The sequence below is a fragment of the Streptomyces sp. ActVer genome (genome assembly GCF_027270795.1).
Lineage (GTDB): Bacteria > Actinomycetota > Actinomycetes > Streptomycetales > Streptomycetaceae > Streptomyces > Streptomyces umbrinus_A.
Genome location: NZ_JAPWHT010000015.1, coordinates 1 through 50009 on the forward strand (window position 1 = coordinate 1; position 50009 = coordinate 50009).

The window sequence follows — 50009 nt, forward strand, 5'->3', positions numbered from 1 at the left end:
GCTGCGGCACGTACCGGACGGCTCCAAAGCGGAAGCGACGGACCGTGATCGGCTACACCACGACCGGGGACACGACCCCGCCGAGGGGCGCCGTGCGCGCTTCGACCGCGCGCACCCCGCACTGAGCCGCTGTATCGGTTTCCTCTCGGCGATCGTGCTCGTCATCGGCCTGGTTCTCCTGATCCTTCAGCTCGCCGAACAGGTCACCCGGGATCCGGAGGGCGTCGCCCAGTACGTCGGGACCTTCACCTCGCCCATTGATCTGACGGTGTGGGGCAACGTCGTGCTCGGGGTGGCTACCGTGGCGGCCAGCACGGAGCGGGCGCTGCGGCTGCGCTACAGCCGGCTGCTCGACGGGGCGGCGGGCTGAGCTCGACTGGGCGGACCTGAGCTTGACGGAGTGGACTTGAGCTTGACTGGTGGGCGCCCGAGAAGAGGCTCGCCGTCGAAAGGCCGGCCCACCAGGGGGACCAGGGGTCTGCCCGGCGGAACTTGCCGGACAGACCCCTGGTCCCGAGCAGGGCTCAGCGCTTGAGCGTGAAGGTGAAGTCACCGGAGAGCTTGCCGCTCAGCCGGACCGCCGAAACGACGCTCCCCTCCATGATCAGTCTCTCGACCTCGGCCCGCGAGAGACCGAAGCCTTCGGCGATCAGCCGCACCGGCCGGACCGGGATCCGTGCCGCGAAGCGGACCGAGACGTCGATGGCATCGCTGACATCGCTGACGTGGTTCACCGCGCGGTCCAGGCGATCCCATCCTCCGGTGTCGAGACGCCAGGCGTTGACCCAGTCGAGGGCGATGCGGTTACGGCGTCGCACGGCTGGATCCTGGAGCAACTGGGCTGCCAGGCCAGGGTCGTTGTCGTGCAGCCGGTCCAGCAGCTCAGGTCGTACGGAGCGCACGTTCATCCGCTCCAGGACCGTGAGCTTTGTCGTTTCCCCGCAGACGGTACAGAGCGCGAGGAGCCAGGCGTCGATGAGCTTGTGGTTGGCGTTGACGCGAAATTTTCCGTTAGCCCGGAAACGCTCGGACGCGCACGCGTGGCAACGGCGGAGAACCAGCGGTAGGCAGGTGGGCATGACCACCCAGTCTTCGAGCACAGAAGTACACCGGTTTCAGTGAGAAGTCCGCAGCAAAAAGGAGCGCGGCGCAGATGCGCGACGCGCGACGATTCAGCACTCGGGGGGTCTCACACGGTGTACAACGGCACGTCCTTGCCCAGACGACTTGGTTCGGCAGCACGGTAGTGGCGCACAGCGGCGCTGCTCCACTGGTTTTTCGAGCGCCGCACCGCCGGGTTCCCTCCGGCGGATCATGGACCGGGCCAGAGCCGAAACGCGGCTAGGCGAAGGCGGCGGAACGTGGTTCTGCGATGCCGACGAAGAACTCCTCCCGTGTCCGGATGTCTGCGGACCACCCCAACTCGGCTAGTTCGCCGGTGAGTTCCTCCGGATCGTGGAAGACCTTCACGATGCGGTACTCGCTGCCGTCGTCGAGTCGACGCACTTCCCCGGCCACGTCCTCACGGGCGGTCGCGGAAGGGCCTTCATCGATGAAGATCGCTTTGCCGTGCGGCGTCAGTGCGGCGGCCACGGTGTTCCAGAAGTCACCGAGCCGGGACGGCGGGACATGGGAGAGCCAGAAGGCGAAGAACACGGTGTCGTACCGGCGCGGCGGCCGCCAGTCGAACACGTCGACGCGCTCGAACCGGACGTCGGCGGAAGCTGTCCGTGCTTGTGCGATACCCAGCACCTCCGGTGACGCGTCGACAGCGGTGACCGAACACGCCCGCTCGGCCAACGCTCCAGTCCACTGCCCCGTTCCGCAGGCCAGCTCCAGCACGTCCCCGGCAATCGGGAGGTCGCCGACCACTGTCAGCAGCTCGCGCAGACCCTCACGCTCGGCGTAGACCCGGTCGTACTCGGGCGCACGAGCTCGGTAGTAAGCCATCTGTTCCGTCAGCAGGGCATCCTCATTGACTGCCATGACGTCGACCCCGGTGTGGTCGGTGGGCCTGTGGCCTGCTGATAGAAGGCCGCCAGAGTCAGTGGATCAGGGCAGTCGAGTGTGATCGCGCTGAGTTTCATCTGCAGAGCATCCCAGGGGACGTGAGCCCATCAATAGCCGACGCGGAACGTCGCGTCCTGCTGTTCGGTGGACGTGGAGATCGGGTCGATGCGCAGCACGTAGTTGGCGTGGCGGATGTAGCGAGTTGGGTTGTTGTACGAGCGGAACGACGACCAGGAGCTGTCCGCGAGGCCCGCCGTGCGGTAGAAGGTCGCGTCGCCCGCATACGTCGACGTGCCGTCGTTTACGTCGAGTTGGAGCTGGTAGTTGTAGTGCCGGAGATAGCGGGTGGGGTAGTTGACCGACTGGAAGGACACCCCGGAACTGTCGGCCAGGCCCGGAACGAGCTTCCACTGCGAGTCGGTGTACAGGTCGAAGGGGTACGTGTCGATGCGGGCCGCGTAGTTGGCGTGGCGCACGTAACGGTCCGGGAAGTTGTACGACTTGAGCCGGTTCCAGGTCGGGGCACCCCACTTGGTGAGCAGGTTGTTGTACTCGGCCGTGGTGATCGTCGCGATGCCGCAGTGCTTGGAGTTGACCGGCTGGGTGTAGGTCTTCTGGTCGAGCGCGGTCCAGGTGCCCGAGGCAAGGTTGGTGGACTGCCAGGCATAGAAGACGCCGTTGGGGGTGTACGTGTCACCCCACAGGTACCAGGTGTTCGAGGTCAGTGACTTGAACACGGTCGGGGCCTCCGTGCCGCCGTGTGCGACGCCCGCGCTGAACTCCGTGAAACTGCCCGGGTTCAGAGAGCTGGACCTCGCCGCCACCAGTGTCTGGTTCTTCTTGAAGAAGAGGTAGTTGACGCCGTTGACGCCGACGGCCATGTTGCCGTCGATGACGTCGTAGCCGGGGTCGAAGAAGACCTGCGGGGCCGAGGCGGTGACGAAGTCACTCGTGTAGTTCACCATGATCACGTTGTGGCCGCTGGAGTTGACCGAGGAGTAGATGACCCCGTACTGACCCCGCCCGGCGTCCCAGAACGCCTCGGGGGCCCAGCTGTGGGTGGTCATGTCGTGGAGCTTGAGGCGGCGGTAGCCGGTGAAGGTGCGCAGGTCGGCGGAGTCCCAGACATGGATGTACTGGCTGTTGTAGCTCCAGTCCGTGCCCTTGAGGTCGGTGGCGATGGCGACGAAACTGCCGTCCTGCTTGCGCATGAGGAACGGGTCGCGCAGACCGAGGGCGCCCGCGGTGGGGGTGACCACGGGGTTGTTCTGGTTCAGCGGCGTCCAGTTGAGCGAGTCCGTGCTGACGGCGAGGTGAAGGCCGTAGTCGGTGCCCGCGCCCAGGCTGGTCGACTCCGTGAAGTAGCACATGACGTACGCCGAGTCGGCCGCGTGGGCGGTGCCGGCGCCGAGGGTCAGTACGCCGGACATGGCCAGGGGAGTGGCGGCGGCCATACCGAGGAAGAGGCGACGGGACGGCTGGGGTCTTGCGCTCATCTTGGTCTCCAGGCGGCGTGCGGGGGCGGGTGAGCGGCTGCGCGGCGCGGGGGAACGGGGACGTGAAGTTCACAGCCATGCAAGGAAGTTGGTCGAAATTTCGAACCAGGTTCGGAAAGTCGATCAGAAGGTAGAGCGCTGTTCAGCGCGCGTCAATCACTCTGTCGAGGCTGTGGTGAATCTGTGCCGCCGAGGGTCGCGGGCCTCCGGTTGCGAGGAGGTGCCTGGTTCGACGGATCGACCGAAGCGGATGGACTGCGGTGCGAGCGGCGTGGTGCCGTGACCCGGTGACGGGCTCGTCGGTACTCGCTGTGGCTGTCATCGACCTCCCCGCCCTGATCCGTAGCTTCCACGCGGATCACCCCGGCGTGGTGATACGGCTGCGGGTGTCCTCGACAGGGTCCGCACTCGATTGCTCCGCGTCAGCGAGGGATACCGCGACGGGGAGGTCTACGCCGAACCCGACACCCTCGACTGGCACCGCCCCACCCGCCATCACGTGGCGTTCGGCTTCGGTATCCACCAGTGTCTCGGCCAGAACCTCGCCCGTGCCGAAATGGAGATTGCCATGCGTTCCCTGTTCGAGCGGGTGCCCGGACTACGGCTCGACGTGGCGCCGGACGAGGTCCGCTTCAAACCGGGCGACACGATCCAGGGAATGCTGGATCTCCCCGTGGCCTGGTAGGGGGTCTCCTCATGCACATCGACATCGACACGGACGCATGCATCGGCGCCGGCCAGTGCGCGATGTCCGCCCCGGCCGTCTTCACCCAGGACGACGACGGCTTCAGCACCCTCCTGCCCGGACAGGAGGACACCACCGACCCGATGCTCCGGGAGGCGGCCCGGTCCTGCCCGGTCGGCGCCATCAAGGTGTCAGAGACCGCGCGACCGTGACTGCCGTGGTGGCCCCTTGGGCAGGGGCCATCGCAATTTGCTTGGACCGCATCTGCTTGAGGTCTTTCGAGGCCGCAACGAGGTCCCGGTCGTTGCGGGACAGTCGGACCTCTCCTCCTCACGGCAAGGGCGAGCCATCTGGATCAGCCGGCCCCTACTCCGTAGGGGGCTGGGGGGAGCTGCATGATCCGGGGCCGGGTGTCCAGTCAACGCTGGCGGCTGCCCCTTGGTCATTCGGTCGGCACGCTCTTCAGCTCGGCCCAGACGGTCTTGCCCCAGCGATGCAGGTCCGTGCCCCAGAGGTCCGAAAGGGCCTCGACCAGGACGAGCCCACGGCCCCGGATCTGGTCCTCGTTGGAGTCCAGCCGCATCTCCGGGATGTCCCTGGGGCGGTCGACCACCCCGAGCCGGATCCAGCCGTCGGAGGGGCGCGCGACGACGACCCGGATCGAGGGGCGCCGGGCGTGGTCGACGGCGTTGGAGACCGGCTCGGTGATGACGTTCAGCGCGTCCTCCACCAAGTGCTCTTGGTGCCAGGCAACGAGGGCCGTACGAACGAGGCTGCGAGCCACGCTCGCGCTCTCCGGAACACGATCTAGCGTTTGTGAGTATCCAGGGTGCCCTGTGGGGCTCGGCGTTGCAGTCACAGTCGTCAGGACCTCAGGGGTGCGGGTGCGAGCGGCCTTACGTGAGTGAACGGCTCCTCGCTGCCGGCTGGCAGGAAATACCGCCTCGGTGTGTGTTGGTCCCGACCGGAAATTTCGCGCCACTCGTGCTCACGGAGGGGCTGCCGATAGCTACGGTGGATACGTGGAGGGGAACGCGAGCCTCATCAGTGCCATGGAAGAGAGCGGCCTGACCCAGGTCGAGTTGACCGATGCCGTGAACACCCGACTGGTCTGCGACGGGCACGAGCCCACAGTGAGTGACCGGACTGTGCGGTACTGGCTGACCGGAAGAACCAGGTGGCCCCATCCGCGTCAGCGGAAGGCGTTAGAGGCAGTATTCGGAAGCACCGCCGAGGAGCTGGGATTCGTCAAACCGGCCCGAACACGCCCCGCCACCGAACCGGAGTCACCCGTGAGGCGCAGGAACTTTATCTCCGCCACTACCGGCACGACGGCTGCCGTCATCGCCCCGATCATCGCCCAGCACTCCGTGGGTACCTCCGACGTGATCCGCCTCCGTAGCGGCCTGGACGCTCTGATGGCCCTCGACGACACCGGGGGAGGCCACGAGGGTCTGGCGCGAGCCGCGTTGGCCGGGGCGGCCGAGGCGCTCGACAAGCAGAAGCAGGGCGCCTCCCAGCGCGTCCGGCTCCGCCTCTTCAGCATCGCCGCCGACTACACGGCCACGGCGGCCTGGAGCGCACTGGACGCCAAGCAGACCGACCGGGCCCAGGCCCTCCTGGGCAGGGCGTTGTACCTCGCCGGGATGGGCCAGGACCCCATCGCGGAGATGCGGGTGTGGAATTCGTACGCCATGCTCGCTCACCAGCGCAGAGAGCATATCGAGGCCGTGGACTCCGGCCAGGCCGCCCAGTACACCGCGATCACGCGGCGTGATCCGCTGTTCGCCTCCCTTGCCCACGCGCGGACGGCCATCGGTCACTCCAACCTCAACGAACGGCAGGCCGCCCTGCGGTCCCTGGGCCACGCTCAGGAGGCACTGGAGAAAGCCGAGTTCGACCAGCCCCGGCCGAGCTGGGTGGCCTTCTACGGGCGTGCCGAGCTGACGGCGATAACGGCCATCGTCCGAGACCGGATCGGCGACTCTGAGCAGGCCGAGGCGGCCAGCCACAAGGCATTGAAGGCGATCCCGAAGCAGTTCCGCAGGAACCGGGCCCTGGCCACGACACGGCTTGCTCTGGCCCAGCTCCACCAGCGGGACATTGATCAGGCGTGCTCGACGGCTTCGCACGCGTTCGAGCTGATGAACGGAGACCCTATCCCGGGCCGGATGCGCTCACTACTCGGCGACTACTACCGCGACTTGATCACCCTTGCGCCAGACGCCAATGTCGCCCGAGAGTGGGGAGACCGCTACCGATCCGAATGGAGCCGGGCCTGATGGCCGACTGGGACGTCCGCCGCTTCGCGCACCCCGATCTTCCGCAGATCCGCCAGGCTCTGATCGATGTGCACGACGACGCCTATGCGGACGCCATGGACGACGAGTTCAACCAGCGCTTCCCCTGGTTCGTCGACCACTGGGGCAAGAACCCGGACTTCGATTGTGTGATCGCGTACGACGGCGAGACGGCAGTGGCCTTCGCTTACGGCGCCCCGTCCACCCCGTATCGCGAGTGGTCGCGCGAACATCTGAGCCCCGCCCCTGACCCTGGGCAGGACCGTACGTTCTCCTTCTCGGAGCTTGCCGTCCGGACGAAGTGGCGCAAGGCTGGGGTCGCGGAGTTGGTCACTCGGGCGCTCCTGGAGGACCGGGACGAGGACCTTGTGGTCCTGCTCGTCGACACCGAACACCCCCGCGTCCAGGTGATGTACGAGGGGTGGGGCTTCCGGAAGGTCGGCGAGCGCCGGCCCTTCCCGGACTCCCCGGTGTACGCCGTGATGCTTGCCGAGCTTCCTCTGGGCTGAACGCCCAATAGGGGTTGGCAGTACGCTGAGCGCTCCTGCCGAGCCAGTATGACTGGAGGTCTGTATGGCTGATCAGCAGTCTCTCAAGGCGCACTTCGTTGCCGAACCCATCGAGCTTCCCGACGGTCGGAAGGTTCGCGTCAGCGCCTATCCCGACGGCAGTATTCGGTTCCGGGTGGATGGATTGCCGTACGTCCTGACCGAGGCGTATCTCAGCGGCAACCCTGAGAAGGACAAGGCGATCGTGAAGCTCTCGCCTGGTAAGCAGGGCAGCAATGCCTCCCACAACTACACAGAGTGGCTGGAGAGCAAGAACAAGAGCTAGACACAGAAAAGCGCCCGCGGCCCCCACGAGGGAGATCGGGGGCGCTGACGCTGTCTGGGTGCCCCGCAAGAGAGGCAAGTAAGTCATTCCTGATTCTGCGCCTTCGGGACGTGGACGTTGTCTCAACTCGCCTTGCGCGGAAGCCCGGTGGAGTACGAACTCCGTTCCCCGCCGGTAGCGTGAAACCAAGTAACTCGACTCCACCCAACTCGGGACAGTCCGGGGACTCCACAAATCTCAGTACAGCTCACCGGCCCGCCTCAGGGGAGCCCAGGTAGGTCCATCAGGTCCTCCAGCCCCCGGGGCTGGCGGTACACGCGGTTCGAGTGCCAGACGATCCCGTGTCAAATGTGGCCGCTCTGGACATCGGTCAGAATCGGGTGGTTGCCCTTGCGTTGCCTCCGGCGGTTGGTCGCGCTGTCGTTGTCTTCGCAGATCTCTACGACGTTTCAGTCGAGTTGAGAGGCGAGGGGTTTGTGGTCCCTCGCCTGGTGATCGACGCCGAGGTGCGCCCCATCAAGGGGATCGCTCGTGCGCAGGCACAGACCGACCCTGCTGGCTCCGGCGGAGTAGATGTCCTCCAGGGAAGTTGTGACAACTCAGCTACCTCGCCATGTGCTCGCCGCCCAGGCGTCCTCTCGTCCGTCGGGTCAGAAGCCGACATCGGCGTCCCGGTACGTCGGCGGTCGGCGGACGCGGGAAGCCTGCTCGTAGGCATGGGCGAGACGGAGCAGAACCGGCTCGCTCCACGCCGTACCCATGAAGGTCAGGCCGACCGGCAGGCCGAACGCGAAGCCGGCCGGAACGCTGATCGCGGGGTATCCGGCGAGCGCGGCGGGCGTCGACGAACCACCGCCGTAGCTGTCCCCGCGGATCAGGTCGATCTTGGCCGGTGGTCCGGTGGTCGGCATGACGAGGGCGTCCAGGTCGAAGCGGCGCAGCACCGCGTCGATGCCCTCGGCGCGTGAGAGCCGGTGGTTGGTGGCCAGCGCCGCACGGTATTCGCGTTCGGTGAAGTCCAGCTCGTGCACCGCCTCCAGGCCGTCCTGCCGCACGTAGCGGAGTTCGCGGTCGGCGTGGGCACGGTTGAACGCGATCAGTTCCGCCAGGCTACGCGGATGGTCACCGGGGGCGGCGGCCAGGTAGGCGTTGAGTCCACGCTTGATCTCGTACGCCTGGACGACCATCGAGCTGGGCAGGTCCTCGAGCTGCTCGGCTGTCGGGATGTCGGCAGGGTCGACCACCGTCGCCCCGGCCTTCCGCAGTGTGGCGATCGCCCGTTCCGCGATCTCGTCGGCGTGGTGGCTGTAGCCGAAGTACACCGCTCGCGGTACGCCGATGCGGGCGCCACGCAGCCCGTCGGCGTCGAGGAAACGGGTGTAGTCACGATGGAAGCGGCCCTGGCTCGCCCCGGTCGCCGGATCGCGGTCGTCGATCCCGACGAGCGTGCCGAGCAGGACCGCGGCGTCCCGGACCGTGCGCGCGATCGGACCGACACTGTCCTGGCTCGGCACACCGGGGATCACGCCGCCGCGCCCGACCAGTCCGACGGTCGGCTTCACCCCGACCACGCAGTTCGCCGAGGCCGGGTCGATGATCGAGCCATTGGTCTCCGTACCGATTCCGGCGACGCACAGGTTGGCCGCGACGGCGACCGCGGTGCCTGAACTGGACTCGTTCGGTGACCGGTCCAGTTTGTAGGGGTTCCTGGTCTGCCCGCCGCGAGCACTCCAGCCGGCGTGGTGGGTGAGCGACATCCCGCCGGCCCACTCGCTGAGATTGGTCTTGCCGAGGATGACGGCACCGGCCGCGCGCAGCCTGGCGGCGACCCCGGCGTCTGTCGCCGGCCGCAGGCCCTGCAGGGCAAGCGATCCGGCCGTCGTGTGCATCCGGTCGGCGGTCTCCACCAGATCCTTGAGCAGGATGGGCATGCCGTGCAGGGGTCCACGGCGGTCCCGCTGGGTGTCCAGGCGCCGGGCTTCGCGCAGGGCGTCGGGATTGACCTCGATCACCGCGTGCAGGAGCGGGTCGACGCGTTCGATGCGTTCCAGATAGTGGCGGGTGAGCTGTTCGGCGGTGAGCCGTCCGTCGTCCATCCGACGGCGAAGCTCGACGATGCCGAGCTCGTCCAGTTCCGTGGCCGCCGCGCGTGCCGTGTCCGCGGCTCGTCCCGTGGTCGAGGCGTCGGCACGGGCGGGGACTGCGCCGAGCCAGGGTGCGGCGGCTGCGGCGGTGCCGAGCGCGAGCACAGTGCGGCGTGGGGCGTTGTTCCGGTCCATTCGGTGCGGCTCCTGCGACGAAGTGATCGATATGCACCTTCACGCTAGAAGCGTGGCCGAGGATTTTCGCTGCGGCTGCCCCCCGGCTGTGTGGGGAGAGCAGCCCCCGGTCACCTCGGGGGCCGGCCGGAACGACTCTGGACGGCAGACCCCTGCGGGCCGTTCCTCCACTTGTGTGGATTCAAGTTGTTTGTCTGGTGCGGGTGTTGAGTCGCGGTTAGCGTGCCTTGACCGATGTGCCTCAAGGGGGAGCAGTAGATGCGTAAGACAGGCATCCGCAGGATTCTGGCGCGACTGACCGTCGCGCTGCTGGCGGCCACAGGACTCGTCCTGACCGGACCGAACGCCGCACAGGCCAGCACCGTCGTCGACATCCCGGCACCCACGCCGGGCGGCGTCTCCATGACGATGAAGTTCTACGGGGCTGTCGTGCCCCAGCCCTACACCCCGGACCCGGACGCCGCGTACAACGAACCGAACACCTGCCAGCTGTACTTCCGGCAGTTCGACCCGACTTCCGGCTGTGGTGGCTTCAAGCTCGGGACGGTGCTGCACAACGTCCGCGAGCAGCCCGGCTACAAGGCGGGACTGGCCGGAACCGGCTACTTCGACGCGTATGCGGACACCGACCGCACCTTCGGCTGTCTGCGCCCTGACGGCAGCTTCGACCAGTCCACCGCCTTCGTTGTCCACGAGGACCAGCGCCGCCTGTCCCCGGTCTACGTGGAGGGCGGCGCCGCCAACCTCGTCCAGCGCCTCCGGGACTACCCCGACGCCGAATACGGGCCCAACTGGTTCGTCAACTTCACCCCGATCGTGGACGTCGACTGCCCGGCCGGCATGACCCCGACCCAGTACGGGCTCAAGGTCAGCAACGTGCGGGTCTCGATCGACGACCCCGAGATCTTCGGTACGACGACGTGGGCCTACCCGGGGCCGTTCTACGCGTAGAACGTCGAAGAACCGGCGCGTACGAGGGCCTGCCCGGCCCTGAGAGGCTCCCAGGCCCTCGTACGTCACCTTGGGCAGTCGGTCCGGGACGACCCGAACTGTCCATCTCGCCAGTTGAGTTGACACCTGTGTCCGGGCACCGGTGCGGACATGACGCGGAAAACTCGTGCGCAATCCGTGGTTGATTGCGCAACAAGGCTTATGGCAAGGTCACTTCACAACTGTCGGGCGTGCCGCTTCATACCGCAGGCCTGATTTCCCTCTTGCCCCCACTCGAGTGGAGTCCGCGTGCCCAAGAGCTCGCACCCTGGCGTGGACGGACAGCGTCCCCGTCACAGCCATACCCGCCGCCGAGTGGAGCGGTACGCGTGGGGCGACAGACATCCCTTCGGTGCAGCACGGCCGCGGGAAACCCAGAGGCATGTCCGACGAGGCCGCGCACCTGTTCAAGGGCCCGCGCCGACGGTGCGCGGACGGCGGTGCGACGGCCGCGTATCGCGTACGAACTACGCCTGATGCCCTGCTGATCGAATGCGGAGCCGCCCGGCACGGCCTACGACGGAAGCTCCCCGAGTGCCGGACGCCGCCTTGTAGGAACGGCTTCGGCACATACTTTCCGGCTTCAGGCCAAGAATCATCGACCGGGTCCTTCATGCGACGGGCCGCCCGGGTCGGCCCTTCCCCTTTGTCATGCCACCGCTGACTGAAAGCACCCCACTCCGTGACCATCTCGATTTACGAGGGCCAGCCGGCCGGTCGGCACGCAGCCATTCCCCGAGGCAGCCTGCTCCGCCGGGTATACGCACCCAGAGCCTTCGACGCGCTTGCTTTCTCCATGAGCACCTATGCCATGCCGCTCCTGGTGCTGGCCACAACCAAGTCGGCCTCTCTGACGGGTCTCGCCTTCGCGCTGGAATGGCTTCCGCGGGTGGCGGCCTTCGGTCTGGCGGGCGACCTGGTCGACCGGCGTGGGGCCGCGATCGTGTTCTTCCTCGCCTCCCTGGCACGGGCGCTGCTCGTGGCGGCGGGCGGCGTCGCCCTGTTCATGCTTCCGAGCGGGACGGCCGAGACGGTCACCGTGATGGCGCTGGCCGCCGGAACGGGCGCCCTGACACAGTTCAGTTTCATCGCCAACGAAGCCGTCGGTGCGATCGTCAGCCGGCGTACGGCGGGCCAGGCGCACAGGGTGCAGGCCGTGCTGATCGGGATCGACCAGACCGCCACCCTCACCGGGCCCGCGCTGGGAGGTGTGCTCCTGCTCGCCGGACCCAGCCATATGCTCGCCGTCCTCGGGGTGTTGTCCGTCCTCGCGGCCTGTCTCGCCCTGCAAACCCCGCCGACGCCACTGCGCGGCTCGGCGAGGAACGGTGTGCGACGGGAAGCAGGGCTCAAGACCGGCTGGCACACGCTGAGTTCGCTGCCCGTGCTGAGCTGGCTCGTGGCCGGACTGGTCGTCTCCAACCTCGCGCTCGGGCTGTTGCAGGCGGCCAGCCCGATCATCGTGATCGAGCGCTTCGGGCTGACCTCGGCAGCCGTGGGCACCCTCTGGTCGGCGGCAGCGGCCTCCACCCTCCTCGCCGTCACGGCCTGCCGGTTCGCGCTCAACCGGCTGGGCCTGTGGGGAGTCGGCGTGGTCTGCTCCACCGTCGCGTCCGCGGCCTGCCTCGCCCTGGCACAGGCGCCCACCTACATCTCGTACGTCCTGGTCATGGCGCTCTTCATGGCCGCGGACGGCGGCCTGACCGTCGTGCTGCGCACACTGCGCTCACTCCTCATACCGCCGGCCGCCTTCGGAAGCACCCTCTCTCTGACCATCCTGCTCCTGCTGCTGCCCTTCCCGGTCGCGGGAATCGTGGTTGCCCTGACACCGTTGTCGGCGCTCCAGCACGCCATCCTGGTGTGCGGAGTACTCCAGGCCGCCGCCCTGGGCCTGGCGTTCCTGCGGCTGCGGGGCGATCCGGTCCTGCGCGGCTCCGGCAACATGGCCCAGGCGACGGCCTGACGGCGAGGTGGCCTCAGGGCCAGGAAAAGGGTTGGGCGGGACAACGCCCGGACTGCTAGCTTGCATTCGATCGTGACATTGAGCGAGGAGGCGAGACCCATGAACGCTGTATCCATGTGGGTGCTCCCCCTCCCTTCACGGTCGGGCGACTGACACAGGTGTCGCCGGGAGCGCCTCGACAAGGCACTCCCGAAAGGCAACACCCCATGAATTCCCTGCATTTCACCGCGGAGACATCGTCGAACGGTCTCCGCGAACGCGACTTCACCGTAGGTGAGATCCCCGGCGTGCTCTGGTCGCCCGCCTCCGGCTCCGACCGCGCGCCCCTGGTGCTGCTGGGCCACGGCGGCGGCACGCACAAGAAGGCGCCGGCGATGACGGGCCGCGCACAGCTCCTCGTCGCCGGCTGCGGTTTCCACGTCGTCGCCATCGATGCGCCCGGGCACGGCAGCCGGCCCCGCACGGCTCATGACGAGCAGGAGATCGCCGTGATGCAGCAAGCCATGGCGGCGGGCGAACCGGTCGGCCCGATCGTCGTCCGGTACAACTCCCACCTGGCGGAGCGTGCCGTACCGGAGTGGCGGGCGACCCTGGACGCCCTCCAGGAACTGCCGGAGATCGGCGCCGAAGGGCCCGTCGGCTACTTCGGTCTGAACATGGGCACCGCGATCGGGGTGCCGCTGACGGCGGTCGAACCCAGGATCACCGCCGCGGCCTTCGGCCTCCACTGGCCCGACGCCCTGACCGAGTACGCGCGGCGGATCACCGTACCGATCGAGTACGCGCTCCAGTGGGACGACGAACACATCCCGCGCGAGTCCGGTCTCGCGCTGTTCGACGCCTTCGCCTCGAAGGAGAAGACGTTGCACGCCAACGCGGGCGCGCACAAGGAACTGCCCCGGTTCGAGGCCGACAGCGCGGTCCGGTTCTTCGCCCGGCATCTCGGCCGGGCCGTGACGTCACCGGCGTGACCCGACGGGTATCGGCGCCCGGCCACCGGCCGGGCGCCGATATCGCCGTCACATCTCGGCCTTCGGCTGGGTGAAGCGGATGCTGTTGCCGAAGGGGTCGCGGAGCCCGCAGTCGATTCCGTACGGACGCTCGGTGGGTTCCTCGGTGAACTCGACGCCCCGGGCCAGCAGCTTCTCGTACGCCTTGCGGCAGTCGTCGGTGGTGAAGATCAGGTGGCCGCCCATCGCCCCCTTGGTCAACAGCTCCCGTACCTGCTGCGCCGTCTCCTCGGACAGCGCCGGAGGGCCCGGCTTCTCCAGCAGGATCTGGCGGTCGGGGTGACCGGGGACGTTGACGGTCAGCCAGCGCATGAAGCCCAGGGGCACGTCGGTGTTGACCTCCAGGTCGAGCTTGCCCACGTAGAAGTCGAGGGCCTCGTCCTGGTCGAGGACGTAGATCTGCGAGTGCGTGATAGCGGTGAACATGTGCATCACGCTATCGAGCCGGCCGGACGAAAACTTATCCAGAACTGCTCAGCCGACGGGATGGTACGGACCGTGCGGACGGTCAGTCGCTCGGACGCATCCACGCCATGGTGAAACACGTCGGTACGGCCGCGGACACCGCTTCGCGGCGGTACGCCCTCGGTGACCGGCCGACGATGTCGCGGAACGTGCGGCTGAAGGTTCCCGGGCTGCCGAAGCCCACCTGGAAGCAGATGTCCGTCACGCTGCGGTCGGTCTCCCGCAACAGGAACATCGCCCGCTCGACCCGGCGGCGCTGCAGATAGCGGTGCGGCGTCTCGCCGAACGTGGCCCGGAAGGTGCGTGTGAAGTGCGCCTGGGACACATGGGCGATCCGGGCCAGGGCCGGGACGTCCAGCGGCTGCGCATAGCCGCGGTCCATCGCATCCCGTGCCCGAAGCATGCGACGGTTGCTCTCCTCTGCGGCACGACTCACGAAGTCATCACATCACGGTCCCGCGCGGCCTGAACAGGATTGTTTTACGTTGCCTTTGCCATTCGGGAACCCTGGTGGTGGTGAGGAGCGTTGATCTGTCGCGGGGCGTGAACCAGCGCGACCGATGATCAGTACAGGACAGGCAACAGCAGAAGCCGAGGTGGCAGTAGTGGCGATGTGGGACCGGCTCAAGGACCAGGCCAAGAACCTCCAGCAGTCCCAGAGTGGCAGGGGATCGGGGGGACAGGGACAGGCTCCCTATGGGCAGGGCCAGGCTCCGTACGGACAGGGTCAGAGCGGTGGCCATGCGCCCGGTTCGTCCTCCGGTGGCTCCAAGGCCAAGCTGGTCGGGCTGCTCAAGTCCCAGCTCGCGTCGGTCAAGACCGAGCTCAAGAGCGGCGCCTACCGGGACGCGAGCATGGCCATGTGCGCGCTCGTGGCCGCGGCCGACGGACATGTGGAGCTCGCGGAGAGGCAGCGGGTCGAGGAGCTGATCGTCTCCAACGAGGTTCTGCAGAACTTCCCGGCGGACCAGCTTCGCCAGCGTTTCAGCAAGCACCTGGACCAGCTCATCGCCAACTTCGAGGTGGGCAAGGCCGAAGCGCTGCGGGAGATCGCCAAGGCCGCCAAGAAGCCGGTGGAGGCCCGCGCGGTCATCCAGACGGGCATCGTGGTCGCGGGTGCCGACGGGCACTTCGACCAGTCCGAGCAGTACGCCATTCGCGAAGCCTGCGCAGCCCTCGGTCTGTCACCCACGGAGTTCGGCGTCTGACAGCTGCCGCCGACTCAGCTGCTGCCGACTCCACCCCCGGAGTCGGCGGCCCCGTGACGTCGGCGGCCTCGTGGTCACGCCGAAGGGGATCCACGGCGCGAACCCGTTCCTCCTCCGCCCTACGCGCCTCTGTCCTGGGGGCGAACTGGCCGGTATACAAGTTCAGTCACCGTGCAAGGGCGCGCCGTCGGCGGCCAGGCTCGCGGTGTCGGACCCAGGGGGGAACCTTGAAGAACCGTCGCACCCAGTCCGGCAGCACGGCAACGAACCGCCGACGGGCGACCGCCGTGGGAGCGGCGGTCAGCGGCTGCGCCCTCGTCGTCGCGTCCGCGGCACCCGTCGCGGCGCACGGCGGCGGCCACGGCCGGGGCACGGACTACGTCTCGCTCGGTGACTCCTACACCTCGGGACCGGGGATCCCGACGCAGGTGGACGCGAACTGTGCCCGCTCCGACCACAACTACCCCTCACTCGTCGCCGCGGAGCGCAGAACGTCGACGTTCAAGGACGTGAGCTGCGGCGGCGCCACCACCGAGCAGATGTGGAAGGCACAGGGGACCAACCCTCCGCAGCTCAACGCGCTGCAGCGGGACACCGACCTGGTGACCGTCCAGATCGGCGGCAACGACATCGGGTTCAGCTCCATCATCAGCACCTGCGCCCAGCTGAGTTCGCAGGACCTCGCGGGGGACCCGTGCCGGCGTCACTTCAAGTCTTCCGGGGTCGATCAGCTGACGCTGAGGATCCTCGAAACGGCACCCAAGATCACCCGCGTGCTGCGGGCCGTGCACGCCAGGGCGCCGCACGCCCGAGTGCTCGTCGTCGGCTACCCCGCTCTCCTGCCGGACGACGGCAGCGGCTGCTACCCCTCGGTGCCGTTCGCGGCGAAGGACTTCCCCTATCTGCGCGACACCGGCAAGCGCCTCAACCTCATGATGCGCGTGGTGGCGCGGTTGAACGGGGCCGAATACGTTGACACGTACGGACCCACGATCGGACACGACATGTGCAAGGCCCCGGACATCCGCTGGGTAGAACCGCTGCGACCGGCCTCGCCCGCGGCCCCGGCCCACCCCAATGCAAAGGGCGAGGCGGCCATGGCGGGTGCCGTGCTGCGGAGCCTGAGCAAGGGGCACGGGCACTGACGGACCTCCCGCGAGGAGCCCGTCCGGCTCGCCTCATCGGAGGATCACCACGTGCGAAGGAGGGACTCAGGGGGCAGAGGGACCGTGGGAAGACAGAACGTGCGCGGCCGGTGAAGGGATGGACATCGTGGTACGACCGAAGATCCTGGTGGTGGGAGCGGGCTTCGCGGGAGTCGGATGCGTCCGGCGTCTGGAGCGCAGGCTCGGATCCGACGAGGCCGACGTGGCGCTGGTGACACCGGTCTCCTACCAGCTCTATCTGCCCCTGCTCCCACAGGTCGCCTCCGGAGTGCTGACCCCGCAGTCGATCGCCGTGTCCCTGCGCCGCAGCCGTAAGTACCGCACCCGCATCATCCCGGGTGGTGCCATCGGTGTGGATCCGAAGGCCAAGGTCTGCGTCGTCCGCAAGATCACGGGCGAGATCGTGAACGAGCGGTACGACCAGATCGTGCTGGCACCGGGCAGCGTCACGCGCACCTTCGACATCCCGGGCCTCACCGACAACGCCCGCGGTATGAAGACGCTCGCCGAGGCCGCGTTCCTCCGTGACCACGTCATCTCGCAGCTCGACCTCGCCGACGCCAGTCAGGACGAGGCCGAGCGGGCGGCGCGCCTTCAGTTCGTGGTGGTCGGCGGCGGCTACGCCGGTACGGAGACCGCCGCGTGCCTGCGGCGCCTGACGCAGAACGCCGTCAAGCGTTACCCGAGGCTCGACCCGAAGCTGATCAAGTGGCACCTGATCGACATCGCACCGAAGCTCATGCCCGAGCTGGGTGACAAGCTCGGCCGCAGCGCCCAGGAGATCCTGCGCAAGCGGGGCATCGACATCTCGCTGGGCGTCTCCATCGCGAAGGCCGGCCCGGACGAGGTCACCTTCACCGACGGCCGGGTGATCCCGACCCATACGCTGATCTGGACCGCCGGAGTCGCCGCGAGCCCGCTCATGGCCACCCTGGGCGCCGAGACGGTCAAGGGGCGGCTGGCCGTCAGCTCGGAGATGTCCCTGCCCGGCCACGACGGCGTCTTCGCGCTCGGCGACGCCGCCGCCGTACCGGACGAGGCCAAGGACACGGAGGGCGCCGTCTGCCCGCCGACCGCTCAGCACGCGATGCGCCAGGGCAAGCACGTTGCCGACAACGTCATCGCGTCGCTGCGCGGGCAGCGGATGACCCCGTACGTCCACAATGATCTGGGACTGGTCGTGGACCTCGGTGGCCTCGACGCCGTGTCCAAGCCGCTCGGTTTCGAGCTGCGCGGCCTGCCCGCCCAGGTCGTCGCCCGCGGCTACCACTGGTCGGCGCTTCGCACCAATGTGGCGAAGGTCCGGGTGGCGACGAACTGGGCGCTCAACGCGGTGGCCGGTCACGACTTCGTGGCTACCGGACTGCTGTCCCGTTCGTCCGCGAAGCTGCGGGACTTCGAGCACACGAGGGCGTACCTGACCCCGGAGCAGATCCGGGAGCGCACCGAGAACGGGTGACGCGAGGGGCGCGGGCGTACGCGGTCCCGTGAGCACACGGGTGGCCCGGACCGATCCGGGCCACCGGGTGTGGACGGCGATGCGCGGGGGCAGTGAGCCTGTCGGGCCCAACTCGTCGGAAGGGCCGACGAGTTGGGCGATCCGGAGGAGGATCCCCGTGAGCAGCACGTCTCGGCTGGGCAAGGTCCGCAGAACGTTCGTCATGACCGGCTGCGCGGCCGCACTCGCCTTCGGGTCGAGTTCCGCGCTCGCCACTCCCGGCAGCGGGGTCACCGGCACGATCCTCGCCCAGGGCACCTCGGCCGGAACACTGAAGGTCAAGGCCAAGGGGCGCACGGACGTCATAGTCCGGTCCATCACCATCGCGCCGGGCGGCACGACGGGCTGGCACTACCACCCGGGCCAGCTCATCGCCGTCGTCAAGTCGGGCACACTCACCCGCACGCTGCAGGACTGCTCGGTGGAGGTCAGCCAGGCGGGCACATCGTTCATCGAGCCGGCCGGGTCCCGTCACGTCCACGTCGGCCGCAACCTCGGGACCGAGCCGGTCGAGTTGTACGTCACCTACCTCGTCCCCAAGGGCAGCCCGCTGTCCCTCGACGCGGACGCGCCGGCGTGTGCCGGGAGTTAGGCACACGCCGGCGATTCAGCTCCGTAGCGCTCTCAGCGGACCTGGGGAGCGGTACCCAGCTGTGCTTCCGCATCCGTGAGGATCTCCGTCACCCGCAGGCCGAACGCGGCGTCGCACGGATGCGGGCGACCGGTGCGGGCGGCTTCGAGGAGGGCGTCGGCGGCCCGGGTGAGAGCCTCGACCGCCCCTTCGGCGGACCCAGGCAGAACGGTCACCCCGGCCTTGCCCCGCAGCTCGACGGCCGCTCCGGCGGCCGCGGGCGGGGCCGTCAGACTGAGAGTCAGGGTGCTCGACGCCCCGCTGACGTGATGGAGCACCAGGTGGACGGTGTCCTTCGGGCCCCGCGCGGCAGCGGCCACGCGCTCGACATCGCCGAGCACCGGCATCAGCACGGACAGGGCGTGCGGGCCGACATCCCAAAGGCCGCCCTTCTCCTGCCGCCACGGCGACGCGGCGAACGGGCTGTCGCTCGTGAACACGGCGCCGAGCCACTCGGCCCGTGCGGTGAACCAGCCCTCCGTAGCGGCCTGATCGGCGATCCATGCCTGGATCTCGGACTGGAAGCGGCTGGTGAAGAAGACGACCGAGGCGACGCCGGCCTGCTCGACCGCCTCGACGACGGCGCGCCCCTCCTCCACGGTCGCCGCGAGAGGCTTGTCCAGCAGCAGATGGCAGTTGGCCCGCGCGGCGCGCGCCGCGAGCGGTGCCTGCACGGACGGAGGCAGGGCAATGGCGACCGCGTCCACCTCGGCGAGGAGGGCGTCGACATCCTCGTACACGCGTGTCCCATGACGGTCGGCCAGCGCCTTGGCCGCGTCGGCGTTCCTGCCCCACACCCCCACGAAGTCCAGCTCGCGATGCCCGCTCAGGGCGGGAGCGTGAGCCATGTCGGCCCAGGGCCCAGTACCGAGCAGTCCGATGCGCATGCCGCCACCTCTCGTCGTGCGTGTCTCGTACGGTGGCCGCCGTACGTGATCGTCCGGCTCCACCCGGAGTGAGCTTTTCACGCAGGCCCGGACGCTGCCCAGCCCCATCCACCGCACCTGGGACCGCGAGTACACGGTCCCGCGGGGCTAGCGCCGGCTTCGTACCAGCAGATACAGGAAGTACGGGGTGCCGATGACCGCAGTCATCAGGCCGGCGCCCAGTTGGGCGGGGGCGATGACCGTGCGGCCGAGGAGGTCGGCCGTGCACACGAGTGCGGCGCCGAGGAGGACGGCGACCGGCACGACCCGTACGTGCCGTCGGCCCACGAGGGCACGTGCCGCGTGCGGGGCCACGAGGCCCACGAAGCCGATGGTGCCGGCCGAGGCGACGGCGGTCGCGCTGAGCAGGACGCTCACCACCAGGAAGCCGAGCCTGGCCGGGGAGAGCCGCAGGCCGAGGAGGCGCGGGGTGTCCGCGTCCAGGGAGATGAGGTCCAGCTCGGTGCGCCGGGCGACCGCGACGACAAGGCCCAGCACCAGCACGAGCGCGACGGGCAGGACGTCCGGCATGGTCCGGCCGTACGTGGAACCGGACAGCCAGGTCAGCGCCTTGGTGGCGTTGAACGGGTCGGTGAGCACGATGAGCAGGCTGACCAGTGCCGTCGTTCCGGCGGCCATGCCGATGCCGACGAGGACCAGCCGGTTCTGCTGGTAGCCGCCCCGGGCGGCCAGCCCGAAGACGATGACGGAGGTGATCGCGGCTCCCGCGAACGCGGCTCCCGCCACGCTCCAGGTGCCGGCGACGGGCACGGTGGTGACGAGGAGTACGGCGCCCAGTGCGGCTCCGCCGGACACGCCCAGCACCCCCGGCTCCGCGAGCGGGTTGCGGGTCACGGCCTGCACCAGCGTGCCGGCCAGGGCGAGCGCCGCGCCCGCGCACAGGGCCGCGAGCACCCGGGGCATCCGGGTGTCGAGGACGAAGGACACGGTCTGGCCGGCCCGCCCCTGCGCCCAGTTCACGACATCGCCGAGCAGGAGCTTGCTGTCGCCCAGCAGTGCGCCGGCGATCGTGACGCCGACGACCACGGCGACCAGGGCGGCCAGCGCGACCAGGAACGCCGTCCGGCTGGGGATGCGCAACCGGTCCGGTGCCTCGGCCCCGAACGTGTCCCGCACCCGCAGGGCCATCACCACCAGGAACACGGCGCCGATCAGGCTGGTGACGACGCCGGTGGGGACGGCGACGGCCGTGTCCGAGGGCACGAGGGCCCGCAGCAGCACGTCCGAGCCGAGGACCAGGCCCGCGCCGACCACGCCGGCCACGGGCAGGTTCGTACGGGTGCGGACGAGGCCCCGGAACCGGCGGGCGAGCGGACGCACCAGGGCCGGTGCGCACAGGCCGACGAAGCCGATGGGCCCGGCGAGCGTGACCGCCGCCGCGGACAGCAGCGTGGCCAGTACGACCACGGTCACGCGGGTGGCGCGGACCGGGACGCCCAGTCCGCGCGCGGCGTCGTCACCGAGGGCGAGTGCGTCGACCCGACGGGCGGTCAGCAGCAGGCCGACGAGCCCGATCAGGGCGACGGGCAGCATCTGCAGGACACCGTCGAAGCCGTTCTGGCTGATGCTGCCCTGGTTCCACTGGTAGAGGCCCTCGGTCTGCTCGGGGAACAGCAGGAGCAGGCTTTCCGTCATGGAGGTCAGGCCCAGCGTCAGCGCGGTGCCTGCGAGGACCAGTCGTACGGTTCCCGTGCCGAGGCCGGACAGGGCGAGTACGACGGCCGCGGCCAGGAGCCCGCCGGCGAAGGCGACCCCGGAGGAGGCGAGCAGCGGGAGCGAGACGCCGGTGGCGCCGACCAGTCCGAGCGCCAGATACGAACCGGCGTTCACGGCGAGGGTGTCGGGAGCGGCGAGCACGTTGCGGCTGACGGCCTGCAGCACGGCGCCCGCCACGCCGAGGATGACGCCGACCAGGATGCCGGCGGTCATCCGCGGCAGCCGGGAGGCGATCACGACGGACGCGTCGGCCGGATCGGCCTGCCCGGTCAGGGCCTTGAACACCTCGGCCGGTCCGACGGCGGCGGTGCCCTGGGTGATGTCGACGACGGCGAGGACGGCGACCAGGAGGACGAGCCCGGCCGTCACCGCGGCCGCGCCCGTCCGGGACGCGGCCGTCGGCGGACGGGTGACGGCGGGAGGCGTTGTGGTGACGGCCATGGCTCCGTTGCTTCGTCTGCTTCTAGTTCTGCTTCCTGCTACGTCGTCTACTTCGTCAGCGCGTCGACGACGGCGTCGATGTACGCCTCCATCGACTCGGGACCGCCGAACATCCAGATGCCGTCGGGCAGTCGGTGCACGTCGCCGGCCTTCACGAACGGCAGGGACGTCCACACGGCGTTCTTCGCCAGCGCGCCGGTGAAGGGCGTGCTGCCCTTGTCGCCGTCGTTGCCTATGTAGGCGAACTGGACGTCCTTCGGCAGGGCGGTGAGGCCCTCGACATCGGTGGTACCGAGGCCGTAGGCCGCGTCGCCCTTGACCTTCCAGGCGTTCTTCAGGCCGATCTGCTCGTTGACGGCCCCGATGAGCGAGCCGTTGGTGTACGGGCGCAGGGAGACCTGGTTGGAGGTGACGTAACCGTCGGCGAAGGCGAAGTCCGTGCCGTCGAGACCGGCGTCGGCCAGGGCCTTCTTGCCCTCGGCGACCTTGGCCTCGAAGGTCGCACGGGCCGTCTTGGCCTTGTCGGTGGTGCCGGTGGCCTTGGCGATGAGGTCGAGGTTCTCCAGCATCTGACCGACCTGGTCCGAGGCGTCGGCGGACTTGATCCCCAGCACCGGGGCGATCTTGCGCAGCTGCTTCACGGCCGCGGGCGGCAGGTCGGAGGAGGCCACGATGAGGTCGGGCGAGAGGGAGGCGACGGTGTCCATGCTCGGCTCGCCGCGCGTGCCGATGTCCTTCGGCTCGTTCTTGAGCGGGACGGCGGTGTCCCAGGTCTTGTAGCCCTTGACGTCGGCGACGCCCACGGGGTCGACGCCGAGCGTGATGAGGCTCTCGACCTCGTTCCACTCGGTGGCGACGACCTTGGTGGCCGGGCCGTCGAGCTTGAGCTTCGCGCCGGTGCCGTCGGTGAGGGTGATGGCCTCCGACTTCTTGTCGGACTTGTCCGCGGCGGGCTCGGTGGTGCCGCAGGCGGCAAGGGTGAGCGCCGCGGCGGTGGTGGCGGCCGCGGTGAGGAGGAGGCGTCTCATGAGGTGGTGCCGAGCCTTTCGGTTCGAGTGTTTCGTGTGTGGTGGCGGCCGATCGGGCGGGTGCGCAGCCGGCCGGTGAGGGGGTCTGTGTCGACGTCGATCCGGATGCCGTAGACGGCGGTCAGGCGCTCCGGTGTGAGGACGTCCTCGGGCAGGCCGTCGGCGACGATCCGGCCCGCTTCGAGCAGCGCGATCCGGTCGGCGATGGCCGCCGCCTGGTCGAGGTCGTGCAGGACGACTCCGACGGCGATCCCGTGGTCGTCCGCCAGGTCGCGGATGAGGTCGAGGAGTTCGATCTGGTAGCGCAGGTCGAGATAGGTCGTCGGCTCGTCGAGCAGCAGCACGCCGGTCTCCTGGGCGAGGCAACTGGCGAGCCACACCCGCTGCAACTGGCCGCCGGACAGGTGGTCGGCGCCCCGCTCGGCGAGGTCCGTGACACCGGTCAGGGCGAGCGCCCGGTCGACCGCGGCCGACGCGTCCGGATCGGGCCGGCCGAAGCGGCCGCGGTACGGGTAGCGGCCGAACTCGACGACGTCCCGCACGGTCAGTCCGCTGGGCGTGGGGCGGCCCTGGGTCAGCAGCGCGACGTGGCGCGAGAACTCACGGGCACTCAGGGCGAGGCCGTCGGTGTCGCCGTCGATCCTGAGCGTGGCGTGACGGCCCCGCTGCAACCGGGCGATCGTCCGCAGGAGCGTCGACTTGCCGCTGCCGTTGGGACCGACCAGCACGGTCACCTCACCGGGCCGGAGCGCGACCGCGGCGTCATGTACGACGTCGACGCCGTCGTACGACACGGTCACACCCGTGGCCGACAGCTCATGACCGCGCAGACGAGGGGTGTCGGCTGCTTCTTCACCAGATCTCACGCGGTGAAGGTTAGCCTACCCTAATTTGATCTTGAGAGGGGTGCCTCGGTACCGGTTCAGCCGGTCTGCCACGACGCCGGATTCCACACTCCCGAGCGGCGCAGCGACTGCGGGCAGTGCAGGTAGATCTCGTCGATCTCCAGGACCAGGGCCAGCGTGGGGCGCTGGTCGTCCAGCTTCATGGCGTCGAAGAACGGGGCATCGGTGAGGATGCGGGCCCGGCCGTTGACCCGCAGGACCTCCTTGCTGCCGGGTATCAGGTACAGCAGGCCGGCGTGCGGGTTGTCGAGGATGTTGTGGAAGCTGTCGCCCCGCCGGTTCCCCGGCCGGTCGGGCAGGGCGAGCGTGCCGGAGTCGATGACGTGCGTGAAACCCGGGGCGTCCCCGCGCGGCGAGACGTCGCAGTTGCCGCGCGCGTCGGACGTGGCCAGCAGGCAGAAGGGTGACCGGGCCACTATGTCCCGGTCCTTGTCGGTGAGTTGGTCGTGAACCTTCTCGATCACTATGGGCCAGGGCTCGCCCAGCAGCTCACGCAACTCGGCGCCCGACCCCAGCTCGGCCCAGCCCTCCTCGGTCGCGGCGTCCGGCCCGTTCCCTGCGGTGTCGATCGTGTGCGGCAAGGTCGACTCCCAACGTACGTGCGCCCAGCGAGTGGTTGCACATGGAACATCATCTTGAAGTTAGGCGTACCTTACTTTGCGGTGCGGCCGTGAACGCGGGGGTGCGTGTGGCGACCCTCGTGCCCCGGGGTTCCCGGCTCTGATCAGGCCTGAGTGATGGCCGGTCGTGCGACGGTCAGGCCGCACCGGTACGGCTCGTCGAGCTCGCCGTCGGGGAAGAGCCGCGCCAGCGCGGTGCGGTTCGCGCCGAGGAGTTCGGCCCGCTCGGCGGAGCCCATGACCACGAAGTGCGAGTGCGTGGCGAGGTTGCGGATGTGCTCCTCGACGGTGATCCGGCGCGACCAGGTGATCTCACGGGTGTCCACCCGGACCGGGAACGGGGCGAGCAACTCGGCCACCGTCGTGGGGAAGCCGCGGGTGAAGGGTGCGAGCCGGTCCTCCTCCGGCGCGACCCAGGGGACGCGGATGTCGGCCTGGTTCCACCACAGGGCCAGTACGCCGTGGGGGCGCAGCACGCGCAACGCCTCGGGGACGGAGCGGGCCGGGTCGGTCCAGTGCCAGGCCTGCGCGTAGGTGACCACGTCGAAACTGCCGGCTGCGAAGGGCAGGCGGTTCCCCTCGCCCCGCACCAACGGGGCCTCGGGCTCGGTCCGTCGTAGCTCCGCGGCCATACCGGCGCCCGGCTCCATCGCGACGACGTGGGCCCCGCGCTCGCACAGGAGCCGGGTGGCGATACCGGTGCCGGCCCCGCAGTCCAGCACGTCGGCGCCGGTCAGTGGTCGGTCGGTGAGCTCCTCCACGGCGTCGAAGAGGGCGGGCGGATAGTCGGGGCGGGTGGCGGCGTACTGCGCGGCAACGGCGTCGAAGGACAGGGCGCGGGTCTGGTTCGCGTGTAATGCCATGCCCGCGATCTTTCCGGGCCGAGGGCGCGGTTGCCGGCAGTTGCCCCGCCCTCCCGCGGGTTCGGTGGAGTTGGTGCAGCCCTCACCTGTGAGTACCCACCCTCGCCTCTATCCGCTAACATAGAATAATTAGATAGATGAATAGGCTAGTGGTGGCGAGGAGTGGCCGTGGACTTCGGGCTTACCGACGAGCAGGACATGTTGCGCGCGACGGCACGGCAGTTCGTCGCCGATGTGTGCCCGGCCGAGAAGGCGAAACAGTGGGACGAGGAGGGCGTCGTACCGCCCGAGCTGTTCCGGGGCATGACCGAACTCGGTTGGTTCTCGCTGCCGTTCAGCGAGGAGGAGGGCGGCGACGGCGGGGGACCGCTCGAACTCGTCCTGATCGCCGAGGAACTCGGGCGGGCCAGCTTCGACGTCGCCATGTGCTACATCGGCGTCCTCATCCCGGGAATCACCGTCTTCCGGTGGGGCGACGAGGCGCAGCGCGACTTCATCCGCGAGCAGGTCATGACCGGACGCCACCGGCTCGCCGTCGGCCTCAGCGAGCCGGACAGCGGCTCCGACGCCGCCGCGCTGCGCACCACCGCGGAGGACCACGGCGACCACTTCCTCGTCCGTGGCCAGAAGGCATGGTGCACCGGCGGCGGGCTCCCCGACACGACCATCGCGACCTATGTGCGCACGGGACCCCGCGAGCCCAAGCACGGCGGCATCAGCCTGCTGCTCGTCGACCCCGCGAGCGACGGCGTCGAAGTACGCCGCACGCCCACGCTGGCCCGGCACATCCTGGGTACCAACGAGATCTTCTTCAACGACGCCCTCGTACCGAAGGAGAACCTCGTCGGGCCGCGCGACGAGGGCTGGAAGGTCATGCTCTCCAACATCGAACTGGAGAAGGTGATCATCAGCGGGGGATACCTGGGCGCCGCACAGGCCACGCTCGACGAGATGCTGGAGTACGCGCGCACCCGCCACGCCTTCGGCCGTCCGATCGGCAACTTCCAGGCGCTCGCCCACGCGATGGCCGATCTGCAGACCGAGATCGACTCCGCCCGGCTGCTCGCGTACCGTGCCGCCTGGCTGCTCGCGCAGGGCAAGCCGTGCACCCGCGAGGGCTCGATGGCGAAGCTGAAGGGTTCGGAGACGTACGTGGCCGCTGCCAGGCTCGGGATGCAGGTCTGCGCGGGGCACGGTTTCTCGACCGAGAGCGTGATGAGCTTCCGCTACCGCGAGTCGATCGTCGCCACGATCTCCGGCGGGACCAGCCAGATCCAGCGCAACGGGATCGCCCGCAGCATGGGCCTGCGGTCCTACTGACCGACCCCTCCCGGCGTCCTCGGCAGGGCCTGTCGGTCTCACCGGTCCTCGGCGTCTCCGCCCTGTTGTCCGGCCAGCCACTGCGCGTGCCGCACGTAGTGGCCCTGGTCGCGCGTCACCCAGATCCCGGAGGCGCGGGCCAGTACCGCTCCGCCCGGCGGCAGCGTCAACTCGCCCGCGATGTACCAGCGTGAGCCCTCCCTCCGGTCGGCCCACACCCGCAGCTCCAGGGGGCGTTCCACCGGTACCGGCTTCACGAAGCTCACCGTCAGCTTGGCCGTCACGCTCATCACACCGTGCAGCAACGGGAGATGGCCGAGGCAGTCGTCCAGGACGGCTGCCGTCCAGCCGCCGTGCGCGACATCGGGACCGCCCTCGTGGGAGCGTGGACAGCTCAGCTCGAACCTCGCCACCCCGTCCTCGTCGAGCCGTTCGCGCTCGACGCCGAGTCGACAGGAACCGGCGGCGCGACACCCACCGCACAGGGTCACGCCCCCGGCGGTCCGGGGCGGCTCCGACAGGCCCGACCCCGCCCAGTGCCCGTTCGGCGTCGGCACGCCGGTCTTTCCGGTTCCCCTGGTCGACATGGCGGAACTCCTCGTGTCAGACATCGGCAAGCAGCGGGCGCAGCTTCCCGGCGATGAGCTGGACCTGGCGGGCGACCATCTCCTCGGGCATCCCGGCCAGCGAGGCCCACAGAAAGACCCCTTCGACCGGCAGACCGGCCACGTACGCCTTGATCGCCTCGGCGGTCTCCTGCGGTGTGCCGTACAGGAACTGACCGACGCCGGTCGCGCTCAACCCCGTCTCGCGCCACTTCTCGGGGTTGATCGGACGGGGGGCGGGCTGGTCGGTCCCCTCCACCATGTACCGGCGGTAGCTGTCCCATTGGTAGGAGAGATGCTTGCGGACGACCGGCCAGTCGGCCTCCGGGTCCTCGGTGACGAACGTGGTGAACGACCCCTGCATCCGGCCCGCCGACACGTCGTGGCCGCTCTCGGCGAGCCCTTCCCGGTACGGCTCCAGCAGCGCGGGGTTGAGCGACAGCAGCCCGGTGCCCAGCCGGCCGGCCCGGCGGGCGCCCTGCGGGCCCTGGTAGCCGAGCCAGATCGGCAGCGGGTCCTGGATCGGGCCGGGCATGACCAGGGACTCGGCCCACAGGCCGCGGATCTCCCGCACCCGCTGGTCGGTCGTGGAGTAGCGCTTGGTCAGGTCGGCGTCGTACAGCCGGTATTCGGGCACGCGATAGCCCGTGCCGAGCCCGAGGTCCAGACGGCCGTCGCTGATGATGTCCACGAGCGCGGCCTGTTCTGCGATCTCGGGGGCCGCGTGCAGCGGGGCGGGGATGACGGCGGTACCGAGGCGGATCCGCTTCGTGCGGGCCGCGACGGCTGCCGCCATGGTGAGCGGCTGCGGGAGGTATCCGTCCTCGAAGCCGTGGTGTTCGGAGAACCAGACCGAGTCGATGCCGAGCCGGTCCGCCTCCTCGCACATCTCCAGGGCGAATCCGTAGACCCGGGACCAACTCTGCTTCCAGGGCGGGGGATTGCGCATGTCGAAGTAGATGCCAACCTTCACGAGGGGTCACCTTTCCTTGTTTCGTCGGCGAGCCGGATCGTCGCGCGGGTGACGCAGACCCCGTCCCCGGGCGGCAGCAGCCGGATCGGACGCAGCTCCATCGCCTCGATCTCGGGCAGGTCCTCGACCATCGCGGAGATCCGCAGGACGGTGTCCTCCAGCGCCGCGAGGTCCACGCCCGGGCCGCCCACCCTGCCGTCCAGCAGCGGAGCCGCTCGCAACGAGCGGACCATCTCCCGGGCGTCGCGGTCGCTGAGCGGGGTCACCCGGTGGGCGACGTCCGCCATCAGGTCGGCGTAGTCCCCGGTGAGGCCGAAGGCGATCACCGGGCCGAACACCGGGTCGGCGCCGACGGAGAGGAACGCGTCCGGGCCAGAACCCAGCCGAGAGCCCAGTTCAGAGCCCGGCCCGGGGCCCGGTTCGGTGTCCCGCACGGCGATCCCGTACGAGTCCAGCAACTCGGCGGCGATACGCGCCGGTACGGGTCCGGGAGCGCATCCGGCGAGCAGCGACCTGGCCCGGTCGGTGTCGACTCCGGGGAGATCCGGGTCGACACCCGCGGGCGTACTCCGCCACGCCTGGTAGGCCGCCGCATGCCCGAGCGAGGCTGCCGCCGACTCGGGGAACGCGTAGGTGGGGACGACGAGTTCGCCCCGGTGGAGGAGGTCGGCGACGCCCGCGCCGCCCAGGAAACTCGCCACCACGGGCTTCGACGGCGCGGCCTCGGCAGCGTCGAGGATCGCCGCCGCCACCTCGTCGGGCTTGTCCGCCAGCGGGGGCATGAACAGGACGATGGCGGCGTCGATCTCGTCGTCGGCGAGTACGGCGTCGAGTGCCTGCCGGTAGTGCGCGGCGGTCGCCATGGGGGTGAGGTCGGCCGGGTTGGCGACCTCCGCCCCTGGGCCGAGGGCCGCGCGGAGCGTCTCCCGGGTGCGCTCGCCGAACCGGGGCGCGCGCAGGCCGCTCGCCGCGCATGCGCCGACGGTGAGTGCCGCGGGCCCGCCCGCGTTGGTGATCACGGCGACCCTGTTGCCGGGCGGGGGAGGCTGGTGGGCGAGCAGCAGCGCTGCGTCGAACAGTTCCTGGAGGCTGCGCGTACGGATCACACCGGACTGGGCGAACAGTGAACTCACCGCCGAATCCGACGGACCTGTCGGATCCGCATGCCCAGCTGAATCCCCTCGATGTCCCGGGCCTCCTCGCACTCCCGAGTCCACGTGACCCGTCGTGTGCGCGTGACCCGGGTGGACCGCGATGATCGGCTTGCGCGGCGCGACCCGGCGGGCGATGCGCGCGAACCGGCGTGGATTGCCGAAGGTCTCGACGTGCAGCAGGATCACGGAGGTCTCCGGGTCCTCCTCCCACCACTGGAGCAGGTCGTTGGTGGACACGTCCACGGCGTGGCCCACCGATACGAACCCGGAGAAGCCCAGTCGCAGCCGCCGGGCGAAGTCGAGCACCGCGAGCCCCAGCGGCCCGGACTGGCTGGACATCGCCACCCGGCCGGGTGTGGGCAGAGCGGGCGAGAACGTCGCGGCCAGCCTCGCCGTGGGCGTCGTGTTGACCACGCCCATGCAGTTGGGGCCCACCAGCCGCATCCCGGAGGCTCGGGCGAAGCGGGACAGCTCCAGCTCGGTCGTCCGCCCGGCCGCACCGGTCTCGCCGAAGCCGGTGGAGACGACGACCACCGCCTTGACACCTGCCGCCGCACACTCCCGTACGACCTCGGGCACCGCCTCGGCCCGTACGGCGATGAGCGCCAGATCCGGCGGCTCGGGCAGTTCCCGGACGCTCGGGTACGCCCGGGCTCCCGCGACCTGCTCGGCCCGTGGATTGACGGGGAACACGCTGCCGCGGAAACCGCCTCGCAGCAGGTTGGCCACGATCTCGTGACCGATCGTCAGGGGGCGCCGGTTGGCGCCGATCACCGCGACCGACCGGGGTTCGAGCAGGGGGCGCAGGGAGCGTCGTACGGCCGTGTGTTCGCGGCGCTCGGCCCGGGCTACCGCCTGGGCCTGCGGGTCGACGGCGATGTCGAAGTGGACGATCTGGCCGGGCGGCCCGGACTCGACCCGGTAGCCGGAGCCGAGGAACACGTTGATCATGCGGGTGTTGTCGGCGAGGACGTCGGCCTTGAGGACCCGGATGCCCCGGGCGCGGGCGGCAGCGGCGATGTGCTCCAGAAGCAGCCTGCCGAAGCCCTCGCTCTGGTCGTCGTCCCGGATGGTGAAGGTGACCTCCGCGTGGTCCGGGTCCTCGGCGTCACGGACGTACCGCACCAGGCCCGCGATCTCGTCGCCGGCCAGCGCGACGAGCGCCAGCTCGTTGAGGTAGTCCACGTACGCGCCGCGCCGGATCACGTCGTCGCGCGCCCGGATCACCGGGCCGAGCGAGCGGTAGGCCAGGGTCGCCCGCGACAGGCCGCCGACGAAGGCGACCAGACGGTCGGCGTCCTCCGGCCGGATGGGCCGGACGAAGGTCGACCGCCCGGTCCTGACGAGTCCAGGCTGTTCCAGGTCATCGGGATACGCGGGCTGTTCCAGGTCCTCGGGATACGGGGGAGTGGTCACTGTTACGTCCGGGGTCCTCGCGTCGCCGACGCCGCTCAGACGGCCGCCTCCTGGGGAGTCTGCTCGGGCAGCCGGAACAGTTCGTTGAAGGTGCCGCGCGTGACGCGCTCGCGGATCTCGTCGGACACGCCGTCGAAGAGCTCGTGCAGCGTGGACTGCGTGTGCCCGTACGTGCCTTCCAGGTGGGGGTAGTCGTCGCCCCACATCACATTGCGGTAGCCCGTCGCCTCGACGATCTCCACCGAGCTCTTGTCGTGCTGGAAGGAGGCGTACACCTGCTGCCTGATGATCTCGCTGGGCAGCCGGCTCAGCTTCGGCCGTACGAACATGCCGTGCTGGCGGTAGGCCTCGTCCATCCGGTCGCCGATGGCGGGCACCCAGCCGGCGCCGCCCTCCGCGATGAGGATCTTGAGGTCGGGGTGACGGTCCAGGGCACCGCCCGCGACCATGTGCGAGACGACGCGCATGCCCGGGTAGGTCGTCTCCATGTAGTTGACGACGGCGCCGCCGGGTCCACGGAAGACGACGTTCTCGCCGCCCGTGCCGATGTGGAAGCCGAGTACGACACCGGCCCGCTCGGCCGCGGTCCACAGCGGCTCCCACAGGTCGAGGGCGTACTCCTCACCTGGCCGGGTGGAGCACGGCAGGAAGACCGACTGGAAGCCCATCTCCGCGACCCGCTCGACCTCGGCGACCGCGTCCTCGATGTTGGTCGTCGAGACGCAGGCGGGCGTGATGATGCGCTTCTGCTTCCCGAGGACTTCGGAGTGTGCCCAGTCGTTCCAGGCCCGTACGGTCTCCCGCGCGAGCTCCCGTTCGGTGATCGAGCACAGCCAGAACCCCATGGAGGGGAAGGCGAGTTGGCCCCAGACGCCCTCCTGGTCCAGGTCCTTGAGCCGGACGTCGAGGTCCCGGGAGCCCGGCGGCCGCATGGCGTCCATGAAGTCGTTCAGCTGGCGGTCGATGCGCTCGCCGTCGATGTAGAGCACCTCGTACTTGTCACCGCGTTCGCTGCGCGGCGCTCGGTCGGCGAGGCGCGGCGGCAGCGCCCGGATCCAGAGGTCGTCGGGTTCCATCACGTGGGAGTCCCCCGAGTTGACCCAGATCTTCGTCATGGCGCTCCTTCGGGTCAATGGATGTAATCAGTTAGCGATTTTAATCGTATCGACCTCCGGGTGGAAGGCCGGAAGGGGTGGAGATCAGCTTCGGCGCCGCTCGATCTCCTCCACCAGTTGCGGGAGCACCTGGAAGAGGTCGCCCACGACGCCGTAGTCGGCCAGCTCGAAGATGGGGGCGTCCTGGTCCTTGTTGACCGCGACGATGGTCTTGGAGGTCTGCATGCCCGCGCGATGCTGGATCGCCCCCGAGATGCCGGCGGCGAGGTAGAGCTGCGGGGAGACCTGGGTGCCTGTCTGGCCGACCTGGTGGCTGTGCGGATACCAGCCCGCGTCCACGGCGGCGCGGGACGCCCCGACGGCCGCGCCCAGTGTGTCGGCGACGCGCTCGATGACCGCGAAGTTCTCGGCGCCGTTCACACCCCGGCCCCCGGAGACCACGACGTCGGCCGCGGTCAGCTCGGGCCGATCACCGCGCTCCCGCGGCGAGCGGGACAGGACCGTGGCGGCGGCCGAGGCAGGGCCGAAGGTGACGTCCCACTTCTCGACCTCGGGTGTGACGGGGGCCGGTTCGGGGGCCGCGGCGTTCGGCTTGACCGTGATCACCGGGATGCCCCGGGTGACATGGGCCGTCACCTGGTACGTCGCCGCGAACGCGGACTGCTCGGTAACCGGGCCGTCCTCACCGGCGACGACGTCTACGGCGTCCGTGATCAGCCCCGACTCCAGACGGAGCGCGACCCGCGCGGCGGTCTCCTTGCCGTCCGGGTTCGAGGGCAGCAGGATCGCCGCCGGGCCGGTGCTCCCGGCGATCTGGGTGAGCGCGTCCACGGCCGGAGTGACGAGGAGCTCGTCGACCTCGGGGGCGTCCACGACGTACACCTTGTGCGCTCCGTACCGGCCGAGCGTCTCGGTCGCGGAGTCCGCGTTCCGTCCGAGGAAGACGGCCGACGGTTCGCCCAACCGGCGGGCCAGAGTGAGTAGTTCGAGGGTTGGCTTGCGCACGACGCCGTCGGTGTGATCGACGAGTACGAGGATCTCGGCCACGGTGCTGTACTCCTCCTGTTGGAACGGTTTCGGGGCGGGGCGGGGCCGCACGGTGCTGAGTGGAGGCGTGGTCAGGCGAACTTCTTGGCGGTGAGGAACGCGGCCAGCCCGGCGCCGCCCGTACCGTCGTCGGCGACGATCTCCCCCTTGGAGCGCGGCGGGCGTCTGGCGGTGGTGTCCACGGCCGACCGCGCACCGGCCCGGCCCACCTGCCCGGCGTCGATGCCGAGGTCGGTGAGGTCGAGGGTCTCCAGGGGCTTCTTCTTCGCGGCCATGATCCCCTTGAAGGAGGGGTAGCGGGCGTCGCCGGAACGGTCGGTCACCGACACGACGGCCGGAAGCGTGCCCTGGACCCGGACGGTCGCGGAGTCGCCCTCGCGGCGGCCGGTGACCGTGCCGTCCTCGACCGTCAGCTCCTCGACATGGGTGACGGCCGGGACTCCGAGCCGTTCGGCCAGCAGTGCCGGTACGACGCCCATGGTGCCGTCCGTCGAGGCCATCCCGCACAGGACGAGGTCGAAGCCGTGCCGTTCGATCGCCCTGGCCAGCACGAGTGAGGTCCCGAACGCGTCGCTGCCCTCGATGTCCTCGTCGCTCACATGTGTCGCCGAGTCGCCGCCCATGGCGAGCGCCTTGCGCAGGGCGTCCTTCGCGTCGTCGGGGCCGACGGTGAGGTAGCTGATCTCGGCGTCGACGCCCGACTCGGCGATCCGCAGGGCCTGCTCGACGGCGTACTCGTCTAGTTCGGACAGCAGGGAGTCGACCGACTCGCGGTCGGTGCTCCCCTCCTCGGTGAAGGTGCGGTCCGCCGTGGCGTCGGGCACGTGCTTCACGCAGACAACGATCTTCACAGTGCTCTCTCCGTGCTCTCCCGAAGGTCTAATGAGTGCTAATAGTTAACTATATGGATCGCGGGAGCGCGAGAGTCTCCCGAAAATCCGTCGAATTGGTTGACTGATTGTGCTGATAGCTGGAAGATCTGGGCAGCCGAGCCGCGAGGAGGCGCCATGGGCGGTGACAGGGACACCGGGGACAGGTACTTCGAGCCACAGGTGGAGACCATGCCCCGCGACCAACTGCGGGCGCGGCAGGAAGAACGGGTCGTCGAACTCGTCGAGTACGCCTACGGCAACTCCGCCTTCTACCGAGAGCTCTGGGACGAGCACGGGGTGCACCCACGTGACATCCGCTGCCTGGACGACTTCCGGGCGCGCATCCCGTTCATCACCAAGGACATGGTGCGCGCCCACCGGGCCCGCACCGGCGACCCGTTCGGCGGTCTGCTCTGCGTTCCCGTCGAAGGTCTGACCTCCGTCTCCTCCAGCTCGGGCACCACCGGCGACCCGGAGTTCTTCGCCGAGATCTGGGAGGACGCACCACCTCTGGTCACCGCACAGGTGCGTGACCTCTGGGAGCTCGGCCTCAGGCCCGGGGACCGGGTGCTGAGCCCGCCCGGCACCTTCCGCAACCTCATGGACCCCGGCTACCAGGCACTCGGCGCCGTGGTGATCGAGGTGGACACCTGGCTCGGGAAGATGAACGAGGTCGTCGACGCCCTGCGCACCTACCGGCCGGCCTACCTGCAGATGATGTATCCGCAGATGGTGGAGCTGGAGCACCTCGCCGAGAAGACGGATCTCAAGGAGGCGTTCTCCTCCCTCAAGGGCGCCTCGTGCGCCGGACAGCCCCTCAGCCGGAAGATGCGCGAGCGGATCCGCGACGACTGGGGCATCGACGTCTACGAGTACACCAGCGCGGCCGACACCGGCACCGCCTGGGAGTGCCGGGAGCACGACGGCTTCCACCTCTGGGAGGACACCGTGTTCGCGGAGTGCGTCGAGGTCGACGAACACGGCGGATGGCGTGACGTCCCGGAGACGGACCTCGGCGAACTGGTCGCCACCGACCTGGACAACCGGGCCGCCCCGCTGATCCGCTACCGCAGCGAGGACCTCGTGCGCCTCTCGGGGGACCGCTGCGGCTGCGGGCGTACCCACGCCCGGATGTGGGTGGCCGGGCGGCGCGGCGACGAGACGCTGGTCCAGGGCCGTTCCGTGGTCCTGCGCGACATCTGGCAGGCGGTGGAGGACCAGCCGGAGACCGTGGCCGGGGTGTTCCAGATCGTCCGGGACCGGCGCGAGGTCGACGAGCCGCGGCTGCGCGTCGGCTACGACCCGGGGCTCACCGCAGATGTCGACGCCCTGGCAGGGCGGCTCGGCGAGGCCGTGCGTGAGCGGACCGGAGTCAAGCCGGTGCTCGACATGCGCACCGAGGAGGACCTGTTGAAGACCATGACCAGCGTCGCCAAGTTCCCCCGGGTGGTGAAGAGTTGATGGCACGCGCCGACACCCTGGCCCGCGCCAGGACACTCGACCGGCCCGAACTGGCCTACCTCGTACGCTTCCCCACCGCCGACGGCATGCGGGACATGGAGCTGACCTGGGCGGAACTCGCCCGGGACACCGACTGGGTCACCGCACGGCTGCGCGAGCACGGACTGGCCGCCGGGCAGCGGGCGTTGCTGACCACGTCCGGCTTCGAGGGCTTCTGGGGTCACGCGGTGATCGGCGCACTGCGGTCGCTCAAGGTGACCTACGGCATCGCGGAGGCGATGGGCTGGGACCACCGCCGGACCTCGGTCTTCCACCGTGAACTGGACCCGCACGCGGTGATCGGCCTGTCGGCGGAGACCCTGGAAGGTCTCGCCGGAGCGGCCGATCTCGGTGACATGTTCCGCTCGACGTCCCTCGTACTGGCCCGGCCCGCGGCCGTGCCGATACTCCGCGGGGTGGGCGTGTCCGCCTGCCTGATCTCCGCCGTGGGACCGGCTCTCGCCCTGGAGTGCCCCGAGCGGTGCGGCGCGCACGTCAACGGCGCCGAATGGCGGGTCGGCGAGCGCGAGGACGGACAGCTGTACGTCGCGGCGGGGGAGGGGCGTGCCTCGCCCCTTTCCGAGACACCGCTCGGCATCGCGGGCCGCGTTGTCGCAGGCAGGTGCGCCTGCGGCAGCGAGGACCCGCGAGTACTGCTCGGCGATGCCAACTCGCCGTATTCAGAAAGGAGTTGAGGATGTCTGAAGGAGTGGTCGACGGCCGTGTCGTGGTCGTCACCGGGGCCGGCAACGGGATCGGCAGGGCACACGCCCTGGCGTTCGCCGCGCACGGCGCCCAGGTCGTGGTCAACGACCTGGGCGGTTCACGCGACGGAGGGGGCTCCTCGGCCGGGCCCGCCCAGACCGTGGTCGACGAGATCGTCGCGGCCGGCGGCGAGGCGGTGGCCAACACGGACGACATCTCCTCCTGGGAGGGCGCGGGCCGGCTCGTCCAGCAGGCCGTGGACACCTACGGCGGCCTCGACGTGCTGGTCAACAACGCCGGCATCCTGCGCGACCGGATGATCGTGTCGATGACCGAGCGGGACTGGGACAGCGTGCTCGCCGTCCATCTCAAGGGCAGCTTCGCGACCCTGCACCACGCGGCCGCGTACTGGCGGGGGAGGGCCAAGTCCGGTCACGACAACGACGCGCGGGTGATCAACACCACCTCTCCGTCCGGCATCTTCGGCAACCCGGGCCAGTCGAACTATGGCTCGGCCAAGGCCGGTATCGCGAGCCTCACCGTCATCGCCGCGGCCGAACTCGCCCGCTACGGCGTGACGGTGAACGCCATAGCGCCCACCGCGCTCACCCGGCTGACCGAGGACATCGAGATGATGAAGCGGGCCGCGGAGAGCGAGGACCTGACCCCGGAGGCCATCTCACCGCTCGTGGTGTGGCTGGGCTCGGCGGCGTCGCGCGAGGTCACCGGCCGGGTGTTCGGCGTCGTGGGCAACCGGATCACCGTTCTGGAGGGCTGGGTCAACGGCCCCGGCGCAAGTGCCGAGACCCGGTGGACTCTGGAGGAGCTGTCCTCCGTCGTACCGAACCTCGTGGCCAAGGCGGCCCCGAACGCCGACGCCCTCGGCAACCGGAACGGGGCGTGAGATGACCACGACGCAACGGCCGGTCACCGATGGCCTGTTCACCTGGCCGCCCTCCGCATCCGAACCCCTCCGGCTCATCGGCTCCGAGTGCACGGCGTGTGGTCTGGTGAGTTTCCCGGCGGCCTCGGACTGCGTCCGGTGCGCGAGCGACGAGTCGAAGACACAGCTGCTCGCGGACCGCGGGACGCTGTGGACGTACACGACCCAGAACTTCCGCCCGCCGTCCCCGCCGTACGACGGCCCCGAGACCTTCGAGCCGTACTCCGTCGGCTACGTCGAACTCCCCGGCGAGCTGCTGGTCGAGGCCCGTCTCACCGAACCCGACCCGGAGAAGCTGAGGATCGGGCAGGACATGCGGCTGACGCTCGTGCCCTATGCCGTACGGGACGACGGCACCGAGGTCATGACGTTCGCGTTCGCCCCGGTCGAAGAGCCCGCCGAAGTCGAAGAGCCCGCCGAGGCCGAGATGTTCGCCCAGGCAGAGCCGGTGGAGGAGGATGCGTCATGACTGAGGCCGTCATCATCGGGGTGGGGCTCCACCCCTTCGGCCGGTTTCCCGGCAAGCCCGCCATGGACATGGGCGCGGACGCCGTACGGCTGGCGCTCGCCGACGCGGGCGTGACCTGGCCGCAGATCCAGGGCGGATACGTCGGCAGCTTCGAGGTCGCGAACCCGGACGCGATCGTCGGCAAACTGGGCCTGACGGGCGTTCCGCTGCGCGGCGTGTTCAACGGCTGCGCCACGGCCGGTACGGCAGTGGCCCTCGCCGCCCGGGCCATCGAGACCGGCGAGCACGACCTGACCATCGCCATCGGTATGGACAAACACCCGCGCGGCGCGTTCGCCGCGGACCCCTCCGTCGCCGGCATCCCCTCCTGGTACGGGCAGACCGGGCTCTTCCTCACCACCCACTTCTTCGGCATGAAGATCAACCGCTATATGCACGACCACGGCATCTCCCACGCCACGCTCGCGCGCGTGGCGTCGAAGAACTTCCGCAACGCGGCCGGAAACGAGAAGGCCTGGCGCCGGACTCCCCTCACACCTGAGGAGATCCTCGCCTCCCCGGTCCTCAACCACCCGCTCCGCCAGTACATGTACTGCGGCCCGGACGAGGGCGCCGCGGCCCTCGTTCTGTGCCGCGCCGACCAGGCCCACAAGTACACCTCCACGCCCGTACGGATCCGGTCCACCTCCCTGCGCAGCCGCAGGCTCGGCGCCTTCGAGGTGCAGAGCCCGTCGTTCCCCGTGGGAGAGGTGGTGGAAAGCCCGACGGTCGACGCCTCACGCGAGGCGTACGAACGGGCAGGCATCGGACCCGAGGACGTCGACGTCGCCCAGCTCCAGGACACCGACGCCGGGTCCGAGATCATCCACATGGCGGAGAACGGCCTCTGCAAGGACGGCGAACAGGAACGTCTCATCGCCGAAGGTGCCACCGAGATCGGTGGCCGCCTTCCGGTCAACACCGACGGCGGCCTGCTCGGCAACGGTGAGCCCATCGGCGCGTCCGGCCTGCGCCAGATCCACGAGATCGTGCTCCAGCTGCGCGGCTCGGCGGGCACCCGGCAGATCCCCGGCACTCCGCGCGTCGGCTACACCCACCTGTACGGCGCGCCGGGCGTGTCGGCGGTGACGATCCTCTCGACCTGAGAGCGACCCGAGAACACAGGGAACCCGTGATGGAACAGGACATGCAGGACTTCACCGCCGAGGCGCGCCGCTTCCTCGACGCGCACGCGGCGAAGGCCCCCGACCGGACCGCCTTCACCTGGGGCGAGGGCGACGACTCGATGGCGTACTTCAGCAGCCTTCCGCCGGAGGAGGAGCGGGAGCACGTGCAACGGGCGAGGGACTGGCAGCGGATCCGCCACGAGAACGGCTTCGGCTGGATCACCGGCCCGCCCGCGTACGGGGGCCGCGGCCTCACCCCAGTCCACGACCTGCTCTACGACTCCATCGAGTCCGAGTACGACGTCGCCGACACGGGCACGCTGAGCGTGATCGGTCTGGGCATGATCGGCCCGACGATCCTCGCCCACGCCCAACCCCGCATCAAGGACCGCTGGTTGCCCGCGATGTACCGCGGGGATGCCATCGCCTGCCAGCTGTTCAGCGAGCCCGGCGCCGGATCGGACCTGGCGAGCGTGTCGACGAAGGCCGTCCGTGACGGCGAGGACTGGGTGCTCAACGGGCAGAAGGTGTGGACGTCGGTCGCCCAGCACAGCCAGATCGGCCTCGCACTGACCCGTACGAACCCGGACGCGCCCAAGCACCGCGGCATCACGGCCTTCCTGGTCCCCATGGACGCACCCGGTGTCGAGGTCCGGCCGCTCAGGCAGATGACCGGCGGCGCGGACTTCAACGAGGTCTTCCTCACCGACGTGCGCGTCCCCGACGACCACCGCCTCGGCGAGATCGACGGCGGCTGGACCGTCGCCCTGACCACCCTGATGAACGAGCGCGCGACGGTCGGCAGCGAGGGCGCGGGACCAGTGGCCGCCGCCCTGTCCCCGGACCGGCTCTCGGCACTGATGCGGGCCACCTGGACCTGGGACGACCGCGCCCTGCGCGCCCGTCTCGCCGAACTCCTCGTGGACGCCATGGCCACCGAGCACCTCAACACGCGCGCCCTGCGCAAACTCCGCGGCGGGGTCGCACCGGGCCCCGAGATGTCCGTCTCGAAGCTGATGTACGGGCAGAACCTCACCCGGGCCGCCCACTTCGTCTCCGACGTCCTCGGCCCGCGCGTGATCGCCGACACAGGCAGGTGGGGCACGTACGCCTGGTCCGAACTCCTCCTGGCCACCCCGGCGTTGCGCATCCTCGGCGGCACCGAGGAGATCATGAAGAACATCCTCGCTGAACGCGTCCTCGGTCTGCCCAAGGAACCGGCCATCGCCACCACCAAGGAGGTGCGGTCGTGACCGCCGACGAGAGCGAACTGCGCGAACTGCGTGCCTCTGTAAGGGAGTTCCTCGAAGCCAAGTCACCCGAGGAGGCCGTGCGCAAGCTCATGGAGAGCGAACCGCGCTTCGACCCGGGGGTGTGGACACAGGCCGCCGACCAACTGCGGCTGCCGGGGCTGGTGATCCCGGAGGAGTACGGCGGTGACGGCTTCGGTCCGGTCGAACTCGGCGTCGTACTGGAGGAGATGGGCCGCGCCCTGCTGTGCGCGCCCTTCTTCGCCACCGTCGTCCTGGCAGTCCAGGCCCTGCAGGCCTCGGGCGACAGCGAGGCATGCGCGCGCCACCTCCCCGGCATCGCATCTGGGCGGACCACGGCCACCCTCGCCGTCGCCGAGGACAGCGGGTCCTGGGACCCCGCCCTGATCTCTGCACGCGCCGTGCCGGATGGCGACGACGACGGTGTCTGGCGGCTGAGCGGCCGCAAGGCCTTCGTCATCGACGGCACGACGGCCGATCTGCTCCTCGTCGTCGCTCGCACTGTCGCCGGCCCTTCGCTGTTCGCCGTCGACCGGCGGGCGACGGGGCTGGAGGCCGAACCGATGGAGACCCTGGACGCCACCCGGGCGATGGCCCGGCTGACGTTCGACGCCGTGCCCGCCACGCTCGTCGGCTCGGACGGGGCGGGCGGGCGCGTCATGGCCAGGGTCCTGGACACCGCCACGGTCGCACTGGCCGCGGAGCAGGCGGGCGGGGCCCGCCGGTGTCTGGAGATGAGCGCCGACTACGCCCGTACGCGGCATCAGTTCGGCCGGCCGATCGGTTCCTTCCAGGCGGTCAAGCACAAGTGCGCGGACATGCTCGTCCAGGTGGAGCTGGCCGAGGCCGCGTCCCGTGAGGCGGCACGGTTGGCCGCCGAGGGCGCCCCGGACTTCCCGGTCGCCGCCGCCGTCGCCCACGCGTGCTGCTCACGGGCCTACGTGTTCGCGGCCATGGAGAACATCCAGGTCCACGGCGGCATCGGCTTCACCTGGGAGCACCCGGCCCACCTGTACTTCCGGCGGGCCAAGTCCTCACAACTGCTCTTCGGTGGGCCGGCGGTGTACAACGAGCGGCTGCTCGACCGGCTCGGCATCTGAACCGGCGCCGGGTCAGGACCAGTTCCACACCTGGTTGATGCTGCCCGCGCAACCCCAGCCCTGCACCCGTTGACCGTCCTGACCGGAGGTTTCGGCCTCCGCGTCCAGGCAGAGGCCATCCGGGACGCCGACCAGTGTTCCGCCGCCACCGAGCCGCCATCTCTGGGCGCTCTGTCCGTCGCAGTTCCTGGCCCGGATCTGCTGGCCGTTCTGGCCCCCTGTGCCGGCGTCCAGACAGAGGTGGCTGCCCTGGTTGACGACGAGGTACTGGGAGTCCTGACCGGACACCCGGTACAGGGCCCATTTCTGGGTGGCCGTGCCCTGGCAGCCCCACACCTGTGCGTCCGGCTCGCGGATGTCGAGGCACCGGGCGACCGACGCGCCGTCGACGCTCTGGGTCACGGTGACCGAGCCGGCCCTGACCGGCCCGGGCGGCCTGCCGTACAGTAGCTTCTTGGTCGCCTCGCCGACCTTTCCGTCGACGGGGATACCGGCCTCGCTCTGGAGAGCCCTGACCGCGGTGAGGGTGGCTTCCCCGAACCGTCCGTCGACCGTGACGCGCAGGCCGTGCCCGACGAGAAGCATCTGCAGCGCCTCGACGCAGACGCCCTGGGACCCCGACGCGATCTCGGCGGGACAGCGGGAGGTCCGGATGTCCGGCGTCGCGGGATCCCGTGGGCCCCCGGCACCGGGGGATTTCTCCGCCGCCCGGTCGAGGCCCGTCTTCGACGGAGTGGCCTTCGGCGCCTTCCGTGAACTGGTGGGCACCGAGGCCGGGTCCTTCGTCACGGCCGACGACGCCTGCGGCCCGGGGCCGGCCGAGGGTGCGGTGTCGCCCTGTCGCAGAAGGGCGACGGTGATGCCCCCGGCGGCCAGCACGCCCGCCATGGCGGCGGCGCCCGCCATCAGTTTTCCGCGCCTTCCGGGCGTCGGCTTTCCGCGCCTCCCGGGCATCGGCGCGGCAGGAGCGACGGACGTGACAGAGCCGGTGGACGGGTCCACGGGAGGCGCCGCGGCGAGGGCGGCGGGCCGTCCGTCGCCCAGGGGTGCCCACTTGGGGGCGGACCGGAGCGGCTGCCCGTCCGGGGCCGGCAGTTGGTGCCCGATGGCGGTCCTGAAAACCGCCTCCGGTAATGGCCGGCTGAGAGGATCCTTGTCCAGACAGGCACGGATGAACTCGGCCAGGTCCGCGTCGACGGCCGCCACCTCGGCGAGGACTTCCTCCCGCGGCGGCTCGAAGGCCACCCGGTGCAGGACGTCGACCCCCGTCCCCTCGCCGAACGGCGCCCGCCCGGTGACGGCGAAGGCGAGGGCGGAGGCCAGCGCGAAGATGTCGGAGGCGGCGGTCACCTCGTTGCCCCTGACCTGTTCCGGGGACATGAAGGCGGGGGTGCCCACGTTCTGGCCCGTGGCGGTGATCGAGGTGTCGTCGGTGGCCTGGACGACACCGAAGTCGATGACGCGAGCACCGTCGGCAGCCAGGATCACATTGGACGGCTTGAGGTCACGGTGGACGATCCCCGCGCGCCAGATGGCTTCGACCGCACGCCCCATGTCGGCCATCAGCCGCCAGGCCACCGTTGCGTCGACCGGCCCACGCGCGGTGACGACCTCGTCGAGCGTCGGCCCCGGGACGTACTCGGTGGCGACCCACACCAGGTCCTCGTCGAAGCCACTGCCCAACAGCCGTACGATGTGCGCCCCCTGGACGCGGTCCAGCGCACCGACCTCGCGCTCGAAACGCTTGCGAAAAAGGGGATCCTCCGCGTATTCGGACCGGATCACCTTGACCGCGGCCATTCCCGTCCCGCCGACGGTGTCGCGGCCCAGATAGACCCGGCCCATCCCGCCGCTGCCCAGCCGTGACATCAGCACATAGGGGCCGACCCGTGCGGGATCGTTCTTCCGGAGCGGGACCGGGGCCGGCGGGTCCATGCCGACCGCCGCGTAGGCGAGCGCGACGGACCGGTCGAGCTGGAGGTCAGTCATGGGGGATCCCGGTCTCTCGCGTGACATGTGCGACGAGCGCGGCGTGCGCGACTGACGTCGGTCAGCGGGACACTATCCCAACAAGCTTGCGAAAATGGCGAGTTGGTGTTCGATTCAACCTTGTGTCGCCTTTCCCAGCAGCGCCTTCGCGATGATCACCTGCTGGACCTGACTCGTGCCCTCGTAGATCCGGAACAGCCGCGCGTCGCGGTAGAAGCGCTCGACGGCGACTCCACGCATATAGCCCGCACCGCCGTGGATCTGCACCGCGCGGTCCGCGACCCGCCACACCATCTCGCTGGCGAAGTACTTCGTGCAGGACGGTCCGATCTTGGTGTCCGTACCGGCGTCGAAGGCGCGGGCGGCCTCCAGGACCGTGGCGCGCCCGGCGTAGTAGTCGGTCATCGAGTCGGCGACCAGGCCCTGGACCAGTTGGAAGGAACCGATCAGCCTGCCGGACTGGCGGCGGGTGCCGGCGTACTCGACCGACTCGTGGACCAGCCGCTCGGCCATACCCACGCAGAGCGCCGAGATGTGCACCCTGCCGTGCGCGATGCAGCCCATCGCCGTGCCGAAGCCCCGGTTCAGGCCGCCCTCGCCCCCGACGAGCGCGGAGGCCGGTACACGTACGTCGTCGAAGAACACGTCGGCGGTCCAGGCGCCGAACTGGCCCATCTTGTGGTCCTTCGGAGCCACGGTGAGGCCCGGCGTGCCGGCCGGGACCAGGAACGTGGAGATCCCACGGGTGCGTGGCGCGTCGGGGTCGGTGCGGGCGAAGACCATGAAGACGTCGGCGAGCGGGGCGTTGGTGATGTACCGCTTGGCGCCGTTGATCACCCACTCATTGCCTTCCAGGTGGGCGCGAGTGGTCAGCGTCGACGGGTCGGACCCGGCCTCGGGCTCGGTGAGCGCGAACGACGCCAGTACGTCACCGGAGGCGATCCTCGGCAGCCACTCGGCCTTCTGCTCCTCCGTGCCGCCGACCATGAGGACATGACCCGCGATGCCGTTGTTGGTCCCGAACATCGACCGCAGGGACGGGGTCGTGTAGCCGAGCTCGAACATGAGCTGGGCCTCCTCGTACATCGACAGACCCAGCCCGCCGTACTCCTCGGGCAGCGCGAAGCCGAACAGGCCCATCTTCTTGGCTGCCTCGCGGATGTCCGCGGGCATCTCATCCTTCTCGTCGATCTCCGCCTCAAGCGGCACGACACGTTCCCGGACGAAGCGCCGGACCTCGGACAGCACCGCGCTGAAGTCAGCCGCGTCCATGTCGACTCCCTGATAGTCCTGATAGCCCTGGTTGTAATCAGTGATCTGTTTGTGTCTCGTCCGGCTTCCGCTCCGGCCGGTAGCACACGGCCAGCAGCGCCGCCGCGCTAGCCGTGCCGATTCCCGCGGCCAGCAACGCGGGTCCCGCACCTGCACGTTGGCGTCGCAGCAGCCCGTCGAGCGAGTACCTGCCGTGGCCCAGCGCCGCGAGCGCGACGGCCGCGCCGCCCACGACACCGACGTACTCCCAGCCGCCCTTGAAGACGAAGAAGCCCTTGCCCCGGTGATCGGTCCGGGCCGCCACGGCCATCAGGCCGACGGCTGCCGCCGCCGGGAGGGGGTTGGCCGCGCCCAGGGTGATGCCCACGCCCGCCGCCATCTCGGTCCCGGCGGCCATCCGGGCGTGCACCTCGGGCGGCTTCAGGCCGAGTGCCTCGAACCAGCCCGTCGTGCCCTTGAGCCCGCCCGGCCCGGCCACCTTGTTCCAGCCGTGCGCGAAGAGCATCGGGCCCAGCGTCGCGCGCAGCACGAGGGCGGCGACGTCGTGGTCGCCCTCGCTGCCTCGGGCCTTCACTGGCCCACTCCGGTGGCCCGGCCGGCGGGGGCGACCCCGTACAACTGCGGTACGGCATCGACGAGTTCGTCGTACGTGAGGGCCTCGCCGGACCGGCTGGGATGGACTCCGGCGACGGTCCAGCCCTGCAGTCGGTTCAGCCGGTTGCCCTCGATGCGCAGGACCTGGCCGGTCAGCCAGGCCGAGGTGTCGGAGGCCAGGTAGACGACGACGCCGGAGGCGTTGGCGGGATCGCGCGGATCGAAGCCGTCGACGGCCTGGAGGGACGCTCCGACGTCCAGCCCGTCCGTCATCCGCGTGGCCGCGATCGGTGACACGGCGTTCGCGGTGACGCCGTACCGGCGCATCTCCAGGGCCGTGAGGACGGTGAGTCCGGCTATCCCGGCCTTCGCCGCGCCGTAGTTGGACTGGCCCTGGTTGCCGAACAGGCCGGTCCCGGACGTCGTGTTGATCACGCGGCCGGCGACACGCTCACCCCGTTTCGACGCCTCGCGCCAGTACGCGCAGGCGTGCCGCGTCAGCGCGAAGGTGCCCTTGAGATGCACGGCGATCACCGCGTCGAACTCGGCCTCACTCATCGAGAACAGCATGCGGTCGCGCACGATCCCCGCGTTGTTCACGACGATGTCGAGGCGGCCGAACTCCGCGACGGTGTCCGCGACCATGGTCTCGGTCGCCGCCCAGTCCGTCACCGAGGAGTGGTTGGCGACCGCCCGGCCACCGAGCTTGGTGATCTCGGCGACGACCTCGTCGGCGGGGGAGTCACCGGTCTGTTCACCGTGGATGCCCGAGCCGAGATCGTTCACCACCACGGTCGCGCCGGCCTCGGCGAGCGCCAGGCAGTGCGCCCGGCCCAGCCCTCTCCCGCCGCCGGTGACGATGGCGACCTTGTCGTCGAGGATGCCCACGCCGTACCTCCTGAGCAGATCTGTCGGGTCAGTTGAGTTCGCGGAGTACTTCGTCGGTGTGCTCGCCGAGTGTCGGCGCGCCTCCGCGTGGCTTGTCGTCGACGCCCCAGAAGGCGACGGGTGTCGCCACCGTCCGCAGCATCGGGGCGTCACCCATGCCGGGCTGTTCGACGAACGCCCCGACCGCCTCCGCCTGCGGATCGGCCGACACCTCCGCCAGGGTCTGCACGGGCGCCCACCACACACCCTCGGTGTCGAACCGCTCCGCCCACTCGTCCAGCGGGCGGAGCGCGAACTCCTCGTCGAACACGGCGATCAGTTCGCGTACGTGGCCACGCCGGGCCTTGCCGGTCGCGAACCGCTCGTCCGTCGCCAGGTCCTCGCGGCCCAGTGCCTTGACGACACCGGGCCAGTGGCGGTTGCCCTCCAGGCCGACCAGCCAGAACCAGCGGTCGTCGGCGGCCCGGTAGGAGTTGTAGAGCGGGGACTCGTGCTCGGTGCGATGGCGGGTACGCCCGCGTTTGCCGAAGAAGTTCTGCAGGGCCAGGTCGTTGCCGTTGGCGTACGTGCCGGAGCGGAGCAGCGACACGTCGACCACGCCGCCCTCACCCGTACTCCCGCGCCGCAGCAACGTGGCCAGGACACCCGCCACCAGGTTGGACGCGGCCGTACGGTCGCCGAGGCCGGGGCGGATGCCGGGCGGCGCCTCACCGGCCGGGTTGAGCATGGCGGCGATGCCGGGCCGGGCCCAGAAGGCGGAGACGTCGTACCCGGCCCGGTCGCGCTCGGCACCTGCCCAGCCGTAGCCCGTCAACGTGCCTATGACCAGGCGGGGATGGCGGGCGCGCAGCTCGTCCGGCGCCAGGCCCAGACGTTCCAGGGCGCCGGGGCGGAGATTGGTGACGAAGACGTCGGCGCGCTCCAGCAGCCGCTCCAACGCGTCCTTGCCCTCGTCCGACCGCAGGTCGAGGACGATCCCGCGCTTGCCGCGGTTGTCGGTCTCGAACGGGGGCGCGCTGTCGATGTCCTGACCGACGTGCTTGAGGGTGTACCGGTTGGGGTCACCGGTCGGAGCCTCCACCTTCACCACGTCGGCGCCCCAGTCGGCGAGCATGGTGGCAGCGGCAGGCGCCGCCACCCACATGCCCAGCTCGACGACGGCAATGCCCTCCAGTGGCCGCACGGTCCACCACCTCCACACCGGTTCGGATCAGTCGGGGTCTGTCAGGGGTCTGTTGTCGGTTTTCGAGAACGCTCGCTACCTGCCTCGGAACTCTCCCGGGCGGCGCTCGCGGAAAGCCTTGAGTCCCTCGGCCCGGTCCTCGGTGGAGAACAGCACCGAGACGGTCTCGCGCTCGTACGCGATCGCCGTCTCCAGGTCCATGCCGAGCCCGTGGTCGATCAGCCGTTTGCCCGCCGCGAGCGCGAGCGGTGCCCCGGCCGTCAGTGTGGCCGCCAGCGCTTCGGCGGCGGCGAGTGCTCCGCCGCGCTCGGCCAGTTCGTTGACCAGACCGAGCTGCCAGGCCCGTTCCGCGTCGATCGGCTCGCCGGTGAGGATCATCTGCTTGGCGATCGCGGGAGGCAGTAGTCGCGGCAGCCGCTGCGTGCCGCCCGCGCCCGGCAGAACGCCGAGCTTCATCTCGGGCAGGCCGAGCCGCGCACCCCGCTCCACGACCCGCAGGTCGCAGGCGAGCGCCAGCTCAAGACCGCCGCCGAAGGCGAACCCGTGGACGGCCGCGACCGAGGGCTTGGGGAACTCCTCCAGAAGCGCGTACACGCCGGTCAGGCGTCCGACGAAGGCGCGGAACTGCCCGGGTGCCGTGAACGACTCGATCTCGCTGATGTCGGCCCCGGCCGAGAAAGCGCGGCCCGCTCCCGTCAGGACCAGGGCGCGTACGTCGTCGTTGTCGCGTACGTCGTCGAGTGCCTGTGCGAGCCGGTCGGCGGTCTCGGAGCCGATGGCATTGAGCTGTCCGGGCCGGTCCAGGGTCAGCACGGCGAGTTTGTCGCGGAGTTCGACGTTCAGCACGGCGCTCACCTCAGACCATCGTGAGGCCGCCGCTGACCGAGAGCGTCTGCCCGGTCATGTAGGCGGCGTCGTCGGACGCGAGGAAGGCCACCACACCGGCGATCTCGGCGGGCCGGGCGACGCGGCGCAGCGGAATCGCCCGCACGGTCGCGTCGTACATCTTCTGGCTGTACTCGGCGACCTGGCCGAGCAGCGCGGTGTCGGTCGGCCCCGGACAGACGCTGTTCACGGTGATGCCGTGCCGGGCGACCTCGCGGGCCAGCGCCTTGCCGAAGGCGATGACCCCGCCCTTCGTCGCGGAGTACACCACCTCGCCGGACGAGCCGACCCGGCCGGCGTCCGAGGCTATGAGGACGATCCGGCCGCCGCCGTGCTCGGTCATCGAGTCGAGCACGGCCCTGGTCATGGTGAGGGTGCCCCGCAGATTGACCGCGATGATCCGGTCCCAGGTCTCCTCGGTGCTGTCGACGAAGCGGCCGATGGCGTCGACGGCCGCGTTGTTGACCAGGATGTCCACCGGGCCGAGTTCGCCGGTCACCCGCTCGACGGCCGAGCGCACGGCCACGCTGTCCGAGATGTCCACGCCGACGCCCGTCGCACGGACGGAATGCCGTTCGGCGAGGCCGGCCGCGACCTTCACGGCGGCCTCTTGGTCCAGGTCGCAGACGGCGACCGAGGCTCCCTGGGTGGCGAGTCGGTCGGCGATCGCCTCGCCGATGCCGCGGCCCGCTCCGGTGACGAGTGCCACCTTGTCCCGTACGCTCACGCGCCCTCCCTCGCTCAGCCGCCGATACAGCGCTATCGTATAACTACTTCAGCTAAATAAGCGAGATGTATGAGTGGAGTCGAGCATGCGCCGTACGATCTTCGCCGCGGAGCACGAGCTGTTCCGGGACACCGCCCGCACCTTCTACCTGCGTGAATGCGCCCCGAACGCCGAGCAGTGGGAGCGGGACGGCCAGGTGGGCCGGGCCGCGTGGGCGGCCGCGGGCAAGGCCGGGCTCATCGGCTGGCAGTTCCCGGAGGAGTACGGCGGGCAGGGGATCTGGGACTTCCGCTACAACGCCATCATGGCGGAGGAGATGGCCGCCACCAGCTCGGTCGGCATCGGGCTCGGGCTGCAGAACGATGTCGTCCCGCCCTATCTGATGCACCTCACCACTCCGGAACAGAAGGCCCGTTGGCTGCCCGGGGTGGTCAGTGGCGAGACCATCTGCGCGCTCGCGCTGTCCGAGCCGGCCGCCGGGTCCGACCTCAAGGGCATCCGCACCACCGCCCGCCGGGACGGCGACGAATGGGTCATCGACGGATCCAAGACCTTCATCACCAACGGCATCCTGGCCGACCTGGTCATCGTGGCCTGCAAGACCGACCCGGACGCCGGGCACAAGGGCATCAGCCTGATCGTCGTCGAGCGCGGCACCGAGGGCTTCGAGCGCGGGCGCAAGCTGGACAAGGTCGGGATGAAGGCCCAGGACACCGCCGAGCTGTTCTTCCATGACGTACGCGTCCCCGCCGAGAACCTCATAGGGCAGGAGGGCCGCGGTTTCTACCACATGATGGGCAACCTCCCGACCGAGCGGCTGGCCATCGCCGTCTCCTCGCTCGCCGCGGCCGAGCGGGCCTACGGGCTGGCGCTGGAGTACGCCAAGACCCGTACGGCTTTCGGGCAGCCGATCGGACAGTTCCAGGCGAACCGGTTCGCCCTCGCCGACATCAAGGCCAAGCTGGGCGTCGCCCGGGTCTACGTGGACGGCTGCATCATGGCCCTCTTCCAGGGCGAGCTGACCCCCGAAGAGGCGGCCGCGGCCAAGTACTGGACCTCGGAGACCGGCTGGGAGGTCATCGACCGCTGCATGCAGCTCTTCGGCGGCTACGGCTACGTCAACGAGTACGAGATCGCCCGCATCTGGCGGGACAGCCGGGTCCAGCGGGTGTTCGGCGGGACCTCGGAGATCATGCAGGAGATCATCGGGCGCTCGCTCGGACTGTGAACCGGTGGGGCGGGGCGTGCTCCGGTCATTGCTCCAGTCATTGACTACCTTGGCTAAATAGGTTAGCTATTTAAGCTGAACGCGCGGACGGCGCCGGACGGTTTCAAGGAGGCATCCGTGGTCACGGTCGATGTGAAGCTGCACCAGGACAGAGCCGAGCACGATCTGCCGCAGCCGCGGCTGGTCATCGGCGGCAAGGACATCACCGACACCAGCGGCGGCCTCTACGAGCACAGGAATCCGGCGACCGGCTTGGTCCAGGCGCACATCCCCCTAGCGGGTGCCGCCGAGGTGGACCGGGCCGTGGCCGCCGCACGCCAGGCCTTCGAGGTGTGGGGCACCATGCGCCCCGCCGAGCGCCGCCGACTGCTCACCCGATTCGCCCAGCTGCTCCGCGACCACATCGCCGACTTCGCGGCCGTCTGCCCGCTGGAGAACGGCGTCTGCATCGGCGGTTGGGCTCCGAGCGTCGGACCGCACGTCGCCGAGTGGACCGAGTACTACGCGGGCTGGGCCGACAAGATCGAGGGCA

The 50009-nt window shown here is 69.8% G+C and carries 47 protein-coding genes and 3 pseudogenes; 23 read left to right on the forward strand and 27 right to left on the reverse strand.

Annotated features, from left to right (window positions below; translation table 11 throughout):
- Nucleotides 1-370: pseudogene (locus O3Q52_RS04395) on the forward strand (hypothetical protein); the annotation flags it as partial.
- 154 nt (nt 371-524) lie between these two features.
- On the opposite strand, the gene O3Q52_RS04400 reads toward O3Q52_RS04395, so the two are convergent.
- The 4 genes and pseudogenes from O3Q52_RS04400 to O3Q52_RS04415 all read right to left on the reverse strand — a co-directional run bounded on the left by O3Q52_RS04400 (nt 525) and on the right by O3Q52_RS04415 (nt 3506).
- On the reverse strand, nt 525-1100 hold the full coding sequence (locus tag O3Q52_RS04400) for a DUF1062 domain-containing protein (protein ID WP_269647450.1): 576 nt from the start codon (nt 1098-1100) through the stop codon (nt 525-527).
- Nucleotides 1101-1341: 241 nt separating this feature from the next.
- On the reverse strand, nt 1342-1986 hold the full coding sequence (locus O3Q52_RS04405) for a trans-aconitate 2-methyltransferase (RefSeq protein WP_269647451.1): 645 nt from the start codon (nt 1984-1986) through the stop codon (nt 1342-1344).
- A 26-nt stretch (nt 1987-2012) separates the two neighbouring features.
- A pseudogene (locus tag O3Q52_RS04410) lies at nt 2013-2087 on the reverse strand (VOC family protein); the annotation flags it as partial.
- Nucleotides 2088-2117: 30 nt separating this feature from the next.
- Nucleotides 2118-3506 (reverse strand): glycoside hydrolase family 43 protein, encoded by a 1389-nt coding sequence (locus tag O3Q52_RS04415; RefSeq protein ID WP_269647452.1) that lies wholly within the window; start codon nt 3504-3506, stop codon nt 2118-2120.
- Nucleotides 3507-3954: 448 nt separating this feature from the next.
- Here O3Q52_RS04415 and O3Q52_RS04420 point away from each other — a divergent pair.
- Both O3Q52_RS04420 and O3Q52_RS04425 read left to right on the forward strand, forming a co-directional pair.
- Nucleotides 3955-4191: pseudogene (locus tag O3Q52_RS04420) on the forward strand (cytochrome P450); the annotation flags it as partial.
- An 11-nt stretch (nt 4192-4202) separates the two neighbouring features.
- The gene (locus tag O3Q52_RS04425; RefSeq protein WP_269647453.1) at nt 4203-4403 is read left to right on the forward strand and encodes a ferredoxin; all 201 of its coding nucleotides are present in this window, start codon (nt 4203-4205) and stop codon (nt 4401-4403) included.
- A gap of 230 nt (nt 4404-4633) precedes the next feature.
- Here the strand turns inward: O3Q52_RS04425 and O3Q52_RS04430 are convergent, their stop codons facing one another.
- Nucleotides 4634-5050, reverse strand: coding sequence for an ATP-binding protein (locus O3Q52_RS04430; RefSeq protein ID WP_332112862.1), 417 nt, complete (start codon nt 5048-5050; stop codon nt 4634-4636).
- Between the two features lie 433 nt (nt 5051-5483).
- Between O3Q52_RS04430 and O3Q52_RS04435 the strand changes: the two genes are divergently transcribed.
- The 3 genes from O3Q52_RS04435 (at nt 5484) to O3Q52_RS04445 (ending at nt 7325) form a co-directional block, all read left to right on the forward strand.
- A complete protein-coding gene (locus O3Q52_RS04435) occupies nt 5484-6473 on the forward strand; it encodes a hypothetical protein (RefSeq protein WP_332112863.1) in 990 nt (329 codons plus the stop codon).
- Nucleotides 6473-7000: a GNAT family N-acetyltransferase gene (locus O3Q52_RS04440; protein WP_269647455.1), complete on the forward strand. Its 528-nt coding sequence runs from the start codon at nt 6473-6475 to the stop codon at nt 6998-7000. The genes O3Q52_RS04435 and O3Q52_RS04440 overlap by 1 nt, the downstream gene beginning before the upstream one ends.
- 64 nt (nt 7001-7064) lie before the next feature.
- Nucleotides 7065-7325: a hypothetical protein gene (locus O3Q52_RS04445; RefSeq protein WP_269647456.1), complete on the forward strand. Its 261-nt coding sequence runs from the start codon at nt 7065-7067 to the stop codon at nt 7323-7325.
- Between the two features lie 650 nt (nt 7326-7975).
- Here the strand turns inward: O3Q52_RS04445 and O3Q52_RS04450 are convergent.
- The gene (locus O3Q52_RS04450) at nt 7976-9604 is read right to left on the reverse strand and encodes an amidase (RefSeq protein ID WP_269647457.1); all 1629 of its coding nucleotides are present in this window, start codon (nt 9602-9604) and stop codon (nt 7976-7978) included.
- Nucleotides 9605-9862: 258 nt separating this feature from the next.
- On the opposite strand from O3Q52_RS04450, the gene O3Q52_RS04455 reads away from it, so the two are divergent.
- From O3Q52_RS04455 to O3Q52_RS04465, 3 genes are all read left to right on the forward strand, one after another.
- Nucleotides 9863-10555 (forward strand): hypothetical protein, encoded by a 693-nt coding sequence (locus O3Q52_RS04455; RefSeq protein WP_269647458.1) that lies wholly within the window; start codon nt 9863-9865, stop codon nt 10553-10555.
- Nucleotides 10556-11276: 721 nt separating this feature from the next.
- Nucleotides 11277-12557, forward strand: a complete 1281-nt coding sequence (locus O3Q52_RS04460) for an MFS transporter (RefSeq protein WP_269647459.1) — start codon at nt 11277-11279, stop codon at nt 12555-12557.
- 206 nt (nt 12558-12763) lie between these two features.
- Nucleotides 12764-13528, forward strand: coding sequence for an alpha/beta hydrolase (locus O3Q52_RS04465; protein ID WP_269647460.1), 765 nt, complete (start codon nt 12764-12766; stop codon nt 13526-13528).
- Nucleotides 13529-13576: 48 nt separating this feature from the next.
- Here the strand turns inward: O3Q52_RS04465 and O3Q52_RS04470 are convergent, their stop codons facing one another.
- Together O3Q52_RS04470 and O3Q52_RS04475 are read right to left on the reverse strand one after the other, a co-directional pair.
- The gene (locus O3Q52_RS04470; RefSeq protein ID WP_269647461.1) at nt 13577-13993 is read right to left on the reverse strand and encodes a VOC family protein; all 417 of its coding nucleotides are present in this window, start codon (nt 13991-13993) and stop codon (nt 13577-13579) included.
- Nucleotides 13994-14075: 82 nt separating this feature from the next.
- Nucleotides 14076-14468 (reverse strand): helix-turn-helix domain-containing protein, encoded by a 393-nt coding sequence (locus O3Q52_RS04475; protein ID WP_269647462.1) that lies wholly within the window; start codon nt 14466-14468, stop codon nt 14076-14078.
- A gap of 169 nt (nt 14469-14637) precedes the next feature.
- Between O3Q52_RS04475 and O3Q52_RS04480 the strand changes: the two genes are divergently transcribed.
- From O3Q52_RS04480 to O3Q52_RS04495, 4 genes are all read left to right on the forward strand, one after another.
- Nucleotides 14638-15240 (forward strand): tellurite resistance TerB family protein, encoded by a 603-nt coding sequence (locus tag O3Q52_RS04480; RefSeq protein ID WP_269647493.1) that lies wholly within the window; start codon nt 14638-14640, stop codon nt 15238-15240.
- A 227-nt stretch (nt 15241-15467) separates the two neighbouring features.
- Entirely contained in the window at nt 15468-16385 is a 918-nt protein-coding gene (locus tag O3Q52_RS04485; protein ID WP_269647463.1) for an SGNH/GDSL hydrolase family protein, read from the forward strand.
- A gap of 118 nt (nt 16386-16503) precedes the next feature.
- Nucleotides 16504-17865, forward strand: a complete 1362-nt coding sequence (locus tag O3Q52_RS04490) for an NAD(P)/FAD-dependent oxidoreductase (RefSeq protein ID WP_269647464.1) — start codon at nt 16504-16506, stop codon at nt 17863-17865.
- Between the two features lie 202 nt (nt 17866-18067).
- Nucleotides 18068-18496 (forward strand): cupin domain-containing protein, encoded by a 429-nt coding sequence (locus tag O3Q52_RS04495; protein ID WP_269647494.1) that lies wholly within the window; start codon nt 18068-18070, stop codon nt 18494-18496.
- A 32-nt stretch (nt 18497-18528) separates the two neighbouring features.
- Here O3Q52_RS04495 and O3Q52_RS04500 read toward each other — a convergent pair whose 3' ends face one another.
- The 6 genes from O3Q52_RS04500 to O3Q52_RS04525 form a co-directional block, all read right to left on the reverse strand.
- Entirely contained in the window at nt 18529-19422 is an 894-nt protein-coding gene (locus tag O3Q52_RS04500) for a Gfo/Idh/MocA family protein (RefSeq protein WP_269647465.1), read from the reverse strand.
- 147 nt (nt 19423-19569) lie between these two features.
- Complete coding sequence (locus O3Q52_RS04505; protein ID WP_269647495.1) at nt 19570-21756, reverse strand: iron ABC transporter permease; 2187 nt, start codon at nt 21754-21756, stop codon at nt 19570-19572.
- Entirely contained in the window at nt 21687-22667 is a 981-nt protein-coding gene (locus O3Q52_RS04510) for an iron-siderophore ABC transporter substrate-binding protein (RefSeq protein WP_269647466.1), read from the reverse strand. The genes O3Q52_RS04505 and O3Q52_RS04510 overlap by 70 nt, the downstream gene beginning before the upstream one ends.
- Nucleotides 22664-23533, reverse strand: coding sequence for an ABC transporter ATP-binding protein (locus tag O3Q52_RS04515; RefSeq protein ID WP_269647467.1), 870 nt, complete (start codon nt 23531-23533; stop codon nt 22664-22666). Before O3Q52_RS04515 ends, O3Q52_RS04510 begins: the two co-directional genes overlap by 4 nt.
- A 56-nt stretch (nt 23534-23589) precedes the next feature.
- A complete protein-coding gene (locus tag O3Q52_RS04520; protein WP_269647468.1) occupies nt 23590-24153 on the reverse strand; it encodes an MSMEG_1061 family FMN-dependent PPOX-type flavoprotein in 564 nt (187 codons plus the stop codon).
- A 143-nt stretch (nt 24154-24296) separates the two neighbouring features.
- Nucleotides 24297-25055 carry a class I SAM-dependent methyltransferase gene (locus O3Q52_RS04525; RefSeq protein WP_269647469.1) on the reverse strand — a complete coding sequence of 253 codons (759 nt, stop codon included), beginning with the start codon at nt 25053-25055 and terminating at the stop codon, nt 24297-24299.
- 168 nt (nt 25056-25223) lie between these two features.
- Here O3Q52_RS04525 and O3Q52_RS04530 point away from each other — a divergent pair, with 168 nt between their 5' ends.
- Entirely contained in the window at nt 25224-26375 is a 1152-nt protein-coding gene (locus O3Q52_RS04530; protein ID WP_269647470.1) for an acyl-CoA dehydrogenase family protein, read from the forward strand.
- Nucleotides 26376-26413: 38 nt separating this feature from the next.
- Here the strand turns inward: O3Q52_RS04530 and O3Q52_RS04535 are convergent, their stop codons facing one another.
- The 6 genes from O3Q52_RS04535 to O3Q52_RS04560 all read right to left on the reverse strand — a co-directional run bounded on the left by O3Q52_RS04535 (nt 26414) and on the right by O3Q52_RS04560 (nt 33518).
- Nucleotides 26414-26962, reverse strand: a complete 549-nt coding sequence (locus O3Q52_RS04535) for a PaaI family thioesterase (protein ID WP_269647471.1) — start codon at nt 26960-26962, stop codon at nt 26414-26416.
- Nucleotides 26963-26978: 16 nt separating this feature from the next.
- Nucleotides 26979-27953 (reverse strand): LLM class flavin-dependent oxidoreductase, encoded by a 975-nt coding sequence (locus O3Q52_RS04540; protein WP_269647472.1) that lies wholly within the window; start codon nt 27951-27953, stop codon nt 26979-26981.
- On the reverse strand, nt 27950-30523 hold the full coding sequence (locus O3Q52_RS04545) for a GNAT family N-acetyltransferase (RefSeq protein ID WP_269647473.1): 2574 nt from the start codon (nt 30521-30523) through the stop codon (nt 27950-27952). Before O3Q52_RS04545 ends, O3Q52_RS04540 begins: the two co-directional genes overlap by 4 nt.
- A gap of 35 nt (nt 30524-30558) precedes the next feature.
- Nucleotides 30559-31638, reverse strand: coding sequence for an amidohydrolase family protein (locus tag O3Q52_RS04550; protein WP_269647474.1), 1080 nt, complete (start codon nt 31636-31638; stop codon nt 30559-30561).
- A gap of 84 nt (nt 31639-31722) precedes the next feature.
- Nucleotides 31723-32685: an electron transfer flavoprotein subunit alpha/FixB family protein gene (locus O3Q52_RS04555; RefSeq protein ID WP_269647475.1), complete on the reverse strand. Its 963-nt coding sequence runs from the start codon at nt 32683-32685 to the stop codon at nt 31723-31725.
- Between the two features lie 71 nt (nt 32686-32756).
- Complete coding sequence (locus O3Q52_RS04560; protein WP_269647496.1) at nt 32757-33518, reverse strand: electron transfer flavoprotein subunit beta/FixA family protein; 762 nt, start codon at nt 33516-33518, stop codon at nt 32757-32759.
- Between the two features lie 174 nt (nt 33519-33692).
- Between O3Q52_RS04560 and O3Q52_RS04565 the strand changes: the two genes are divergently transcribed.
- Genes O3Q52_RS04565 through O3Q52_RS04595 form a run of 7 tightly spaced genes read left to right on the forward strand, consistent with a single transcriptional unit; the run spans nt 33693 to nt 40711 of the window.
- A complete protein-coding gene (locus tag O3Q52_RS04565; RefSeq protein ID WP_269647476.1) occupies nt 33693-35018 on the forward strand; it encodes a phenylacetate--CoA ligase family protein in 1326 nt (441 codons plus the stop codon).
- Nucleotides 35018-35752: a hypothetical protein gene (locus tag O3Q52_RS04570; protein ID WP_269647477.1), complete on the forward strand. Its 735-nt coding sequence runs from the start codon at nt 35018-35020 to the stop codon at nt 35750-35752. Before O3Q52_RS04565 ends, O3Q52_RS04570 begins: the two co-directional genes overlap by 1 nt.
- 2 nt (nt 35753-35754) lie before the next feature.
- Nucleotides 35755-36666 carry an SDR family oxidoreductase gene (locus O3Q52_RS04575; RefSeq protein WP_269647478.1) on the forward strand — a complete coding sequence of 304 codons (912 nt, stop codon included), beginning with the start codon at nt 35755-35757 and terminating at the stop codon, nt 36664-36666.
- A 1-nt stretch (nt 36667) separates the two neighbouring features.
- A complete protein-coding gene (locus tag O3Q52_RS04580) occupies nt 36668-37174 on the forward strand; it encodes a Zn-ribbon domain-containing OB-fold protein (RefSeq protein ID WP_269647479.1) in 507 nt (168 codons plus the stop codon).
- Nucleotides 37171-38319, forward strand: coding sequence for a thiolase family protein (locus O3Q52_RS04585; protein WP_269647480.1), 1149 nt, complete (start codon nt 37171-37173; stop codon nt 38317-38319). The genes O3Q52_RS04580 and O3Q52_RS04585 overlap by 4 nt, the downstream gene beginning before the upstream one ends.
- A 29-nt stretch (nt 38320-38348) precedes the next feature.
- A complete protein-coding gene (locus O3Q52_RS04590; RefSeq protein ID WP_269647481.1) occupies nt 38349-39593 on the forward strand; it encodes an acyl-CoA dehydrogenase family protein in 1245 nt (414 codons plus the stop codon).
- Nucleotides 39590-40711 (forward strand): acyl-CoA dehydrogenase family protein, encoded by a 1122-nt coding sequence (locus O3Q52_RS04595; protein WP_269647482.1) that lies wholly within the window; start codon nt 39590-39592, stop codon nt 40709-40711. The genes O3Q52_RS04590 and O3Q52_RS04595 overlap by 4 nt, the downstream gene beginning before the upstream one ends.
- A gap of 12 nt (nt 40712-40723) precedes the next feature.
- Here the strand turns inward: O3Q52_RS04595 and O3Q52_RS04600 are convergent, their stop codons facing one another.
- The 7 genes from O3Q52_RS04600 to O3Q52_RS04630 form a co-directional block, all read right to left on the reverse strand.
- Complete coding sequence (locus O3Q52_RS04600; RefSeq protein ID WP_269647483.1) at nt 40724-42700, reverse strand: protein kinase; 1977 nt, start codon at nt 42698-42700, stop codon at nt 40724-40726.
- A gap of 114 nt (nt 42701-42814) precedes the next feature.
- A complete protein-coding gene (locus O3Q52_RS04605; protein ID WP_269647484.1) occupies nt 42815-43972 on the reverse strand; it encodes an acyl-CoA dehydrogenase family protein in 1158 nt (385 codons plus the stop codon).
- 37 nt (nt 43973-44009) lie between these two features.
- Nucleotides 44010-44546: a DoxX family protein gene (locus tag O3Q52_RS04610; protein WP_269647485.1), complete on the reverse strand. Its 537-nt coding sequence runs from the start codon at nt 44544-44546 to the stop codon at nt 44010-44012.
- Nucleotides 44543-45454 (reverse strand): SDR family NAD(P)-dependent oxidoreductase, encoded by a 912-nt coding sequence (locus tag O3Q52_RS04615; protein ID WP_269647486.1) that lies wholly within the window; start codon nt 45452-45454, stop codon nt 44543-44545. Before O3Q52_RS04615 ends, O3Q52_RS04610 begins: the two co-directional genes overlap by 4 nt.
- Before the next feature lie 28 nt (nt 45455-45482).
- Nucleotides 45483-46637 (reverse strand): CaiB/BaiF CoA-transferase family protein, encoded by a 1155-nt coding sequence (locus O3Q52_RS04620; protein WP_269647487.1) that lies wholly within the window; start codon nt 46635-46637, stop codon nt 45483-45485.
- A gap of 75 nt (nt 46638-46712) precedes the next feature.
- Complete coding sequence (locus O3Q52_RS04625; protein WP_269647488.1) at nt 46713-47492, reverse strand: enoyl-CoA hydratase/isomerase family protein; 780 nt, start codon at nt 47490-47492, stop codon at nt 46713-46715.
- Between the two features lies 1 nt (nt 47493).
- Nucleotides 47494-48249 carry an SDR family NAD(P)-dependent oxidoreductase gene (locus O3Q52_RS04630; RefSeq protein ID WP_269647489.1) on the reverse strand — a complete coding sequence of 252 codons (756 nt, stop codon included), beginning with the start codon at nt 48247-48249 and terminating at the stop codon, nt 47494-47496.
- Nucleotides 48250-48334: 85 nt separating this feature from the next.
- On the opposite strand from O3Q52_RS04630, the gene O3Q52_RS04635 reads away from it, so the two are divergent.
- Both O3Q52_RS04635 and O3Q52_RS04640 read left to right on the forward strand, forming a co-directional pair.
- Nucleotides 48335-49477: an acyl-CoA dehydrogenase family protein gene (locus tag O3Q52_RS04635; protein WP_269647490.1), complete on the forward strand. Its 1143-nt coding sequence runs from the start codon at nt 48335-48337 to the stop codon at nt 49475-49477.
- 117 nt (nt 49478-49594) lie between these two features.
- On the forward strand, nt 49595-50009 hold a 415-nt coding region (locus O3Q52_RS04640; protein WP_269647491.1), incomplete at its 3' end, for an aldehyde dehydrogenase family protein.

Coding starts and splice junctions, on each gene's coding strand:
- O3Q52_RS04405 (WP_269647451.1), bottom strand. CDS start 1,986: ATGGCAGTCAATGAGGATGCCCTGCTGACGGAACAGATGGCTTACTAC.
- O3Q52_RS04415 (WP_269647452.1), bottom strand. CDS start 3,506: ATGAGCGCAAGACCCCAGCCGTCCCGTCGCCTCTTCCTCGGTATGGCC.
- O3Q52_RS04425 (WP_269647453.1), top strand. CDS start 4,203: ATGCACATCGACATCGACACGGACGCATGCATCGGCGCCGGCCAGTGC.
- O3Q52_RS04440 (WP_269647455.1), top strand. CDS start 6,473: ATGGCCGACTGGGACGTCCGCCGCTTCGCGCACCCCGATCTTCCGCAG.
- O3Q52_RS04445 (WP_269647456.1), top strand. CDS start 7,065: ATGGCTGATCAGCAGTCTCTCAAGGCGCACTTCGTTGCCGAACCCATC.
- O3Q52_RS04450 (WP_269647457.1), bottom strand. CDS start 9,604: ATGGACCGGAACAACGCCCCACGCCGCACTGTGCTCGCGCTCGGCACC.
- O3Q52_RS04455 (WP_269647458.1), top strand. CDS start 9,863: ATGCGTAAGACAGGCATCCGCAGGATTCTGGCGCGACTGACCGTCGCG.
- O3Q52_RS04465 (WP_269647460.1), top strand. CDS start 12,764: ATGAATTCCCTGCATTTCACCGCGGAGACATCGTCGAACGGTCTCCGC.
- O3Q52_RS04470 (WP_269647461.1), bottom strand. CDS start 13,993: ATGTTCACCGCTATCACGCACTCGCAGATCTACGTCCTCGACCAGGAC.
- O3Q52_RS04490 (WP_269647464.1), top strand. CDS start 16,504: ATGGACATCGTGGTACGACCGAAGATCCTGGTGGTGGGAGCGGGCTTC.
- O3Q52_RS04495 (WP_269647494.1), top strand. CDS start 18,068: ATGACCGGCTGCGCGGCCGCACTCGCCTTCGGGTCGAGTTCCGCGCTC.
- O3Q52_RS04500 (WP_269647465.1), bottom strand. CDS start 19,422: ATGCGCATCGGACTGCTCGGTACTGGGCCCTGGGCCGACATGGCTCAC.
- O3Q52_RS04510 (WP_269647466.1), bottom strand. CDS start 22,667: ATGAGACGCCTCCTCCTCACCGCGGCCGCCACCACCGCCGCGGCGCTC.
- O3Q52_RS04525 (WP_269647469.1), bottom strand. CDS start 25,055: ATGGCATTACACGCGAACCAGACCCGCGCCCTGTCCTTCGACGCCGTT.
- O3Q52_RS04535 (WP_269647471.1), bottom strand. CDS start 26,962: ATGTCGACCAGGGGAACCGGAAAGACCGGCGTGCCGACGCCGAACGGG.
- O3Q52_RS04550 (WP_269647474.1), bottom strand. CDS start 31,638: ATGACGAAGATCTGGGTCAACTCGGGGGACTCCCACGTGATGGAACCC.
- O3Q52_RS04565 (WP_269647476.1), top strand. CDS start 33,693: ATGGGCGGTGACAGGGACACCGGGGACAGGTACTTCGAGCCACAGGTG.
- O3Q52_RS04570 (WP_269647477.1), top strand. CDS start 35,018: ATGGCACGCGCCGACACCCTGGCCCGCGCCAGGACACTCGACCGGCCC.
- O3Q52_RS04575 (WP_269647478.1), top strand. CDS start 35,755: ATGTCTGAAGGAGTGGTCGACGGCCGTGTCGTGGTCGTCACCGGGGCC.
- O3Q52_RS04580 (WP_269647479.1), top strand. CDS start 36,668: ATGACCACGACGCAACGGCCGGTCACCGATGGCCTGTTCACCTGGCCG.
- O3Q52_RS04585 (WP_269647480.1), top strand. CDS start 37,171: ATGACTGAGGCCGTCATCATCGGGGTGGGGCTCCACCCCTTCGGCCGG.
- O3Q52_RS04590 (WP_269647481.1), top strand. CDS start 38,349: ATGGAACAGGACATGCAGGACTTCACCGCCGAGGCGCGCCGCTTCCTC.
- O3Q52_RS04600 (WP_269647483.1), bottom strand. CDS start 42,700: ATGACTGACCTCCAGCTCGACCGGTCCGTCGCGCTCGCCTACGCGGCG.
- O3Q52_RS04605 (WP_269647484.1), bottom strand. CDS start 43,972: ATGGACGCGGCTGACTTCAGCGCGGTGCTGTCCGAGGTCCGGCGCTTC.
- O3Q52_RS04635 (WP_269647490.1), top strand. CDS start 48,335: ATGCGCCGTACGATCTTCGCCGCGGAGCACGAGCTGTTCCGGGACACC.